Raw genomic sequence first — 57671 nt, forward strand, 5'->3', positions numbered from 1 at the left:
GGTTCCACGAGAGGGACTGGGAATTGTTTGTAGCTAAAAACAATCCGTATACATAATCAACATAGGCATTTGCCAGTAAGGGATCCTTAAATACTTCTTCATTAACACCTGTGAGATCTCTTTTTTCTTCGAGGAAGTCTTTTTTGCAGCCAGCAGCAAAAATCATTGAAGCCGCAACTGATATTATTAAAATTTTCTTTTTCATTTTTTGGGGTATTTTTTTACCGGTTGTTTTGATCACACAATTCGTTTTCGTTTATAACGTAAGGTTTACGCCAAAAGAATAAGTCCTCAATTCTGGATAGGTATCATAAGCTCCATCCGGCGCTTTGTAGGAATAAGGGTTGAACAAATATGCCGGGTTCAATACAGCAAAGTTGATCCTGGCCCCGGAAATCTTTAACCTGTCAATAATATTTTTGGATAATGAATAGCTCAGGGTCATGTTTCTCATCGCCATTCTGAAACTGCTTACTTTCCAAAAGTTTGAGGATGGAGATAAACTAATGTCAGACCAATATGGATTGGGATACTTGCCACCGGGATTTAGCACATCATCGTAAATATTGTTCCAAAATGCCGCTGCGTTATAATAATTTTTATCAATCTGAGGGTCCATCTGGTCACGGGACGTATTGTCAATTTCAGACCATCCACCAAAAGAACCGCCCACTACACAATCAAAGCTAAAATTCTTGTAACCCAATCTTAAAGAAATACCATATCCATAATGGTTATTATCTTTCTTCGAAAGCCTTACCTGATCATTCTCATTGATGATACCATCAGGTGCGGCGAAAGAGCCACCAGGCAGCAATGCACCGCGAACATCCCGGTAATACAACATCCCTGGTTTTAATTTTGAAGCGTCTGTTCCAAAAACGGAAGTAATGCCATTCTTTGAAACATATGCATCAATATCGGCCTGTGTCTTAAACATGCCTAAATAATCATAACCCCAATGTCCATTATCGGTAGACTGGTCTTGCTGGGCTTTCCATGGATAATATTTATCAGTTTCAGCAAAATTGCCCTGTATCATTTTATTATCATACCATGAAAACCGGGTATCTATGCCGTAAGTAAACTCTTTTCCGATTTTTCCGTTCCAGCCCAGACCAATTTCATAGCCGTAGAAATTCACGGTTCCCCAATTTTCAGACGCTACCGATCCACCTACCGTAATGGGTACGATCGCTGTTCTTTCCATCAGCATATCCGTTGCATGATTGTAAAAAACTTCAACCGTTGCCGATAATCTATTCTTTAAAAACTTGGCATCAATTCCAAGATTATTTTTCACTTCATTGCTCCAGGTAGCATTCCTGTTTGGCGAAGCTTCCATTTTCATACCGGTAGAAACATTGGAGTTTCCTCCAAACACCGCACCCTTATCAGCCTGGAAGGTATAGCGCTGTCGCCACAGCCAGGGTTTCAGATCGTCTTTGCCAAGCAAACCGATAGAATAACGGATCTTCAGAAAATTAACAGCCTTTACATTGCGGAAGAAATTTTCCCTGGAAATAATCCATCCAAAAGAACCGGAATAGAAATCGCCCCAATAATTTTCAGGTGCAAATTTTGTTGACGCATCGGTCCTGAAAAGAAACTCAGCAAGATATTTGTCGCTATAAGCATAATTCAGACGGCCAATATATCCCAGCGCCCCTGATTCAGCCGCCGTAGTCCTGCCATCCACCACACCAAAGGCACTTCCAAACTGTCCATTTGTTGATAAGCTTGGTGTTTCTTTCCAAACATCTTCCTGTTGTGAGGAGGCTTCTGCTTTTTCAACGGAAAACAATGCGGAGACGTTGTGAAGCCCAAAACTTTTTACATAACTCAACGTAAAGTTCATTTGCGTTGATTCATTATTGTTGTTTGAATAATAGAGACGGTCGCCGTTTTTAACTTTTTGCGGCGAGCCGGATAATACCGTTGCCCCTTCATCGTAGATGTGCTCATTATCGCCAGAGGCAGTTAATTTATACAGGTTGTAAACAGTTCCTACCTGTGAACCATTAGTAAAACCAAAACTTTTTGCATAGCTGGCTCTTGCCTTCAATCCCTTAATAAAGGGAGCTTCGTATTCTACATAAGCATTCATGTTAAAAAACCGGTCCTTGCTTTTTGCTTTATTGGCCAGCTTTTCAATTTCTTCAAAATGATAAGCGCTGACATTGTTATTTCTCCATCCGTTCAGCATTATTGGAAACCCGTCAACATACGCAGGTACGTTTCGTGGGCTTAACAGCAGATTGCGGTAATCATTCTCATCATTCTCCCCACCTATCTTATTGAAAGTTTTGATCCTTGTGCTATAGTTACCGGCCACTTGCAAACCAACTTTAAAACCATTTGCGATCTTAACATCAGAACCGCCGCGAAAAGTCCATTTTTCATAATCGAGGGTGGCTAAATTTCCATCCTGCGTATAATAGGACACCCCTGCAAAATAAGTGGCGCGGTCGCCGCCACCGCTGACATTAAGTGTATGACGGTTATTGGATGCCGTACTCCAGGCATCTTCAAGCCGGTTGTAATCTATAGTTTTATAATGTTCCAATTCATCCGGAGAAAATATATAATTCTTATCCGCCACTGTCTTGTTGGCTCCGTTTGCGCCATTCATTATATTGTAATACATGGCATATTCGTATGCATTCAGCACCTTTGAACGATAGGCCTCATCATTGATAGCATAAGAACCGCTGTAATTTATTTTCGGTTTACCTGATTTTCCTCTTTTGGTAGTAACCAACACTACACCATTTACAGCCCTTGAACCATATACAGCAGCGGATGCATCTTTCAATATTGAAATTGATTCCACTTCAGATGGATCAAGGCTATTGAAATAGGTGTTATCATTCCTGCCATCGGCGCCTACCTGAACAATACCGTCAATTACATATAACGGCTCAAGTGTTCCTCCATCTTTAGAAAGCGTCATGGGGTTTCTTATTGTCAGCGAAGCGGTGGAACCGGGACGGGTTGTTCCCCCGCTGACACCGAGCCCAAGAATACGTCCGGACAAAGCAGTTCCCAAATTACTTACCGGCAAATCTTCAATTTGCTTTGGATTAAAGGTTTCCACTGCGCCTGTAAGATGGACTTTCCGCTGAGAACCATATCCCACTACGACCACCTCATTCAGATCCGTATTGAGGTCCTGCAAGGTTATGTTTAAATTGCCACTACCGGCTTTTGTTTCATAAATCTGGTAACCAACATAGGTTACCGACAAAACGGATTCGGAAGACGGAGCTTTGATAACAAAATTCCCGTTTTCATCAGATACAGCTGACGCTTTACCATTCTTGACTTTTATAGTTGCCCCGGCAAGCGGCGTCTGATTTTTGCCATCAACAATTTTTCCTTTTATGGTGACATCCTGTGCCAGGAGATCAGCAGGGAAAAAAATGGCTGAGCTGATAAATAGTAGTACAAGCAGTCGTTTTATACTCATTTTTGTTAATTTTAAAAATTAAGTGTGAGTTCTTATTTCAATCGAAAATGGTTAGCTAGTTGGTTTCCTTTTCTCTCTCTTTGATCCTTTTTTGCCATTCAATCCCTTCCTTCTTCATATTGTAACCAGCCGCGGAAAGGTAATTGTTGATGCGGCCCTTATATTTTCCAAAGACACCGTGTTTTTTTTCTGATGAACCTTCATCCATAGCCAGCTCTCTTGCTTCTACCAGCCAGCCATACATTTTTTCTTTTTGTTCTGCCGTGAGATTGGGCAACATATCCTGGTAAGCCTTCCAGGTAATGGGTAATATTCGGTAAGTCATCCCGTCTTTTACTTTTTCAACCTGTTCTTCAGAAAGGTTGTTTTTAAGTTGAGCAATGAAAGCCGAATGAAGTTTAGCGAGTTTTTCCGATTTGTCCGCTTCCTGTTTTTTTATCAAGAGCTCTGCACTCTCTTTAGACGGTGTATTTTTTTTAATGACATCTATTGCGGTCTTATTGTTATCGTGGATAGCATTTAATTCCAGGTATTGATTAGCAACCAATGACAATACCTTGTCATACTTGCCAGAGTCCGTCAGTGATAACGTCTTCACAATTTTAGCCGCTCTTTCAGTCACTACTTTTTTATAAGCAGCCCGTTGATCATTGCTATTTTGTGCAACAACTGAAAATTGAAGGCAAGCAATCGCCAGTACAAACAGCATTGCTTTAATTGAAAATATCTTTTTATATAACTGAGAATTCGCCTGCTGAACAAAGCCGGGTACTATTGCAACTGAGCCAAACTGCAAGTTTTTATTGACGGGGTTACTACTGGCAAGCATAAACCTTTTCATCAAGTGCGTTTTTATCGTTAGATGCGATGAATGAATGTCAGGGGAAATTGATCATTCATCTGGTTAAAGGTACATGTGAGTATTACCGGTAACAATGTAAGGTTTCGCTATAAAGATGGAATATTTTACTATTTAATTTCGTGATTATTTCCGGGAACGATTGCGTGAGTTTGCCTATCAATTCCCAGCTTTCAAAGATAAAAAACCGTCTTTTAATCCGGAGTTGGAAGCCGTTAATGTAATATTTCCCTTTTTCCCGGTTGATTGAACGATGGCCGGCGCCATACCCTTCCATGCTTTTCTTTTGTTATTTTTTAGCGAAGTAGTATCAGCCATCCCCTGTTAAATAAATTTCTGACCTGGCTTGTGAAAAAACCGTCTGGCAAAAAAGAAGAACCACAGCGAATTCAACTATTTTCTTACGCATAAATTTTTTTAAGCGCAGGATTGTTTACCATATATGATGGACCGATGGTTTTATATATTTTTCATAAACGGCTCGCACTTGCTGCATTTGTTCAGTTGTTAAAGCTTTTTCCTGCAGCGCATGCAGGTTACTTAACACCTGTGCAGGTTTTGATGAACCAGGAATGATCGTACTTACTTCTTCGAATTGCAAAATCCATTTCAATGCGATAGCGGCAAGGTTGGTATTGGCGGGAAATATTTTCTTTAACTCCTCTACCGCTTCCAGCCCGGTGTTATAGTCAATACCCGAAAAAGTTTCACCCTTATCAAATGCTTCGCCCTGGCGATTGAAGTGCCGGTGATCACCCGTTTGAAATTCTGTTTGGGCGGTAAACTTGCCACTCAGCAATCCACTTGCCAACGGAACCCTCACAATGATGCCCACATTTTTCTTTTTTGCTTCCTGGAAAAATAATGCTGCCGGCCGCTGGCGAAACATATTAAAGATGATCTGTACAGTAGTGACATTGTCAAACTCAATTGCCTTGAGAGCTTCTTCAACCTTTTCTACGCTTACGCCGAGATGCTGAATTTTACCTTCCTTTTTCAACGTGTCAAACAGGTCAAATATCTCTGGGCGATAATATACCCGTGTTGGCGGACAGTGCAGTTGTATCAAATCGATTGTTTCTACCCGCAATCTTCGCAAACTATCTTCTACATATTTCCTTAAAATACCTGGCTGATAACCTTCGTTGATGTGGGGTTGTATCTGTCGGCCACATTTAGTCGCTATAAATATTTTTTCTTTTCTTGTCTTGAGAAACCTGCCAATTGCTTTTTCACTTTCACCATCGCTATATACATCTGCTGTGTCAATGAAATTGACGCCATTGTCAACTGCTATATGCAATATTTCATCTGCATTCTTACTATCGAACTCACTACCCCACTTACCGCCTACCTGCCAGGTGCCGAGGCTAATGGCAGAGACGGAAAAACCTGTTTTACCCAATGTTCTGTACTCCATATTTATTGATTTCAATTGTTGTAGGAAAAAATTATAGCTCCACCATCGCTTTTATCACTCCATTGGCCGGAACAAGCCAGCTTTCAAAATTGGCTTTTACTTCATCGAAATGCACCCGGTGGGTAATATAAGTGGCGGGGTCAACCCGTTTTTGTTTCATACAATTAAGTACATGGTCAAAATCATCTCTTGTTGCATTCCGGCTGCTCATCAGTGTGGCTTCCCGTTTGTGAAATTCCGGGTGGCTAAAACGGATCTCTTCTTTTTGCAAACCTACGAGCACATATCTTGCCCCATGGGCCATGTATTGAAATGCTGAATTGATCGCTTTTAAATTGCCCGTGGCATCGATCACTACCGTTGGCATATCATTACCCGTAATTCGTTGCAATTCCTTTAAGCTATCAGTTGCAAGCGGATTTATTGTATGCGCTACTTTTAGTTTTTCGTTACAAAAAGCAAGGCGTCTTTCATTTACATCCATAGCAATCACCTGTGCACCGGCTATTCTTGCAAACTCCATCACACCCAATCCAATAGGCCCTGCACCAATCACCAGCACAAATTCACCTGGCTTCACTGCTGCCCTGCGGATGCTATGTGCACCAATGGCCAACGGTTCTACCAATGCCAACTCATCAAAACTCAAATCATTTCCATCGATCAGATATGGAACCGGCACCGAAATATATTCGGCCATACCACCATCGATGTGCACACCAAAAACTTTCATGTTGACACAGCAGTTGGTCAACCCGTTACGGCAGGCAATGCATTCGCCACAATTGAAGTAAGGAATGAAGGTCACCCTGTCTCCCACCTTGTATTGGCTATTATTTTCTACCTCTGCAATCTCCGCGGCCAATTCATGCCCAAGGATACGGGGATATACAAAATAAGGTTGTGTTCCTTCGAATGCATGAAGGTCCGTGCCGCAAATACCAATCCTTTTTATCCGGAGAATGGCGTTTCCTTTTTTTAATACAGGCTTTTCATTTGAAATATATTGAAAAGAACCAGGCTGTTCACACACTAATACTTTCATGCTTTAGTTATAAACTGTAAAATTATATTTTCCTGAACCGATTTTTATAATAGATCTTCCATTTGTAAAGCTTGCATTGACCACCGGCTTTCCATCTTTCATTACTGAAGATGTCTTTTGCGCCGGAAGATACACAACGGCTGAAGTATTCGCAGGAATATCTATATCCAATTCAAACCTGCTTTCTTTTTTCTCCCAACTAACCTTTATCAATCCATAAGCCGAACGATAACTTGCCTGCGCATTCATGATATTCCCTACCGGCTCCGGTTTGATTACGATTTCTTTGTATGCCACCGAACCGGCCGACTGTTTTATGCCAACAAGCCCAGCATAAAACCACTCCATCAAATGCCCCAGCATAAAATGATTATTGGAAACTGATTCATAAGCCTGCCAGCTCTCCGTTAGCGCCGTGGCCCCATGTTTTAACTGGAAACCATACCCCGGCACATCATCGCGGCTGTTCATATCAAATATCAAATCACTACGACCTGCTTCTTCCAAAGCCCTTAACACATACCGATAACCAATATCTCCTGCTGTCAGCGCATCGTTGCGGCTGCGAATATCGTTTATTAATGCATTGATTACAGCCTGCTTGTTTTTTGGTTCCACCAGGTTCATATATAAAGCCATAGCATTGGCAGTTTGACTGGCCGAGTCATATTGCTTTTTTTGCTGATCAAAGAATTTTGTATTAAAAGAATGTTTTACCCTCGATGCGAGTTGCTGGTATATTTTGGCATCGGCTGGCTTATTCAGCAGTTTGGCCACACTGGTCATAATGGTGAGATCATAATAAAATGTGGCGGTGGCGGTGATACCCATTTTTGTCATCTGCGCAAACCCGGATTTATTGGGCCCTATATCAAACCAGTCGCCAAGGCCGTGCGACAGAATATTATCTTTTGTCTTACTCTTTAAATACATCAGATAGCTCTTCATCATCTCATAGGCTTCAGCCAGGGTTTGCTTGTCGCCATACCATTGATAATTATACCACGGCAAAATGATAGCGGCACTTCCCCATTCAGGTGATTCATCAAAAGGTGGCGTAAACTTCGTAAACTCTGGCGCTATCTCAGGTATTTTTCCATCAGGGTATTGTGCCTGCATCATATCCCTGATTACTTTTCTGCACACACCGGCAATATCATAGTTGTATTGAACTGAAGCACCCATCAAATGTGTTTGTTCCAGCCAGCCCAATTTTTCACGATGCGGGCAATCGGTAAACACACTCATCGTATTGCTTTTGATGGCCCAGTCGATCAGGATGTTTGTTTTGTTGAACAAGTCGTTGGAACAATTGAATGCACCCACTGTATTGGCTGCATTACGAATATGCAGACCTTCTATATTTTTTACAACCGGTAATGGTTTGGTAGTATCAGCCGAAATCAGCTGTACCTGCAGGTAGCGAAACCCATAATAACTAAATCGGGGGTGCCAATGCTCATCACTAACTCCTTTCAGTATATACGTATAGTAACTGGGAGAACCAGTCGCTTTCTGATTTGCTGTGCCATCCTTATTGATCAATTCTGCTGGGATAATCCTTATGGTATCGCCTTTATTTCCTTTAATGGTGATGGAGGGAATGCCAGAAAAGTTTTGCCCCAGGTCATAAGTCCAGGTATTGGCGGTTAGCTGAGTTTGCGTTACAGGAGTGAATCGCTGCATTATTTTCAGCGGTTCTGCCACGGGACCATCCAAGGTCGATGGTCCCGTGGTAATGACAACTTTCTTCCATTGGCCGTCATTAAAACCAGGTTTATTCCATCCATCCTGTTCCAGTGAAGCATCGTAATCTTCTCCGCCAAATATGCTTGAAAAAATAATGGGCGATGACGAAGCCTTCCAGTTTTCATCACTCACAATATCGCTACTGCTGCCGTCCGTGTATTCAATGATTGTGCGTATAATCATTTTGGGCAATCCATAGGCACCTGTCATTTTTCGATAGCGCTGGCCGGGTATATAATAAAATCCATTACCGAGCATAACACCAATCGCATTGTTCCCCTGTTGTATTTCGCCGGTTATATCAAAACTCACATACTGCGCATGCTTGGTATAGTTGGTCCAGCCCGGATCGAGAAAATGGTTGCCGATCTTCTTGCCGTTTATATACATTTCAAAATGTCCAAGGCCGCAAACAAATGCCGTGGCTGACTTTACTTTTTTATCAATTGAAAATTCCTTTCTAAATATGGGCAACACATTTCTTCTTGTACCCCATGCTTTCTTGCCGTTTCCATGTGCATGCGGAACGATAATGTCGGTGTCATTGATTTCCTCGCAAGCGATCCATTGGGCATTCTTCCAATCAGCCTTTTTAAGTAAACCCATTTGCCAGGTTGCCATATTGCTCCAGCCCGACACCTGTTTTTTATTGTCCCAAATCATTACTTTCCAGAAATATTTTTTTGCCGGCCGCAAAACTTTGCCTTTGTATTGAACCTGTATAGAACTACCGCTGGCTATTTTTTTTGAATCCCAGGCATTACCAATATTTTTCATCAATAGTAATGAATCATCGGCCACCAAAACCCGGTAAGCCGTTTGCAAAATATTCTGCTCATCTCTTTGCAATTCCCAACTCAAATGCGGCTTCAAATTATCAACACCGGAAGGATCTTTTCTGTATTCACAACGAAGATTGGCCACAGTGAGCTGTTGGGAAAATCCCTTCAACATAACCAACAATAATAATATAACACTGTAAAGCAATCGCTGCATGCTGTGTATTAAACTTTGTCGTTATTGTATATCTATGCCGGAGATAGCCAGCCCACCGGCCCTGTCTATTATCAATCTCACTGTATAGTTCCCTGCATTGATCATAGTCCCGGTATTGATAGTAAACTGGTTCCATTTACCAGGATTTGTAAAACTAAACTGAACTGATTCGTCCAGCATCATGGTGTTACCTGCTCCAATCAACTGTAACTTACCGGCAACCGGCGTTTTCAATCCATAAAAATATTTTAGTGTGATTGAATAAATATCGGCCACACCAGTTTGAATCGGCCATTCCACCAGCACCTGGTTGTTTGTTTTGACAATGGCACAGTCTCTTCCTGCAAATTGTTCTTTTTGAACACCGTCAGTCAACCTGACAACATTTGTCTTATACTGGGTCACAACCTTCAGATCATAAGCGGGCTGCATAGTAGTGACAGGCAATAGCATTACCAGTAAAGAATCAGCAATTTCAACTTTTGCATTTTTTGGAAATCTTTTCCGGAAAACGGTATAACGCTTCCCGGCATTTTCATCGGTAATGATTTGAGCCGATGTATTTTCAAAACCGATTGGCTTTAATTTTTCATTACCGGAAGCGATAAACACATCCGCATCCTGCTTGAGGGTAAATGAAATACTTTTTCTTAGTGAATGCGTATTAATCTGGAACCAATCTGCCCCGTAAAGATTGGATGGAAGTGAATTAAACTGTACGTCTGCATTGGCAAATGGCTTATCGCCTATATCCATCCAGCTTTGTAAACTGCAGCTACTACAAGATAAATTAGTAACCAGTGAAGAAGGTTGCGGAGCTTTGATTTCCCGATTGAGTGAAGCGATGGCAATAGCAGCAATCAGCGCCTGTCCAACTTTAACTTCGGGGAATGACACAATCATTTTGCCGCCCGTGATTTTTGCCTTTACAATTTTCTTTAGTGCATGGTTTGTTCCCACTTCGCTGCAGATGTCCAAATCATCTAAAACCGTTTTCCCGTTAATGGCCACATCAAAAATGCGCAGGCCTTTTGCCTTTGCACCACCTCCGATTCCCGACCATGGTTCTATAAAATAAAACTCGACCCGGTATTCGCCATCAGGAAGCGAAAATTCATACTTGAGTTTGTCGCGGCCATAACGAAATGCTTGAAACAGCTTCCAATCTTTTGATCCTTTGACAGGAGAAAATGTTCTGCGCTGGCTGGCAAACTCAGCGGGCATGCCGGGAAAATCTTTTGTCCATGATTCAGCAAAACCTTTGTCTGCACGCCAATGATTTCCATTCATGTCTTTATAATCCGGCCCACCACAGTTGATACGATAGATATAGTTATAACCTGCCTGTGGTTTTGTAAGCGGTTTTGATCCGATAAAAAGTCGATTAAAGTTGGGTGATTGCGGCAAATGGTTTAATACTATGATATCTTTTGCTACTTTTTTTCCATTGACATAACCAACCGCATATAACAGGTTATATTTTATCGCAACCTGGTCCCATTGAAAATGCGTGCCTCTTCCATTTCTTTTCCGTTTGCCTAACGACAAACTATCAATATCATTGAACAACTCCACTTCATCGCAGTTGGAATAAACATAAATACTGTCTTTGATCCCACCCTGCATCCAGCGATTGGACCAGGTGTGAGAAACAATATATACCATGGGCTCTTTTTCCTTCGATGCGTAATTGCCGCGATACATGTAAAAGGCGTCGGTCGGTTCTTCCCAGGGCGTCAATAAGCCTTTGTAATTAACAGGGCCAATCCTATCCAACTCCCGCAATCCTTCGCCACCTTGCACACGACCTGGATTATCATGGGAAGTGAGCAACCAGAAAAAATGACCTGCTATACTATCTTTTGCAGATTCTGCCAGCCGGATCTTCTGTTCCATCAATTGCGTCATCCGGTCCTCACTGTAAGTTCCGTTTTGTACAAACCCTCCTTCGCTGTGTAAATCAAGTGTTCGCCAGGCGCCATATTCCCCGACCAAAATTTGCTTCTTCAAATCATTTGCATAAGTTTTTGGATCGCCGCCGTAGGTACCCGTCCAGTTTTGCGGTACATCCCAATCAGTTCCGCTGCCACCATTGCAGGTAGTGACCAGTCGTTGTGATGAGGCAGTAGGATCGAGTGAACGGATCAGCTCTGTACACTCTTTGGCAAAATCTTCAGGCAGCTTACTCTCGTTCTGTAAGCCCCACAAAACAACTGCCGGATCATTTCTTCTTTCAATCACCCATTCTTTCAGCAGCTCCTTGAATTGTTTCCTGAATGCCGGTGAATCGTACCAGATATGAGCAGAAAGTTGGGTCCACCAAAGAATGCCCATTTGATTGCAGAGCTTTCCATACAATAAATTATGTGGCTGATGCCCGTCACGAAAAGCAATGAAACCAGCAGCCTGTAACCATTTCATCCTGGCTATCACCTGTTCATTGCTAAAAGCATGTGATTGCCCGAGTAAATGCTCATACTCCGCGACGCCATTAATAAAGACAGGCTTATCATTCAGGTAAAATTGATTGGTCGATGTTCGCCAGTTGATGGTGCGAAAGCCAAAATCTGTTTCCTGCTTATCAATAACGATATTGTTTTCTTTAATTACCGAAACAATTTTGTAGAGATATGGATCTTCAACGGACCAGCGATGAAACTGTGAAATTACAAGATGGGGATTTTGTGAAATGGTAATACTATCACCAGGTAAAAATTCTTTTCCTGAACTTGTTTCTGCGACTACTTTTCCATCCTTGCTAACAAGCTGGTGAATTAAACGAATATTTCTTTTTTTCGATGAGTAATTTTTAATGGTTGTATTGATGAACAGTGTTGCCTTGCCGCTATTGATTTCAGCCCATGCATGTACCCCAAAAGGCTCTATCTTCACATCATTGGTGACTATTAAATGTACAGGACGAAAAATTCCGAATGGTTGAGAACCTTCGGAAAATCCTCTCTCCGCACCACAGCCACCGCAAACCCACGGCAAGCCCTTGATGTCTGACGGATGATAGGCTCTTACTGCAACTTCGTTGTTGGAGCCATCAGTTTTAATTACATCGGTAACATCGATTGTAAATGTTGTTCGGCCACCTGCATGTTCACCGACTTTTCGATTGTTGAGATAAACGGTCGCATAAGAACCTACTCCTTCAAAAAATAAAAAGAAACGTTTACCGGCATTTTTTTGTGTAATAGAAAATGTTTTGCGATACCACGAATCACCATGACGGTTACCGTGCAGTAAACGCCTGTATCCATCATACTGATCCCAGTTATGCGGAATAGCTACTTTTTCCCAACTACCATCGATTAATGATTGATATGAATTGGCCGGAAGCAATTTGTCATCCGATGTAGCAATGCTGTACCAGTTGCTGTTTAATAAAATATCTTGTCTCTGCGCTGATAAGTTGAACCACAAAGACACAAAGGCACAAAACAGAAACCCCCTACCCCCTAAAGGAGATTTACCGGGCACAGCCCTACCTTTCTGACGGGTATCATTAAAGCGCAGAACTTCATTATTAATAAGGCGTAAAAACAATATCAGTTTTATTGCATAGCGAGGACTATGCTTTTGATGGTGCCGACATTTCACCGGGATGGGGAGGGGGCTGTTATAATTCTTTAAGTTCACCATCAAATTGATAACTGCCCCCCTTACTTGTTTTCATATTTATAATCTTCCCGTTATAACGCAACTGCAGTTCACTGCCGGCGATCGATTTTATCAGTAGCCTGGTTAATTTTCCATTGCTCCATTGCATATCCAGTACAAAGCCACCTCTTGCACAAAAGCCCTTTACTTCACCCCCTGGTAAAGCAGCTGGCAAAGCAGGCAGTAGGTCGATGAATGGGGTGTGGCTTTGTACTAATAGCTCACCAATACCGGCAGCGCCGCCAAAGTTGCCATCAATTTGAAATGGCGGATGCGCATCAAATAAATTAGGATAACTGCCTGCACCATTTTTAGCAGGACTCATGAGCATTTGAATCAAACGGAAAGCATGATCGCCGTCTTTGAAACGTGCCCAGCAATTTATTTTCCAACCAAGACTCCATCCCGTAGCGGCATCACCACGATACAACAAGGATTGCTGCGCCGCTTTCATCAGTTGTGGTGTTTCATCCCAGTTTATTTCATTACCAGGATGCATGGCCCATAAATGCGAGATATGGCGATGTTTGTTGGTAGTGTCATCAACGTCCTGCATCCATTCCTGCAATTGTCCATATTTTCCAATGTGATCCGGTGCGATCTGCTTTAGTTTTTCTTTCAATGTTTGTTGTAAAGCGATGTCCGTATTTAAAATTGCTGCCGCATCAATCACATTTTTAAACAACGCCCGGATGATCTGGTGATCCATTGCGGGACCAGCCACCAATCCGCCTTGTTCCGGTGAATTGGATGGAGTACTGATCAAATAACCGGTAGCCGGATCTTTTATCAAAAATGAATTGAAAAATAAAGCCGCTTCCTTCATGACAGGATAAGCCCTGCGTTGCAAAAAGTTTTTATCCCGGGTAAATAAATAATGCTCCCACAAATGCTGGCATAACCAGGCGCCTCCGGTGACCCATATACCGTGATTGGCTGCGTTGATGGGTGCAGTGCCCCGCCACAAATCAGTATTGTGATGCAATACCCAACCCGGCGCATTATAATGATCTTTGGCAGCTTGCTTTCCGGCAACGGCTAGTTCTTCTATCATTTTGAACAGCGGTTCGTGCAATGACGAAAGATTAAGCGGTTCTGCCGGCCAATAGTTCATTTCTGCGTTGATATTGGTGGTGTATTTACTTCCCCAGGGTGGTGTCAACAGATCATTCCAGATTCCCTGGAGATTCGCAGGCCTTGTTCCGGGACGGGACGAAGAGATCAATAAATACCTTCCATATTGCAAATACAGAGCAACGAAGGAAGGATCATTGGAAGAAGCAAATTTGGCAATGCGTTCATCGGTGGGTAAAGCGGCCCCCTCCAAACCTCCTCCGCCAGTCGGCGGAGAGGCTTGCGAAGACTCCGGCTGATTATTAAGGTTTATTGAAAATGTATTGAAATATTTTTGATATTCCTTTATGTGCGCAGCCTTGATTTGATAATAGTTTTTTGAAACAATACTTTTCAAGGCATTGATACAGGGAGAGGCGGGATTTGCTGAAATATCCCTGTAATTTTTATAATTCGTTCCCGCGGTTAAATACACCGTGGCTTCATCTGCATTATCGACTTTGATGTTATCTCCAATAATGCTAACAGTACCTTTCACTACTTTTACTTGTAAGTAACTCTCGCCCCGCAGCGAACCATTTCTTACTTTCACTGATAACGCAAGGGTGTTGCTATTAACTTTTCTAACAGTAAAGTTTTTATGTGGGCTTGTCAACGAAACTTCGAAGCTAACGCTGGATTTTTTTGATGCTGAAATATTGATGGCCATTAGCTGGTTGGGCTGGCTTATAAAATATTCCCGGTTGTATTGAATATTATTAATCTTATAAGAAGTAGTTGCTATGGCATTAGCCAGGTCCAATTCTCTTTTATAATCTGTCGCTGATGCAATATTTTTAAATTGCAGCAAAAGGTCCCCGAATGGCTGATAACTTGCCTGGTAAGCACCGGCAGCAGGTGGTTCATCATTTTGAATAAAATATTTCCATAATCCGTTCAATGAAACCGTGGACGCTTCATCCCCTTGAGGATATACACTTATATGACGCAGGGTATCTTTATAACCCATGATGCCTCCTTTATCAAAAAAGTTTAACACCTGCACGGCAATCACATTTTTGCCGGGATGTAAAACCGTATGAGGTATAATGTATTTTCTTGCTTTACTATTATCCTGTGATCCTACCAGTTTCCCATTAACATAGGTAAAGTCCTGGTCGCGGATGCGATTTAAATCCAGAACAATGTCTTTGCCGCTCCATAATGCTGGTAGCTCAAAGGTGGTTCGAAGCCAAATTGCGCCATCGAGTCCTTCAAACCCAATCGCCTCCCACCCATCGTATGAAGGAACCTTCATTGCACTCCACTTGCTGTCATCAAAGTTTTCAGCTGCGGGTTCTTTATACTGTAAAATCCTTTTTAGCCAAGCTTCTTTTTTCCCTGCATCACTTTTTAATCCCATAAATTCTTTTTCCGCTAAAGCTTCCGCTTCCTTTTGCTTACCGTCAAATAATAATTGGCGAATACTATCCAAATATTTGTAAGCACCGGGTCTGCTATATTGTCTTGGCCCTCCAGTCCACAAAGTTTCTTCGTTAAACTGGATCCTGTCCTTTTCAACTCCCCCAAAGATCATGGCGCCGATCCTTCCATTACCAACAGGTAAAGCTTCAGTCCATTTAACGGCAGGTTTCGTATACCACAGTTTTAAATCTTGAGCTAATGAGCCTTGTGCAAATAGTACAAGAACAAAGGGGAAAAAATATTTTAATTTTTGTGTCATCATCTTATTCAAATAACCAGTCAATTTCTTTTTTTATTCCATTTTCTGTTAAAGCCGCATCGTAGGGCTTTATTTCTGTATTGCCATCAACGAAACCCATAACAAGGCATACACCTTTTCCTAATTTCAACTCGTTTTTGCCGGCGTCAAACCTATAACTATGAATATTAACCGGCGGCATTCCTTTTATCACCAAAGCATTCGCAATTTTTACTTCCGCCTGCCCATAATCGTTGGCACTGGCATTGGTCTCCAGTTCCGGCGCTTTCAGAAAAACAGTGTCCTTTGAAAAAGCTGCCCGCTGTGGAGCGAAATATCCTACTAATACCTTCACGGGTTTTGTTGATGTAAACGAGACTGAAGTATTTTCTTTCAATTGTCTTTTTAATGAAAATTTTACTCCCCGCAGATTTTTCAACTCATCAGCAAAATATGCCACTGACAAGCTTGTGTCCGAAAATATCCTGGCACCGGTTTCAATAGCATAGGAAGCATCTGCCGAATCAATCCATTTAACATCAGCAATGTTAAACGGTTCTTTCTTTACAACAGCCTTAACCTTCAAATTTTTCAGGGAGTCAATTTTTCTTTTGAAAATAGCTACCTCCCCCTGGAAAACCGGTAACATTTCCTGCCAGTGTTTGAACGTGCCGTCCACGCCCCTCATGGGTATTTTTCGCTGTTGCGTTTGCATGCTATTGGCATACAGGTAACGGTTTTTTGTCAGGTCAACAAGCTCCTTGTAGTGATCGACACTTTGCTGCAGAACAGGCAGGGCTTTTTCCAGGTCGGCGACTGCGCCAGAATATTTGTACTTCAACACATCTAATGCTGCAGTAGCTTTATCAGCAAAATGATATGCCATCGCTTTATAACAATGCATATCATTTTTCAGCCGATCAAATTCATCTTTATTCCTCGTGATCTTTTTTTCTATTGCTCCTATTGCCGTAACCGCTTTATCACTTTGCTGCTTTACCTCATTGATGATTTGAACCGGTGTTTCGCCGATATGCTTTTGCTTTTTCCATTCTTTATCTGCATAGTCGATCAGCATCTCGCCTTCGGGGCTTTCGTCTTCATAGAGTAATGTAAATAAGCCGTAACGATAGGGATTGATCAATTGCGTCATCAGCATACCCAGTGTTAATGTTTGCCTGTTGCCATCGGTGATGCCAAACCGGCGCAACAATTTCGGCGCAATCTCACCCGACTCTTCATAGGCCATCAAAATTGTTTTACCATCATTAATACTGCAACCAAATTTGTCTGCCAATAACCGACTCCAATAATTGATCTCATCATTCCTGTTTCTTTTTGCCTTCCATGCATAACGGCTCCAGGCTTTGTACCAGATCCAATCTCTTTCAATTTGCAGCAGCCGTTTTCTCCGTCCGACCAGGTCATCCGGGCGGGCTTTTACACTATCAGCGGTGTAGGGCCAGTCCCAATAGGAAGCCTGCGGATATAAATGCAATCCATTTCCGCCCATTACTTCATGCATGCCAATAACAGATTGCTGGATAAAATCCGGGGAGCCATAGCGAAAAGGTTCGAGATTGGCGAGGATATGAACGTTCTCAATTTGTACACTGCCCAGTTTACTTAATGTTTGATGTAAGGCTGCCCACTGCCCGCGGGGACGTTGAGTGGTCAATGCCTCACCATTAAACTTCGCTTCAGTATATAAATTTTTATACAAAGGCAAAGCGGCTTTCATCACGGACGGTGCATCCGTATCATGCGCCCGTAAAACTATCGGCGGTTCTTCAGTTTCCCCCAACATTTTCAATCCATCTTTCACACCCGGGATAATGGTTTTGGTGAACCATTCGATATCGTCGTTACCTCCTCCCTCCATTGCCTCACCAAGACAAACCATTAAACCCACGTTCGGATATTTCTCTACAAATGCCGCAATCGACTTTCTCGTATAATCAGCAATTAAAGGCAGGATAGGTCTTTCCCGTTCCTGTGTTTTTATATTATGATGTTCGGCAAATGGCTTTGACACGATGATATTATAAAACATCTGTATCACCCAGATTCCTCTTTTATCCGCTTCCGAAGTAATAAAGCGGTACATTTCTTCATTCTTTTTAAAAGTAGCATCATCTACTTCCACTGCATACGGGTAATCTTTGAGTTTTACCAATGAAGCAAAAGGATGACCGTTCCAGAGGTACAATGAATTCATCCGATTGTCCAGCATAGAATCGAGTACCTGCAACCATAATTTTTTATTATAAAACCAGGGAAAAGTTGTTGGCGTATAAGGATATTCATAAACGTTCCGGCCTGGTAAATAAGTTGATTTTTGTAAGCCTATACATTGACCCCGCAACACCATTTCCGGCGCATCAGAAAATAAACCCTGCGGTAGCAGGTTTTTACTTTTGTTTAATTGCTCCGCAAAAGCAAGACAACCGTACAAGACACCTGATTCGTCAGCGCCGGTGATGCTATAAGCTTTATCGTGTTTGTCTAACGCAAATCCTTCTTTTTTTAGTTGACCATTGATAGTAATGGAAATAATATCCAGTGTCTTATTATTCTGTTTGGTAAAAATTGCTTCGTAGCCGTTTTTTTTCAGCACCGATGCTAACTTCTCTATTGCAAAAAGGATACGAGGTGAGTTTTTACCAGTATTATTTTTAATGATAATTTTCTTGGTAGCGAAGACTACATTCACCGTCAACAACAATACTATGGTCAGTTTTAAATTTCTCACGTTATTAACTAATTGGGGGTAATAAGACTCCGCCCTGCTCACTGCTGAGATAAGCGGCTTCTGTACAGGCCATGGTATAGATGCAGTCTTCCACGCTGTTATCAGGTCTCCCGATCGAACCTTCAGCTGCGAGCATCAATTGCGCCATACTGCCAATAAAGGCATGCGGGAACCAACTGCCTTCAATCTCCATTTTCTTCCATTGCGGATCTTCGCCGTCCTTTAAAAAAACATATTCAAAGCTATCTACCGCACCACGGGGATAATTGATCAGGGCGCCAAAATTTATCAAAACAGCTCCTTTACTTCCTTCGATTTTAATATAAGATTGCTGCCTGGACATACCATAATTATGGCAATGATTGGTGAGGATATTAGCCCTGATAAAATCCCCATAATCCATAATAATATTACTTCGAACAGAAGCCAGTTGCGGTGTGGATGGGTGCCGCGTTGTTTTGGCATATACCGATACAGGATTACCCAACAGATTTCTTATCAGATCTATATAGTGAATACTATGATATAATATTTCTACCCTCGAAGTCGCCACCAAAAACTCCCAAAGATGCCAGGGCGTATAAACATTGACGTTTATTTCAATGTCATTCAGTTCTCCCAGTTGGTTTTCGCTAATCAATTTCTTTGCTGCCAGGATATAAGGTGCATAGCGTAACTGAAAATTGATTGCAGCTAATTGCTTCTTCTCTCTCACCAGGTACAGTATTTGTTTTGCCTGTTCAAAATTCTCTCCCATCGGTTTTTGTAATAACACCACTGCGTTTGATGGTAGCTGCTTCAATATAGGAATCATTTGTGAACCCGGCACCGCCACATCAAATAAAGCATTGGAAGGAGCACCGGCAATCATCTCGTCAAGTCCTGGAAATACTTCCGGTATTGAAAACTTATTGGCTGTCGCTGTTGCCTTTGCCAGATCAATATCAAAAATACCCTGCACATTAAAGCCTGCAATCTGGTAGGCGGGTAAATGAGCTTCATTCACAATACCACCCGCACCAATGATATAGATCGGTCTTTTTTCAGATGGCATTTGAAGATTCATACAAGCAACAATTAAATAGGTTTATAGAATTAAGTATTTAGTTTGCAAACTCCAATAAAATACCGTTTTCAATTGATTTTCGTCCCGGCGGGACGAAATGTTAGTAATAAAAACATCCATGAACAGATAAGGGGCGGCATATACTATCGCATCCACCTTTATTAACATATCGCTCCAGCGGAGCTCAGAAACTCTTGCGCATTTATTTTACTGACATCTGGCTCCTTCGGAGCTATGATCGATTAAAATAACTCTTACTTCCTGCCTTGCCAACCGACTTCGACCTAAATATTTAGCCCTATAAGTTTATCATTTCTCTTCTCCCAGGTAATTTCCGTAAGTCAATAATAGGATAGCTACCAGTAAAACAAATAATGCAAGGAATAACCAGCGCATTGTTTCCGCACTGCATTGCTTCCATTCTTTCATCAGCAATCCCGCTACTGAGCTAAAAAGTACCAGCATGATCATGTGAATAGCCCAGCTGGTAAACTTATACGCACCCATTCTTACATGGCCCAATCCATAAAAGAAAAATTGACCATACCATAACAAACCCGTCAGCACAGAAAGAAAATAGTTAATAGAAAGACTATTGCTTCCCGCGGAACCATACTGGGCAAATGTTTTTTCTTTATTGTGCAAATACAAGCAGTATAAAATTGTAGAGACAAAAGCACCGGTATTGGAAAAAAGATAGATCACATTTCCCTGGAAATTACCCGCTCCATATTTAGCTGCCACATCGGCAATAGGTTGCCCCTGGTCCAAAGCGAACCCGTACATCGCAGATAAAATACCGGCCAATAAACAAAGAGGTAATCCTTTTGATAAGGAGAACCCGGATTTATTACCCTCGCCTGCTTCAATATCTTTTTCTTTATTTCTTCCGGCAACTCCACACAAGGCGATACCTATGGCCCCCATGATGACACCCATTACCAGGTATGCCGCTCCATTACTTTTCATCACCTCGCCGAGAGTGCCATGGGCAATTGGCGGTAATAAAGTGCCCAATACGCAGCTGATGCCTACGGCGATGGCGTATGTCAATGAAAATCCAACATAACGGATAGCAATTCCAAATGCAGTGCCTCCTATACCGTAAGCCATGCCGAATAAAAAAGATTTTTGCATAGCGCCAGTGGGAGCCTCTTCTAAAACCAATGCCAGTTGAGGAATGGTAAGACAAGCAACGATAACCGGCAAAACAAGCCAGCAAATAAATGCCTGGGCCATCCAGTAGGTTTGCCAACTCCACCCTTTCACAGCCTTTTGCGGGGTATAACAAAGTGAGGCGCTTGAGGCGCCGATTGCATGATACAATACGCCGTTAACTACTTCCATGCTTTTGTATTAGCTGAGCCCTAATTGGTAAAATTTATTTGCGTTATCAAATAGTATTTTGTTCTTCTCTTCTTCCTTCAATAATTCATCCAGGATAACTTTTGTCACCTGCCAGGTTTTTGTATAACTGTTTGCCAGCAACGATACCGGCCAATCACCGCCACAAAAACATCTTTCTATACCAAAATGCTGCAGTACAAAATCGACATAAGGTTTGATATCCTTTTTTGTTCTATTTGCAAATTGTCCTGATGCCGTACCCAGGCCCGAGATCTTTGCATATAAATTTTTATGCCGTGCAGCGACGCTCATTAACTCTCCCCATTTGCCAAACTTCTCTTTCGATGGTATCGGTGGCCAGTTGAGATGATCAAACACCATTCTTAATCCCGGAATTTTCTCCGCCAATTCAAGCACTGTTTCAATATGCGCTGGCAGAATTCCTACGATGTCGTAAGGGATATCATACCGGGCTAACAACTTCAGACTTTCCATCACCGGGGGCTGTAATAACCACCGGTCATCTTTTTCATCATGTACCTGGTGACGAATTCCCTTGCAGTATTTTTCTTTCAAATATCTTTCTTCAAGTAACCTTTGTGTCGCCATTGTATCAGTAAGCGGCAGCCAGCACACTACTCCTTTTATCCACTCCGTTTCATAAGCCGTCTGCAACATGAAATCAGTATCTTCTACATTACCGCTTGCCTGTACCAACACCCCGGCTGTAATTCCAGCTTGCTTTCTCTCCTCTTCTAACTCATCAATCGTCCATGTTCTGTTTAATATCGACCTATCTTCCTTCAACCATGGATAGTCAGCTTTATTTAAATTCCAAACGTGTACATGTGTGTCAATAATTTTCATGTTCCGGGGACGATCAACGTTTTACTTAAGGTTGCATTTCTTTTATCAATCCAAATTGCGCATCTACCTCTTCATTGTGTTCGCCCAACAGTGGTGCCCCTTTCTCACTCACCAAAAGCTTACCATCCACCCGGATTGGACATCTTGTTGTTTTCACTGATAGACCGTTACTGGTCTTCACGGTAACCTCTATATTCAACAGCTTATAACCCTCTTCTTTTACTAATTGATCATAATTTAAAACAGGCGCACACCACACATCTGCTTTTTCTAATACACTTAACCAATATGAAGCAACCTGGTTTGTCAAATGATCTGCCAATATTTTTTTAATATTATCCCGCTGATCAAACCAATCACTGCTATTGGTGAATTGTTTTAATGGTTCGCATTCCAGTAACAAACCCAATTTCACAATGTCCGTCATCGCCAACGCAATGTACTCATCTTTTGTTTTGTAAATACCATAGGGAGCCGCTACATAAGCATGCCCGCTATTGATAGCGCTGCGAATGGGTAACTGTCTTCCATCGTTATAATAACAGGTCAATACTTCAAACTGGAAATCGAGCACTGATTCAAACATATTCACCTGCACTAATGCTCCTTCACCACTGACAGTTCTTTTGTACAACAAAGCAAGAATACCCTGCGCTATATGGGTTCCCGCCAAAATATCAACGGCGGCAACACCCATTGGCGTTGGATTTTCATTACTGTTGTTACTTAACCAGGTCAATCCGGAGGAAGCCTGTAGTAATAAATCCTGTCCGGGCAGATGTTTCCATGGCCCCTCTGAACCATACCCATTTATTTCTGCATAAATGATGGAAGGATTAATCGCTTTCACTGTTTCATAGTCCAGGCCAAGTCTTTCCATCACGCCCGGTCTGAAATTATGCATCATTACATCAGCCCTTGCAAGCAACAATTTTATTTTTTCCAGGTCATCGGCATCTTTCAGATCAGCAACATAACTCTGCTTATTCCTGTTTATCGCATGAAAAATGGTTGACTCACCTTCTATCATTACATCCGAAACATATAGTTGCCGGCAAATATCACCTGTGCCCGGTTTTTCAATTTTGATCACCTGTGCGCCCATATCAGCTAATCGCAGAGCCGCGGATGGGCCTGATAAAAACTGGCTAAAATCAATTATCAATATATCTTCTAATAAATTCATTTTTATTTTTTTGATACCAGCTCTGGTATTTCATGGCATCTTCGTTGCGTCGCACACTTAATCGTTCTGTTCGCTACTCGGCCTCACCTCCCTTCCTCCTCTCCCAAATAGAGGAGGCGGTGCTGCATTGCAAATCCAAACTGCATATCTACCACATCGGCCCCATTCTCCTTCTCTTTCCCCCAAAGGGAAAGAGCGGTGCTGTATGACAAATCCAAACTTCAAAACTTCCAAATCAACATCGGTTCTCTACTCAACACTATCGGAAAGCCCTTTATGATTCAGCTTCTCCAAAAAGCAAGGGCTGTGTCCTGGTGGCCTCCTCTTTTGGAGGAGGTCGGGAGGAGGCCTTCTACTCGCCACTTTCGAATACTCCTAATCAAATGCGTAGATTTCGAAAAGCGAGCCTGCCCTGCTGGTTGACAGGGGCTGTGCGTTGAGAGAGGTTAGGTGAGGCCACCAACTTCTCTGATCACTTTTTCATTATGCTCACCAAGCAATGGAGCCGGTCTGTTACAATATAATCTTTCGCCATTGATCCTTATCGGGCAGCGGGTGGTCGTGATTTCTTTATCCTTCAAATTTATCCCTTGCTCCATTTGCAAAACTTTATAAGCATCCATCCCCATCATTTTTTCCCAATCTAATACTTCCATAGCCCAAAGACCTGAATCGTGCAACCGCTGTATCCAATATACTGATGATTGCTTTTCCAGGTGACCCGCCAATACTGCTTTGATCTTGTCTCTTTCGGCGAATACATCTTCTTTTGAAAAACTGTATAATGCATCACAACCGCTGGCCGCAGCGAGGTCATGAATGTCCATCATGGCTAAAGCAATATAACCGTCCGTTGTTTTATAAATGCCATAAGGAGCACTTAATAAGGGGTGCCCATTATTAATGCTACTTCTTTTCGGCTGTTGATTACTGGCGAAATACGTGGTAAAAAGTTCAAACTGGAAATCGAGCAAAGTCTCTATCAGGCTCACTTCAATCAATGCCCCTTTATTAGTTTTTTGCCGGCGGATCAGGGCGGCGAGTATGCCTTGCACCAGCTGAGCGCCGGCTAAAATATCACCTATTGCTATTCCAAATGGAACGGGACCGTTATCACCATTGCCGGTGGTGTAAGTCAACCCTGTAATTGATTGCAACAATAAATCCTGTCCGGGTTTATTTTTCCAGGGACCTTCTTTCCCGTAACCGGATATTTCTGCATAAATAAGGCGTGGGTTAACAGTCAGTGTGTTCGCATAGCTTAATCCAATTTTTTCCATTACACCGGGTCTGAAATTATGGATCAGCACATCTGATTTAGCCAACAGCTTTTTTATTATCCCGATGTCATGCGCATCCTTTAAGTCTGCTGCAAAACTTTCTTTATTGCGATTGATTGTATGAAATAACAAGGAACTATCATTGGCCCAAAGATTTTTTATTGCCAGTTTTCTGCCGGCATCGCCTCCGTTGGGTCTTTCTATTTTTATAACCCTGGCACCCAAATCAGCCAACCGTAATGCAGCAGACGGTCCCGATAAATATTGGCAAAGCTCCACTACAATTAATCCTTTCAGCGGCAACTCTATCATACTACGACTGTTGATTTTTTATAACTTAAACTGTCACGATAAACCTTATTCATCTCCTTTAGTGCCGTTTTTGGATGTTCGTCTCTCATCAAACATTTTTGCAAAGGATCTCCGGCAAAATCCTGGAAGTGCAGGTAACCATGATACCTGGGCCGGAGATAACCATTATCCATTACAGGCAGAATGTTAGTAAAGAAATCATTGGTGAGTTGATTGGCCGAAGCGTCAATCCATGCCAACCTGTGACCAGGCTGACCGCCATGCTGAACATAGAATGTTCGCTGTATATCGGCTGAGGTGACCCATTGTGCAAAATCTATAGCAATTTCTTTGTGCTTGCTAAAAGCAGAAACTGATAGCCCTGTGCCGCCAATGGTTGTCCTGATCTTATTTTTATTAAAAGAAATGGGTTCCGCATAATGCAACAGCTTTTTTGCATAACCCGGCCTTGAATAATTAGAATAGCAATAGGCAAACGGACAATACCAAAAATCATCTGTAGTACTCATCATTTCCGCTATGGCGATGGGATTGCATCCAAACATTCTCTTATCAATAGGAGAATATAATTCTTTCATTGTATTGATAGTCAATACGCCGGTTTCCTCGTCTATAACCTCGTAATCATTTTGAAAGGGTTCTTTACCATGAGCGATACAAAAGCTGTAAAAATTCATCAGCAGGTCTATCGGTATGGCCGGCATTGCTACCTTTCCTCTTTTCGCCAGGTTTATCACTTCTTCCCATGTTTGCGGAAGAGATATATTATTACGTTCGAGTAAATCTCTCCGATAACTGGCAGCAGGCGTGGCTGCGTCGATGGCTAAAGCCCATTGCGAATTCTTATAGTTATAGCTGACATGAGAGTCCCCTACAGAATTTTTCATTTGATCCTGTAAATATTCATCGGGCAGATATTTATCAAGCGGCAATACACACTTTGTAGCAGCCGCACATCCTACCCATGGATGATCAATGACCAGGAGGTCATACTCCGTCGTTAATTTTTCTATTGGAAAATCTGCAAACTCCTGTAGCGTTCTCTTCTTCCATTGGATTTGAACGCCGGGATTTAATTCCTCGTACCGCTGGGAAGCAGCCAGCAGAGGAGTAATCCCCCTGCTGTGCCCCCATGTTATACCTCTTAAAACTGCTGCCATTGTTGTTAATTGATCTTTTTGTTGACCAGTAAAAGATGTTCACAAACCATCACCAGCTCATTTCGCTGGTTAAAGCACTCGACCAATTCTGTTATCAAACCATGACCCGGCTTCTTGTGTTCCTTTTTATCGATGATCTTCACCTTTACATGTAAGGTGTCGCCGATAAAAACCGGTTTTATAAATCTCAATCTTTCATATCCATATGTCATCGATACTTCATTCACCAGGTCCGCAGTGAGCCCAATAGCAATAGTAAATATCAATGTGCCATGAGCTATTCTTTGTCCGAAAGGTTGGGTCTTGCACCATTCTTCGTCCATGTGATGCGGAAAAAAATCTCCCGACTGACCTGCATGTATGATAATATCCGCATCCGTAACAGTACGCCCCTTCGTGTTGCGGATGCTGTTCAATTCAAATTCCTCGAAATGCTTCTTTATAAACATGTCGGCTTAGGTATCTTTTGTACTTTTTTAATAACACCTGAAGATTGTTGCGGAAATGCAGAATAAAGAGATAAGTGCCCGCTGGATGTTTAAAGCATATGGCAACTGTCTTTTTTCTAACCGTTACAATCGTCAGTCCGCAGATTTTTGATCTTAAAAACTAACCTGCTAATCAGGATGTTAAGGTAGAACGGCGAAAGCCCTTGTTCAATGTCAGGTTTTACTGTAATGATGGAAGATTTTACTACCTGCCTTTTTGAGAAAAGTTAATTTATCAGGTGTAACAAGAGAACTATTAGCTCTCAAACCTGTTGATCTTACTATCTAACCGGTATATGCTTAAAGGAATCCGTCATAAACTAACAATTTTATTTCTTTGCAATCAGTTGTATTCTTGTGCTCCGATAATCACTGTTATGGAATTTGAAAGCTCAAAAAATTTGATAGAGAATCTGACGAATTTTCGTCTGAATATGAAACAATATATACAACGCAAGTTAAAGGAAGGCAATTTTGATGTCACCTTTGAAATGCTGCAGGTGCTTGGCCTGCTTTGGCGCAAGCAGGATCTCAACCAACAGGAAATAGCCAATGCCGTTCAAAAAAACAAGGCCAGCATAACTCCTATCATTGACAACCTAACGAGACGAAAATTAGTGGTGCGATCGGAAGATCCTTCTGACAAGCGCAGCCGGATTATTTCGCTTACCCCGGCGGGCCGGGAGTATAAAGAACAGTTCATGCCGGTGATTAATGAGTTTTATAAACTAATGGAAACCGGCCTTACGAATACCGAAATAGAACAAGCTGCGCGGGTGATTCAAAAAATGAACAGCAATCTTAATTCTTAAAGAAACGGAAGCTAAAATAAGTTTAGAATGTGCGAAAAATGAAGCAAACTAAACAAAGGCATTGTTTGTACTTTTCCCTTTGTTTTTTTACCCTTGGTGCATATTAAATTTTAATACATGAAATGGAATTTCGATACCAGTTATCCTTCTATTGATGACCTGCGGAAACGGGCACAACAAAAAATACCCGGGTTTGCTTTTGAATATTTAGACGGCGGCTGCAACGAGGATGTGAATCTTTATAAAAACACCGATGAGTTAAGAAAGATTGAGTTGGTGCCGCATTACCTCAAAACTCATACAGGTTCTGACCTGAAAACGGAATTGTTTGGTCATATCTATGATGCACCTTTTGGTATCGCTCCTGTAGGTCTGCAAGGGTTGATGTGGCCCAATGCCCCTGAGATACTTGCCAGCGCTGCCTTTCAGCACAATATTCCTTTCATACTAAGCACCGTTACCACGTCTTCTATTGAACGAATCAGTGAATTGACCCAGGGCAAGGCATGGTATCAATTATATCACCCTGCTGAAAATAGTTTGCGTGATGATATTATCAAAAGATTGCAGGCAGCAAAATATGATGTGCTGGTACTATTGTGCGATGTTCCTTCGTTTGGATTCCGGCCCCGTGATATTCGCAATGGACTGGCCATGCCACCCAAGATGACCCTGCGAAATATTTTGCAGATCATGGGTAAACCGCATTGGGCATTGCGAACTTTACTGCATGGCCAGCCAGAGTTTGCCACCATGAAACCCTATATGCCTCCCGGTATGAGCATGAAGCAGCTTGGTCTGTATATGAATAAAACTTTTTCGGGAAGGTTGGATAAAGAAAAGATCGCCCCGATCCGGGATATGTGGAAAGGAAAACTTGTTTTAAAAGGTGTAGCCAGCGAAGCGGATACAGAAATCGCCACGCAACTGGGCCTCGACGGAATTATTGTTTCCAATCATGGCGGCAGGCAGATTGATGCAGGGCAGTCGGCAGTGCGATCATTAGAAGCCATCGTAAAGAACTATAAAGGCAAAATCAAAATTATGATGGACAGCGGCGTTCGTTCGGGCCCTGATGTTGCAAGAGCCATGGCATCAGGAGCTGAATTCACCTTCATGGGCCGCAGTTTTATGTATGGCGTATCTGCATTGGGGAAAAAGGGAGGCGATCATACCATTGCTACATTAAAAACCCAATTGCAACAAGTAATGGAACAACTGTGTTGTGAAAAGACTGATCAATTTCCCCGCCATTTGGTTTCAATGGAACAGGAAAGTCGCTATACGGATGACATGGTTGATGAAATCACTCAGCATAACACCTGATTTCAAAAAGGGAGACAGGTATATCGGGAGATGATTGTTCAAATTCAATTTTCAATTCTTTTGTTGTAACAGCCTTATCTAACCGGATAGTATTCCGCGTTTGATAATTGTCTTTTTTCTCATGCAATACTGTTCCAGCCCCATCCATTATTTTATAGGTCCTCACACAAAACGGCATGACATTTTCAGGGTGCGACATCAATACCGATTCCATCGGGTGATCAAAATCCGTATCAAAACTTAGTTCAATGGTTGATATAGTTTGCACATTGTGCCAATTGATGGTAAGGGTTGGGTGTTTATCATTCCAATCGGCTACCCAGGCATTGGGTTGATTGGTTGGCCGGGCAAGGCCATTCTTTACATTGGAAGGTGAGAAACCTGCAACCGGAGTTTTAAATGTCATAGCGAAATTATGTCCCCGTGGCCTGCGCTGCGGTATCCAAAACTCAAAAGAATCCACGCCAATATCCTCTGTAGGCTCTTGCCTGCCAAAATTAGACACCGCTTTATTGACCATATTAAAAACAGATAATATACCGGTAACTCTTTTTGAGGTTATGGGGATGCTTACCAGCTCATTTTTTCTGAATACAATAAAGCCATAAGCTGCATGTGTCATTACATTGACAAAATGAAGCGGTATACAATTTTTTCCTTCGTTAAGTTGTATGCGCTTCGCTTCTATCAATGTATCCGGCGTATGATGATCGGGCTTGCTGCTGATACGTAACTCTATATCGAGGATAGTTTTTTCTTTAGCAAACGCATGAAGATTCAATTCAGTTATTTTACCCTTATTTAAAGGAATCATTTGTGCGCCGGAAAAACTTAATTGAAACAAACCGGCATCTTCCGGGAATGCCTGCAATTTCAGTTCGCTGGAAGCATGTATCGTTGCTTTTTGCACAAGATCGTTTTCATCTTTAAGAACTACTCCGGGTATGTGCTGGCCTGCCCTGATCAGCTGTTTCTGCAACACGCTAACCGGAACTGTCGGGCCGATTTGTTTTGGTAATACATTTTCACTGGTAGCTATTACGGCGGCCATACCCACTGCCTGTCCAACATAAGCGCTGGTCGCCATTACCCGTGTAGAACCAAACGCTACATGTGATGCACTGATGATACGGCCCGCAATAAACAGGTTATTGATATTGCGGCTATAGAGGCAACGATACGGAATTTGATAAATGCCTTTGGGATGCCATTGATTGCAACCGGGCTTTTCGCTGAATACTCCATCGGCGGGATGTAAGTCAATACTCCAACCTCCGAAAGCCACCGCATCAGGATGCTGACGCTGTTCCACAATATCTTTTTGCGACAACATATAATCACCTTCAAAACGACGGCTTTCCCTTTTGCCGGGTATATGACCCACCCATTCAAGCGTGAGGTTTTCAGCTTCAGGAAAACCGCCGGAATTTTTTATGTAATTCCACACGCCGTATATCACCTTCCAGAGTTCCCATTTTATTTTTTCCGTATCGTGTACGGTATCCAGCCGGCCCCCGTATTCAATCCACCATAGCCGGCAACCATGCTCCTGTGAGTTAAAACTTTTATACCGCGGTATCTTCGTAATATCGGTCAATGCAAACGACGGTGGAATAAATTTGACAGGCTGACCGGTATCCCTGGAATAGAAATACATGGAATGACCCAACAACTCTCCATACGATTTTGACGGGGCAAATTTTTCGTCGAATTCATCTTTTGATTCAGCACCCATTCTAAATGCAGCGCCTGATAAAAAACCAATGATTCCATCACCACTGGCATCGCAAAAAAGATTGGATTGAATAGAATATAGCGTACTGTTCTGGCTGCAAAAAGCGGTAACACCACTGATCGTGCCGGCATCTTTTTTCTCTACCTCAAACACAGCGGTATTCAACAGCAGTTGAATGTTTGGTTCTTCTGTTACTTTCTCCAATAATATCGTGTCAAATATCAGTGCATTGCCTTCAGGGTTGCGGTACATATTCTCAACCAAAAGTTCGTCAATAACACCACCTTCCCTGGCCCAGCGGTTGTTATTGCCCATGTGTGAAGTAGCGCCCAACACCCAAAGCCTTACTTCACTCGAGGAGTTTCCTCCAAGCACCGGTCTGTCCTGCACCAGGATAACTTTCAATCCCGACCTTGCTGCTGTAATGGCACAGCAAACTCCCGATAAGCCACCGCCTGCAATGACAAGCCCCGCTCTTAATTTTACAGTATGCAATGATCTTTGCGATATTCCTTCCTCTTTAATCATAATTTTTTGTTTCCTGGTAATCAATATCTCTTTTCAGAGAAACAGTTTCTGATACGGTAGTCTTCTCCGTGGAAATAGCCAACAATTGAAGCTTTATTTTTCGTGTCGCCCGTAAAGGAATAATGGCCGACAGCAAAATGACACCCGCAATACCCAACACCAGCATTTTACCTGAAGTGCTCACAAAGCTTATTCCTACCAGCAATAATGCTGTAAAGGCTAATGCAAATGCTATTACTCTTAATCCAAAAAGATTTTGTTTTAAAATAGCTCTCTTTTCATCGGCTGTTTCCTCCAAAATCCGGTTCATTTTCTTTTCCTGTTTAGATGAAATGTACCGGACATAATCGGCACTTTCTTTTTTCCTTACTAAAAGAAATTCGTTAACCATCAACAGCAATAGAGGTAAACCCGTTCCAAGCAGCATTTCCTGCGAACGATCCAATCTTATTTCCAGCAAATAAGGTGTTATGAATTTGAACACACAATTGATCAGCAGGCAAAGTGCTGAGATCACGAAAGCAGCTTTGCCACTCAACTTTTTTGAAAACAATGCCCATAAAGCGGGGAGCAATAAAGGTCCACCCGTAATAGCAGCAATCGTTAATACCACTTCGATCATACCTCCCGCAGCGGGCACCAGCAATGCTATTCCTATCATCCCTAAACCCAGCAACAGCGATGAAAGGCGTGCTACTATCATCAACGATTTGTCAGAAGCATGAGGCCTGAACATGCCCTTATAAATATCATTGGTGATAATAGCGGACGTGACATTAAGCGTAGTGTTTGCTGTAGCCGATGTAGAGAAATACATGCCCGTAAGCATAAGGCCCATCAGGCCGGGAGGCAGTACCAGTTTGCAAACCTGCAAATAAGCGTTTTCAGCATTGAGGCCCTGCAATGATGGATCGATGCTTTTGTACACCATGGGCGGCAGCATCCAGATAATGGGACAAACAATATACAGGCCTGCAAACAGCAGGGCTACTTTTTTTGATGCTTTTGGTGACTCTACACTCGTGTAACGTTGCACAAAAGTCCAGTTGCCTCCAATATAGGTGATGCTGTACAAGGCAAAGGCCAGTATAAAACCAATGGTATATTCTCCATTCAGCAGGTTGAAAAAATCATCGGGTACATTATTGGTAAAGGCAGTCCATCCGCCTGCGGAATTCAATGCTAAGGGCAATACCAGCAACACGCTGGCAGTTAGCACCACAAATTGCAGGATGTCCGTCACCATCACTGCCCATAACCCTCCCACTGCGGTATAGGCTATCATCATAACTCCTAAAACAATTGTACTTGGCACCAGAGGAAAGCCAAGTGAACTGCTAACCAGTAAGGCAACAGGATACAATACAGCACCCTTACTAAACAACGATACGAGTAAAAAAATGTACATGTAAAATTTCTGAACAGCAGCGCCCAACCGTTCTTTAATAAATTCTGCCGCGGTAAATGCACCGGTTTTTTTCCAACGCGGTGCTAATAATAATGCGGTTATAAGGCCACCCAAAGCCATCATCCATTGAATAGTGACCGACACCCAGCCATATTTGTAAGCAATAGAACCCCAGGCTACAAAAGTGCCTGCCGAAAAAAAACTCATAAACAGTGACAGGCCGCCAATAAACCACGGTACGGATTCGCCACCTGCAAAAAATGATTTCATGTTTCGTCCCGTACGGGCAAACAACATCCCTATTACAAGTACAAAAGCGCTGAAAATGAAAATGACGAGTGTATCAATTGTTTTATCCATGATTTTTTTCTGTCTGGTTAGTTGCCAATTATTTTGATAACACGCAGACCAAAAGCAGGCAATGCCACCTGCAGTTTACTTGTATCCGTTATGCTATTTATTTGCATTCCTTTTTCGTCCAGTATGCTTATATTTTTTACCTGAACTTTACTGCCAGGAAAAAAACTGCCTGTATTAAGTTCCACTTCAATACTCCTGTTTTCATCATCGTCATTCAATAACAGTAGGTAAATTTCTTTCCTGTTTTCTGTCCTTGCTGCGAAATAGTCAATATACGGATCATTAATACGAGCCATATCTTTATTCAATACGAGCCGGGCAGTATTACCAAAAACTTTACCAGTTGCAAAGCCATACGATTTATGTGGACCCACTTTGGGTGTAATAAATCCTTGCGGAAATGAAATAGCTCCTTTGGAACGCAACTCCATTTCGGCGAGCAAGTAATCCGTGATCCATCCTACCTGCCACCATGCATGGTGAGGATAAGGTCCGGCCCCTTTGTTCATCGCATCCCAGTAATAAGAAGCTACGCTGCTGGCACTATCGACAAACGCATCACGGCCCAGGGCCGCAGCACGTGCCATGTTTAAGAAAAGTGAATCTCTGGTTAGTCCAAACATGCGCACAAACAACCCCGCATGACTAGCCAGTAATATAGGCCCATGAATATTGGCTGATCCAAAACTACCACCATGCTCAAAACTTAAACCTGCCTGGCTTATTTCCCAGTCCTGCCGTTTTATACCATTCACTGTTTTTATTTCATGATTAGGAATCGGATGCGTATAAATGGATGTAGTATACAACCGGGCAATATCAATAGCTGACTGTTGATATTTTTTTATACCTGTAATTTCAAAAAGGTCGAGCATTGCCTGCGCACTTTGGCCGGTGGCAAAATCAGGTGCAAAGCGAAGATCACCGCAGACGCCCAGGAAAAAACCTTTATTAGCTGCTTCTTTGATAAACCAATCCGCTCCACGGACAGCAGCGTCGAGATATTTTTTGTCACCGAGAATACGGTATGCCACAAGCAAGCCATAAAAAGTAGGACGATAATCTTTCAGATCTTTAAATACAATTTTTTCGGAAGCACGATCATAACCTACTTCCCAGTGTCCATCGGGATATTGCCAGTTTAGTAACTGGTCAGCACCTAATCTTAATCTTTCTTTAAGTTCGCTATCCGCAGGATTGAAGAGTAAAATATTTCCGATATCGAGCAGTGTATAATAAGTAAGTCCCATCGGTTCAACATAAGTACCCCACTCTTCTGTAAATTTTTTGCTCTTGCTAAGATAGTATTGACCGATGGCAGCACCCTGGAAAAAGCCCTTGTCCGATTGCTGCTGTTCCAATTTAAAATTACGGGCATAAGGAAGACGATGTTGCAACAAAATGCTGTCGCCCGTTATATTTGCAAGCATCCACATGGCGCCATAGTCGGAGTTTTTCATGGCGTCACGATCACTGCCAACAACTCCACCGAGATAAGCCTGTGCACCAATTTTGCGATTATTGAATTCTTCTATCCGCCACATGGATATGCTATCGTTATGCAAATATTGTTGCATAGCCAATATGCGATCAGTCAGTGATTGACGGGTTTGTTTTAAACTGATAAAATCAGCAAAGCGATACACTTTATTTACCGCATGTTTATAAACTGTATACCAATTTGCGGGTTGCAACGTATAGCGGAATGAAAAACTAAATTTTTCTCCCTGCTCCAGGTAAGAGCCTTTTTCACCCAATACAGGGTGGTAAGCAGTTGGTGTTAACTGTGCTTTACGATTCATTAATGAAAGACCGAGTGTCCAACCATTGAGGGTGTTAACATTACTTTCCCACGGATCGCGGGCGGTGCCGGGTGCGGGTATCACAGCAAGCGATAATCCATTTTTGTTGGTTAGAATGGGCGACAACGTTGATGCTGTTCGTTCGCGTACTATTATTGGCTTATTCGGAATACCATGTCCATATCCATAACTCTCTACAAGATTTGCTTCAAGCCTGCTTCCCTGGAAAAGACCTGGTATAATACCCCACTTTAGTTCAGATTCCTGTACCATAGCCAGGGTTGGCGTAGCAATAGAAAAATAGCCTGGCTTAAGCGCAGTGATGCTTATTGTTACCAGTATATCATTTGGATTACTATTATCTAATTGCCAGGTCGAATTGATGATCGCTGTATTTGTTGATTTTGAAAATTCGATTGTATTGTTTCCTGTTCTATTTCCCTTATCCGGGAAAAAATGAAGAGCAGTTCCTGCGGTGTTCATGGGTACGGGCCTCAGATTATCCCGCCATGTTCTCACAATATATTTATAGGATGGACCAGGAAATGCCTGTACTTCTTTGCCTAACGAGTTAATCAATGAAGCAGTATCGGGTTTTTGTTCGCTATACAATAAAGTAAATTCTCCTGAGGGATGTTGAAGCGGTTGAAATTTTCCGTTGCTCCACGCGGCAACCTGCGAAAGCTGAAAGCCTTTTGCTGTTTGCTTCCATTTTAAAGAAATGTTTTTATTCTGAAGTTGTAAGGGTTGTTGCGCCGTTACGGATTGTACGCAAGGCAGCAATACGATACTGAACCATTTTATGAAATTGAATTGCATCTTTGTTATTCTCTTATTGTTTGTGAATAATCGGATTGCCCATTGTGGTTCAGTGTTGCCATCCTGAATTCATAACGGAGTTTGGGCATTAACCCGGTTAATTTAAAATGATTGATTTGTGCGGCGTTGATCAGTTGCGTTTTCCATTCACCGCCGTTGACACCTCTATACTCCAACTTATAGCCCGTCGCTTTTTTTACCGGCTCAAAGCAGATGAAGGCTTCTTTCCCCTGTCTTATCAATCCTGCCAGCATTGGACTTGAAGGCGCTAAGCCACCATCAGGAGTAACCGCTATTTCTTCACTCCAGGGTGTGATATAATTATTGTGCTTCCATCGGCGCATGCGGTAATAATACGTTTGCCCGTTTTTTAATCCCGGTACAAACAAAACACCTTTATTGGTGGTTTGCAGTGTTGCGGCGCCTGCATAATCACCCGGTTTTGTAGTGTATTGAACCTGGAACAAATAATCATCTTCTGTTGCGGGGGAACCTACATAAAAGCCATTGTTTGCCGGCTCCGTATATGCAATCAATGGTGCAGGATATTCTGTCTCAATTTTAACAGTGATCACATTTAAAGGTTCGCTCTCACCAAATGAATTGACGGCGATTACAGCGAGTTTATAATTATCCCCGTGGCTAAGCTTTGACACATCGAAATAGTTATTAAGGGTAAGTGGTGTTTCAGTATTTAATTCATTTTTACCATATTTCAATTTATAAGAGACGGCAGATGGATTTTTTTCAAAAACGACTCTCAGCCCTCCGCTGTTTTCCCTTAAATTATTCATCAGGGTACGTACGCCTGCAGCATATATAATTTTAGGAGCAATGGGTTTTTGTAAAAAAACAACCGTATCAATTACCGTATAATTTAACGGCGACAACAGTGCAACCTTTAATTTAAAAGCATTTCCGGGCATATCCCAACTAATGGGAAACTTCATTTCAGCATCACCCGGTTTTACAAAAGGCAACTCTTTAAATCCGCCCGTAAGAATCTTGTCTTCTACCGAAGAAATACTCCAAACCACGTTATATCCGCTTAACGGATAGGCCGGCAAATCCAGTGGCTGCCGTGGTTTGATAATAATGATAGCCGACGATTTTTTTTCGGTGACAACATTCTCCAATTTGAATTCACGAACAGGTGCATATTCTTTTTGAAAGGAATGCCATGCCTTCTTTTTTTGCCTGAACACATCCACAATTCCCCATGGCCTGTTTTCAGAATATTCTTTTGTACCATAAAAAGCACTCCGATAATCGTTAAATGTCCACAATGAAGCACCCATCAGGTAAGGTTTAAAGCGTATAGAATCCATCAAGCCTTTTGCATCAAGATCGCCATCTAAATTTTCAGTAAACTGGTTATAGCCATACTCTGTATAGAATAATAATTTTTCAGGATAAATGTTATGAATTTTATCCGCAAGCGAACCAATGGCCTTTCCATATTTATTGATCAATCCCATATCCGAAAATTGGAGGGGATCATTACCGGTATGATCGGCAGTATGGCTAACCATAACGGCCATCCGCATTGAATCTAACCCGTGTACATAATTGATTGCATTTTCTACATACTCATTAACACCGGGTACATGACCAATTTCATTACCAACACTCCACCCGATAATGCAAGGATGATTAAACTGGGTGCTTACTAATCTTGATAACCATTCTTTGGGAACAGGGCTACTTTTATCCACCAGTTGATCATACCCCCATAATGGAATTTCAGAAAAAACGAGAATGCCTTTTTCATCCAGGTAGTCGAGCATTTCCTGGTGCATGGGAAGATGACTAAGCCTGGCCATATTGGCTCCCATGCTTTTCATCAAATCAATATCTTCCTTTACACGCCAAAGCGGCAAAGTATTGCCCGTAGTACGGTCATCAGGAACAAGATTGAAACCCATTATCCGCATCGGCTGCCCATTGAGCTTAAAAGTATAGTTGATATTATCTACTTCTATCTTACGAAGTCCGAATGCTGTTTTGTTTTCATGTATTATCGTAGCTCCATTTATAAGGCTCACCTTGCTGTTGTATAAATAGGGATCATCGCAGTTCCACAAATGAAGTTGCTTTGCGTTGATCGTGGTACGAACAATTACTGAGTCTGTACTACCTGCTTCAACAATACGATCAAAAGGAATGGTTTTTTTAAAACCGCTTTCGTTTGATAATATAACTTCACCCCTTAAACCTGCTTGTTTGTTGTCGTCATTCCTCAATAATAATTTAATGGTTAGTTCCGCCGATTTTTTTGCAAGGTCGATTTGCGAAGAGATCATTTGTTGAACAATGCGTACCTGCCCGGTAGTTACCAGTTTTACCGGCCTGCGGATGCCACCCCAGTTCCAGATGGCTCCGCGTCGAAAAGTATTATCGGCACATACCACAAGGCTGTTAGGTTTATCGTAGTGCAACAACCTGGTTATTTCAAATTCAAATGGCAGGTATCCACTGTTATTAGTCCCCAGTAGTTTGCCATTTAGCCAAATCTTACTGTCATGATAAACCGCTTCGAATAATAATCTTACCAGCTTTTCTTTTGTAATACCTTGTATGGAAAAAGAAGTTCTATACCAGGCTTTACCTTTATAGTGACTATATTCATTTCGAAGGTCCCAGTTGCCTGGCACTGCCATGCTGTCCCAGGAACTAATATTTATTGTTTCTTTAAACCACTGTTGCCGCTCACCTGCGTCGTTTGGATCAATTTTAAATGTCCACAAACCATCGAGCCGCTGAATGCTTTCACCGGCGTTTTCCTGGGCAATAATTTTGCATGAAAAAGAAATCAGTAAAAGAAGAAATAGTATGATTCTCATTATTGGCGTTTAATTTTCCTTTCAATCTTCGTTATGTTTACGGCTGTTTTTTCACCTATATCATTCAAGCCCTGCTGGCTATAATGAATTTCATCTTTCATCCAACCCAGTTGTTCAAAGTCACCGGCCTTTTTATAAATCACGAAAGTAGCAGGTAGATCCTCAGCTACTTTTTCCTGCTTCTTTCTTACTATATCAAACCCCTCTCTTTCATGATTTTGATAAAACCCTGTTTGAATAATATAAAAAGGGATATCACTTCCAAAAGATTTCCGAAACCTGGTTATAAGATTTGTCAGTGATTTATAATACTCTTCCCCGGTGAGCTGCTTACTATTAATTGCGTTGGCATCACGTTCTCCCTGGCACCAGATAATTCCGCCCAGGCTAAAATGTGTGAGTGCAATAGCTTTTTTTGTTTTCTCTACTGCATCTTCAAACAATTTCATCCTCCCACTGTCTGACCATGTTCCCATGTTTCCTAATTCAGCTTTTTCATGGCAGCTGCTACCGCCCCGCGCAGCGGCTACTATCACTAATTTCTTTCGGGAATGTTTTGAATAGGTTGCAGCAAAAGAAGGTAAAAAACTTCCTGTTCTTGCACGTTCAAAATTCTTCCAGTTTTCTCCTGCAGGGTCATGCAATGTGTTAAGTTTATTTTCAATAACACGATATTCAAACGTATTTCCTGATGTATCAATAATGGAAGAATCCTGGTTCCCCTGCCCAACTGCATTGCTTTGCCCTGCCACTAAAAAAATAACCTGCGCTCCTGACTTATTCGGCTGGGTCATTAAAAAGATAATTAACAGTATAGTCAAATAATTTACTGCTGTCGCTTTGCACCTTCTTATATCTACTCCCAATATCATTATTTCCACGCCGGATTTTGAACGATTTTTGGATTGGCATTTATTTCATCCTGTGGTATAGGAAAATATCTATGCTTTAATTCAGGTTGACGAACAGGATAAATATCATTAACTGCCATTGGAATTACTGTCATGAATTTTCCCGTACGGGTAAGGTCATACCAACGGTCACCTTCAGCAAACAACTCCCAGTGACGTTCCTGTAAAACAGAATCAATAAATGCCTCCTGGCTGAGTCCGGCTGTTAGATCAGGCAGTCCTGCTCTTGTACGAACCTGGTTGATATATCCGTAAGCTTTTATGGTGGCACCTGTTTGTCTTGCTTCAGCTTCCGCAGCAATCAATAACACATCAGCATAACGAAGAATAGGAATATTGCTTCCCGTACCATTTGTGCTCACAGGGTCCTGGTATTTTTTTACCAGTACACCATACGGCGTAATGGGTGTTATATTTTTTTGAGGAACCACTGAACCATTTGAATGAACATAAGTGGTGTCCAATAAAGTCCTTCTTTTATCAATGGGATTGAATGATGCGAAGAAAGCAGGATAAGCAAAAGCAGAACCAAAAGAAGATTTCGAATACTCAGGGCCGGTACTGTTTGGCGGACCAAATAACGAAGTGATCTGCGACGTACGATTAGGAGCGGCGGTACCTTCGCTTTCGAAAGCAAATAAGTTTTCAAACCTTGCGGCGTCTTCCTGTGCAAATTCATATACTGTTTTCACGTTGGGCATCAAACCCACCTTACCGGAATTAATAACCTCTTCAGCTTTTGCCAAAGCAACGGACCAGTTTTCAGCGTATAATGCAGCCTTAGCTTGCAATGCCAGCGCAGCTTGTTTACTGGGGCGACCTTTTACCAATGTGCTGCTGTAGTCAGGAAGAAAAGGAACCGCTTTTTCCAGGTCTTCATTAATTTGTTTATATACATCTGCTACCGGACTTGTACCAAAAAATGCCTCCTCTTCCGTTCTGCTGGGTGCTGTTTTAATGATCACATCACCGAAATTCTTCGCCAGCATCCAGTGATATAATCCACGAAGAAAATAGGCTTCTCCCAGTATCTGGTCTTTACGTCCTGCGTCCATACTGGTACCGGGAACTTTATCAAGTACCCAGTTTACTTTTTCTATACCGGCATAACAACTGCGCCATATCTGCACAGGAGATTCAAATTCACGACTGAAACTTTTCTGTGAAGTGAAATTGGGATCGTAGTTAAACAACGTAAAAGTATTCCGTGCAACTACCGGCCGCGGATAAACCTGGTCTGCACTGTAATCGGCAATAAGGTTTGGAGCAGGGCCGTTATGCATATCCCCAAATGGACCATAGGCCGCAGTAATGGCAGCTTCCGCATCATTGGCCGACTTATAAAATTTCTCTGTATAAATCTGTGAATAAACATCTTCTTCCAAACTTTTTTTACAGCCTGTCATTGCAGGAATAATCAGCAGCATTGTTATATAAATAAGTGACTTATTTTTCATTTGTTTATTTTTTATTGTTTTTTAGCCAAATGGAATTCTCCATAAAAATTTTCATCGCGTTCGATAAATTGCTCGAAAATTTTTATGACTCATTTCATGACTAACTATTTATAGTAAAATTTGAATGAAATAAAATTTAAAAGCCGACTTGCAAACCTGCCATGATGGTTCTTGAATTGGGGTAAACAAGGTTGTCAATTCCGATCCGCTGGTTATCGTTACCATAGGTATTTACCTCCGGATCGTAACCGCTATAATCAGTGATGGTAAATAAGTTCATGGCGCTTACATACACCCTGATGTTTCTTATGTTTTTAAGGGAAGTGAAATTATATCCAAGGGTAATATTCTTACACCTGATAAACGAACCATCCTCGACAAAACGATCGGTAAGCGGTATACGCTGACCCTGGAAACCGCTCACGTATTCATTATTGGGATTAGTGGGTGACCAGCGATTAACCAGTGGCTGGAAAACATTGCGTTGACCAAGCGGGTTCTCGAAACTATAACGGCTCAGGTTGTAAATATCATTTCCCTGGACGCCTGTGAGGAATATTCCGAGATCAAATCCTTTGTATGATAAATTGGTAGTGAGGCCAAAAATATAATCTGCATTGGGATCGCCGACTATGATTTGATCACTACCGGTAATCTGACCATCTTTATTGAGATCTTTTACTTTTGTACCGCCGGTACGACTGCCTGATCCCGGCAGTACTGCTTCTCCGGCCTGGTAAATACCATCGAAAATGTAGGCTTTAAATAAACCTACGGGTGACCCTTCTTTCAATACGGCGACGGTGCTTCCATTGGCAAATTTTTCTTTGGTAAGTCCACCATCAATACTCAGGATTTTATTTCTATTTAAAGTAAGGTTACCGCCAATATTCCATTTAAAATCACCCTGCAATATTTTGGCATTCACGGCAAATTCCCATCCTTTATTCTCAATGCTGCCGAAGTTTTTAGTGATGGTACTATAACCGCTTGAAAATGGCAGAGCCTGGTCAAATAATAATTTATCCGTTTTCTTATTGTAATAATCAACAACGACTCCAACCTTGTTATTGAATAACTCGAGATCAACACCAATGTCGGCCTGCGTGGAGCTTTCCCAGCTAAGGTTGGGGTTAGAAATTCCAACCGGGCTGATACCAATGGTATACACATGATTGAAGGTGTAGTTACTACCCGGACCTGACAATGACAAGGATTTATAAGGAGAAATAGCGCCGGCATTTCCTGTTACACCATAACTCGCCCTAAGCTTAAGATCGTTGAACCATGTCACATTATCCATAAACTTTTCCTGTGTAATACGCCATGCCGCTGAAACAGCAGGGAAGACGCTATATTTATTGTTCTCGCCAAATACGCTTGCACCATCAGACCTTACCGTTAGTGTTAACAGGTATTTATCATCATAACCATAGTTAACCCTTCCCATAAAAGATTGCAATTTTTGCTTTTCACGGTAACTGTTAACGTTACGGTTTACTGCAAGATTTAATGCTTCATTTTTGGTATCATCATTCGGAAGACCGGTGGCCGAAATACTATTGGCATTATACTGGGAGCTCTGTGTTGCATAAACGCCGGTGAATTTTAAAGAATTCTTTTTACCGAATGTGGTGGTGTAGGTAAGAATGCTTTCGTGCAATAGCAAAGTATTATTGCCATTAGATTTTGATGCAGCTCCTGAATTCGCATTTAAATCACGTGCAGCGATAATATAGCGTGGAGAATAATAATCAGTGAGACTGCTTTGAAGGTCAGTGTTAAAAGATGCGCGGTAAACCAGGCCTTTTGTAATGTCTACTTCTCCATAAACATTTGCCAGCGTACGTTTAATAGCCGTTTGGTTCAGCACTTCCGTAAGTCCCAATGGATTTATTACTTCACGGTATCGGTTATTGAATTGTTCGCCAAAAGGCCAAATGGTTCCATCAGGCCGATAGGCCTCCAATGTTGGCGGCGCACCCAGCGCAGAACCCACAACGCTGGCAGTGGTTACAGCTGCATCAAGACTTTGGCTACCGGTAGGTATTCCCTTATTAATGGAATAACTGTTAAGAATGCTCGTACCTACTTTTACCCGTTTATTAATCTTATGATCAATGGTGGCACGTAAAGAATAGCGTTTGAAATTAGACTTGATAATGATCCCTTCCTGGTCAAAATAATTGCCTGAAAGAGAAAATTGTGTCTTATCAGAACCCCCGGAGATTGCAAGCTGGTGACTTTGGATAGGAGCTTTATGATAGAGAAGATCCTGCCAGTCGGTACCTTTACCTAATGAAGCCGGATCGGGATATACAACGGTGGGACTATAAATTTGGTTTTCAAGGCTCGCAAATTCTGATGCATTCATCACCTTCAGTTTCTTTGTTATTTTCTGCATCCCATAATATGTTTCGAAATTCACCTGGGTGGCACCATTACGTCCGCGTTTGGTAGTAATTAATATTACCCCATTCGCACCACGTGCACCATAAATAGCAGTAGCGGATGCATCTTTCAAGATATCGATCGACTCAATGTCATTGGGATTGATGGTAGATAATGGACTGATATCTGTAACGCCGCCGCTATTTGCAATCTGTACTCCATCTACAATATATAATGGCTCCGATGTTCCATTTAATGAATTGGTACCCCGCACACGAACACTTATATTACCTCCGGGTGCCGACGAGTTTTGGGTAACCTGTACACCCGCAACCCTTGCTTGTAAACCCTGCGCCAGGTTGCTTACAGCAGTCTGCTTCAGTTCATCACCTTTTATGGTAGCCACCGAGCCAGTTATAGTTGCCTTTCTCTGGGTACCATAACCAACCACCACTACATTGGCAAGTTCACTAGTAGCCAACTGCATGCTTACTTTCAAATTGGATTGGCCATTTAATGAAATCTCCACTGTTTGAAACCCTGTATGAGAAAATACAAGCGTAGATGTGGAAGACGATGCCTTAATTGAAAATTGCCCGTTGGCACTACTGACAACAGCATTATTGGATTGCTTGTCGGCAACGGTTACGCCTGATAATGGTTCATTGTTATTACCTGTCACGGTTCCTGTGACAGTTAACGTTTGTGCAACTGCATTAACACTAAAAGCAGTAAGAAGTATAAGTGTAAAGGTGAAGGAAAATAAACGAGGAATTTTTTTTAGCATGGCAGTCGTTTTTTGTTTGTAGCATAAAAATGAAGTAAAAAAATGAAACAAAAACTCTTTTTATGAATTATTATTTTTGGGAATGTTCCCATTTTTTTGGGAATGTTCCCAAAATGCCTACTTTTATATTTTACCATCAATTCTGAACAAACATTTCAATGAAGTCACATCAAATTTCAATTATAGACATTGCGAAGGAGTTGGGAATTTCAAAGTCAACCGTGTCGAGAGCTTTGTTGGGACATTCCAGTGTAAAAGAAAAAACAAGGATTGCTGTGCTTGAACTGGCTGCAAAGCTGGACTACCAACGCAACACATTAGCCTTAAGCCTGGCTAATAAAAAAACATTGTTGATAGGTATATTAGTTCCTGAAATAATGAGTTCATTTTTTCCCTCTATCATCAAAGGAGCGGAAGAAATTTTTGAAGCCGAAAAATATAAAAGTCTTATTTGCCATAGCAATGAAAATTATGAAAGGGAAGTAGAAAATGTAAAATTGTTGCTTTCCCAGCAGGTAGATGGCATCATTGCATCACATACAAAGGAAACGAGGAATTTTGATCACTTCAAACTGATACAAAGAAGGGGCATTCCTTTGGTCATGTTTAACCGTGTTACCGATTTGCTGGATACACCTAAAGTAGTGGTGGATGACTATGAAGCGGCGTTTACTGCCGTAGAACATCTTATTAAAAAAGGGCGAAAGAGAATAGCGCATCTTGCCGGGCCTGATTCACTGATCAACAGTAAGCTTCGTTTGCAAGGGTATCTTGACGCTTTGAAGAAACATAAAATCCCAATAGATAATAACCTGATTATTTCTTATGATCTCTCGCTGGAGAAAGTAAAAATTTATGTTCAGCACTTTTTAACGCTGTCGCCGCCGCCCGATGCGCTTTTTTGCATGAATGACCCTACCGCCATTGCAGCCATGAGAGTAATAAAACAAAATAAATTGCGAATTCCGCAGGATATAGCTGTTGTAGGTTTTAGTAATGACCTGTCTTCTGAATTAGTCGATCCTGCTCTTACTACTATGGCCCAACCTACATTTGACCTCGGAAGGGAAGCCGCCAGGCTGGTATTAAACGAAATCAACAATGAGGGAAATACCGATGGTGCAAAAACAAATCATAAGACGGTGGTATTAAAAACACAGCTTTTAATCAGGGAATCAACATGAATAAAAGTGATAACCGGTTGGCAAGTAGCTCTCTTTTGAAGCCCACTGCATTGTTTTTTGATGACTAAGTTTTATGACTGGATAAGATGTCAATCTGAAAGCGTGTAATAAAATAGGGGGTAATATTTTTGGGCAGCGATATCCGGAATTGGTTATTTCACCACAGCAGTAATACTTTTTTTATCTTATCATACTAAGAGAAACGTCAGTTTGTTGAAGTGCTTATCTATATTATGTTGCCAGTAAATAGAAAAGTAAACTTGGTTTAGATGAAAAAGGTAATCTACCTTCCATACAAAATTTACTGAAATATAATCCAGCATATCTTCATTGCTCACTTGCCTTGTTATCTCACCAGGATAATGCAAACAACGAGCGGATATCCAACTGCGACTCCCTACTTCCTTCAGTGGGTAATTATCGGGCATCCATGATGAGTCGATTATACGGATTTTTATCATTATATGAATTTATTGCAATAAAAACTCTACTATTCAGAATTTTATTCTAAATTACTTTATCTTTACAGAAAATAATTCTTTATGGCCATAGCGCTTGATGATGTTGACCTTCAGATACTGGACCTCATGCAGGCCAATGCCCGGATGTCGAATGTTGATCTGGCAAAAGAGTTGTCGATGGCGCCATCGGCGGTACTGGAAAGGGTAAAAAAGCTGGAGCAAAAGAAGGTGATCCTTCAATACAATACTGCTATTGACCCGAATACTATAAACAGGAAATTACTGGCATTCATTTTCATAAAAACATCAGGGATGGATTCTGATTCAAAAATCGCTGCATCCCTTGCCCGGGTACCCGAGGTGCAGGAAGTACATATTGTTGCAGGTGAAGATTGTTTCCTGGTTAAAGTACGTACGGAAGATTCTGCATCTCTTATGTCGCTTATGCGAAAAACGATCAAACGCATTCCCAATGTCCTGTCTACCCGTACTACTATCGTGCTTGAAACGGTAAAAGAACAACAGCAACTGGTCATTCCAAAAAAATAATCTTATGTCATTAATCAGAAAAGAAGCTTCTCCCTTAATGATCATCATCGCTTTTGGCATTGTATATATAGTATGGGGATCCACTTATTTCTTTATACAAAAAGCCATTGAGCATATTCCCCCGTTCCTGATGGGGGCCATACGTTTTGTTGTGGCCGGTATCCTGCTGATGATCTGGTGTGCGCTGAAAAAGGAAAAACTTTTCAACCCGGCACAAATAAAGCATGCTGCTATTACGGGGGTAATGCTGCTGTTTCTTGGCACTGGCGCTGTGATATGGGCAGAAAAAACACTCCCGAGTTCCCTGGTTGGTATGCTGATCGCTTCGGAAGCAATCTGGCTGGTGATGATTGATAAGTCCAACTGGAAAACCAATTTCAAAAGCGGGAATACCTTATTAGGTCTTCTTATTGGTTTTGCAGGCGTCATATTGCTCTTCAGCGAAAGCTCGGCCAAACTGGCATCGCAGGCAGGTGGATCGGAGGCTGTTGTTGGTTTTATCGTTCTGGTGATCGGTACTATTAGCTGGGCCGGTGGCTCCATATATTCTAAAAATAAATCCTTTGGTTCCTCCACTGTCAATTCGGCCTGGCAAATGCTAATGGCAGGACTGGTGTTTATTCCAGCCAGTTTATTAAATAACGAATGGACGGATTTTCAGTGGCAGGCAGTACCGACCGAGTCATGGCTTTCAGTATTATACCTGGTGGTAATGGGATCCCTTGCCGGCTATAGCGCTTATGTTTGGTTACTCTCCGTACGGCCCGTTACACAGGTAAGCACCCATGTTTATGTAAACCCGGTGGTGGCCGTTCTATTGGGTGTTTTCTTTGCAGGCGAAAAAATGAGCTGGATGCAGGTACTGGGATTGGGGGTTATTTTAATCAGCGTGTTGCTTATTAACCTGTCTAAATACAAGCAGTCGAAACCAGGTTCCGGAAAAGTCAACACATCAGCGACTAAGAGAGAACCCCTTATCGCCAAACCAAAGAAGACAATGGCGGCTTGTGATGATTAAGACAGTTACAGGCAATTGCTTCTGATTAAAAATCTTGACCCCTCGCATCAATAGCAGCCAAAAGAAAAACATGCAAATTATTCAACACAACCCGGATAAGCTCTTTCCTCCGTACCGGAACTACAGTCATGCAGTGGAGATCAAAGGCCATTCCAGCTTACTTATCATAAGCGGGTTAAATGGCTATATGCCAGATGGTCAAACCATGCCGGAAGCATTTGAAGAGCAGGGCGAAATCATCTGGCAACATATCGGAGCCATTCTGCAATCAGCCGGAATGGATTATAAGCATATTATTTCAATCCGAACTTATCTTGCCGATCCTGTTTACGATGAAGCCAATGTACAATTACGCATTAAATATATGGGAGACGTTCATCCTGCCTCTACAGTGGTTTGTTGCCAACTGCTTGACCCAAAATGGAAACTGGAAGTAGAAGCAATGGCTGCGAAATAAAACAAAAACAAAAAGAGAAGAGATTACTGGTTTAAATTGCTTTATCGATGGCTTACTTTATTTCCCGATACAGAAACTAACAGTCCTTGACTGGCGTGGATTTCAGCGAATCGGGCAACAAAATAGCAACATTTCAGTAGAAAAATAAGGAAAACAAGTGCAAAGAAAGGACAAATGCAGATGGGTTTATTTTCATCCTTAATAAGCCAAAGATAATTGTTTATTATATCAATCAAAGCTACCCATAACCGCTTTTTGTTTTGATAAACATATTCAAATATGATAGCTAAACCCTCGCCAAACGCATTTAAACGGTCCAAAAATCCGCTATTATAAAATGAAGTGGATTGCTTATCAAATTTCTGACTTTTAAAAATAGTAGCACAAGTGATGCCGGGGGGTTAGGAGGTTATCAATCTTGGCTGGGGTCATGTGTTAGAGTGAGGTTAATCTATCACACATACAAAAGATTTCTACATAAGTATGCCATAGGAGACCTCAATTTTAAGGTCATTTTTTGGGAATTATAGAATTAGGGGGCAAACTTAAATCCGTCTCATGGAAGCCAATACTATCAGGGGTTTCTGGCGGAGGGGTAAACTGAAAATTCGCTTAAAACTCGAATAAATGAGATTGATTTTAAAAAAAGCATGTTTTTTTCAGCCTTCCGGAAAAAGGGTCAAAAACCGGCCACTTTGACCACATCTGGATTCACGCACATACTTTGGTTTACTAAGGAAAATAATCAGGCATTACTCTCTTGAACAATGCTTCACGGAATTTCATGATAATCATCACAAAAAATTATTATAAATCGTCATAAAAATTTATGATAATCCTCCTGGTTACTCAAATCCCCAATAAGTTTTAACTTCAGTCTTTCATAAGATAAGGTTTAATGGTTAATGGTCTTTGATTAATAAAGCCTCTGGTAACCAGAGGTTTTTTGATCGCTCGACATTTAATTTCGCTATTTACTTATTGCAATAAATATAGAACTGAAATGAAAAAGATTTTAGATAAGATTTTTGACAAACTCATAGAATTTTCAATTGAAAATGTTACAACCGGATTTGTTATGGTAACCGGCATTTCACTTTTCTCAATTTTGAAATTTACAAAAGGAGTTCTTGGGCAAACAGTTGTTTTAACGGTAAGTCAAATCTTTGCCTTTGCTGTAGGGCTACTATTTCTAAGTCTTTTTGTGATTTATCTTCGTAAAAAATTAAAAACCAAACAGAAATTTAAAGAAGGCACAAGAATAATACTATCTACCCATACCTACCCGGTAATGAGTGCGGGGAAGTTTAATTTTCTAAATAATAAAGTTCATTGTTCCTGGACACACGAAAAGGAAATCAAACAAAAATGGGTAAACCAAAATCAATTAATTGAATATATTCCTCCAACTTACAACCCGCAGCCCAAGAGACGCAGTGATTATTGGGGTTAGCAATACTGGGAATTGACGTCTTCTCATTTTCTATCTTCAATCGCTACTCCGTGGGCCTTTAACAAGCTATCAAACGCTTTCGCTTCATGACCTATACAATCGAGGGTATGATGAGGATATTTTGAAGGAATGTCACCGACTTCTTGAATTCCCTCCCATTCTTCGAGATAATATCTACAATTGTAACAACAATCATCTGCACTGACTTTTCCATTAGGCTCTTTATAAATTGGACAATCATAAATATCATGGTTCTTTCCATAAACTTGATGATTCTTTGTATTACTCAATACAAAATCTTTTAAGGCTTGTCCTTTTTTGATAATACTTTGTTGGCGTAAGGTAATTTTAGAGTTATATAGCCAATTCATATCTTCAATACTTCCATGTAAAACCTCTATAAGTTTATCTTTTTGAATGGTACGGTCATATTTCGAAAGATTAATTTCAAGTAGCGGAAGTTTATTCTGTAAGATTCTATCCCTTTTAATGTCATCAACAAAATGTGTTACTGCAATCTCAATCAGCAATACTTTTTCTCCTATAAAGCATTTCACATCTGGCCTAAAAGTACCTTCGGATTTCTCAACCTCCACCTTATCAAAAATCAATGTCTTTCTGTCTGTTTTAGTATCGTAGGGGTTAATAACATCCGCTAAATATGCTTGTGCAAGATTAGAAAGAGAAAATGTTCTATCTGGCACAACCAGTGTTTTAGTTTCCAGTATAATTTGCTTGGCAAGATAGTGCAAGGCTGTTTCATAAGCGTTTGTACAGTCCACCTTACTTTTATGCTGAAAATGATTCGCCTTTTTATTCTTTGGATTGTTATACGCTACTAACGGTGTTTCACAATCAGGACAAATACATCCGCATGATAATCCATTTTCCACTTCATCAATATGCACAAGTTGGCCCTCTTTGAGACCATACTCAAATAACTCTCCATAGTTATGTTCACCATCAATTACCACATAAAGTTTGTTTGACTGTACCTTAAATATTATTTCGGTCAATACTCATCCGTATTGAGTATTAAACTTCCCGTTGTGCCACAATGTCCAGATTCACCAATATTAATGCTTATTATAAAATTCACATCTATTCAATTTTTGCTTTTCGGCTGTAACCATGCTTCTCGTAATCTTCAATCCAAATCAACTTCCTTTTAGTTAAATTATTGCCATGAGGCTGTAATCGGAAATGGCCATTGACAGAAAACCCGCCTGCACGAATGATTTTTGTAAACCAGTTACTATCAATAATCTCAATCTTTGGAACAGTTTCATTTACATATTTCTCATTATTAAGAGTTGTTCTTTTACTTGCATCATTCCCACCGCTTATAATTTTAATTTCAATTTCAGCAAAATGGTAAAAAGCTAAATATATAAGAGTAATCCATGACATTAATGTTCCTTCTGTATGAGACGAATTATTAAGTAGCTTCTTCCCATCTTCGCTAATACCGGGTTCGGGTATTCTTGTAACCTGAATTGCCCTCTTCCCTTCCAATTCCCCAAATTCTAATGTTGCCACTTCAACAATTTCCGTATTGCCAAAATGAACAGTCTGTAAAACTTTATTATGCCATTTGTAAAGAATTGAAGATGTGTCTGGAAATAAGAAAATTCCTTTGCTGTCAGGGATCTCTTGGTAAATATCAAACAACTTATACTTTATAAGATTAGCCTTATCTATGATGGTTTTGGCAAAATAACATATATGAGGCTGATTAGTGTCAAACTCTGTAAGCAATTCAAAAACTTCGTTATAGCATTTATCCCTCTTTCCATGTTTTTCGAGATACTCATTTATCTCATCAGTGAAAGCGGCATGTATATCCAGTTTTGAAAATAGTCTTTCCTCAACCGCTTCTAAAATTGGATATGTTCGTTTTGAAAATTTCATTTTGTATTGTTCGAAAATTCTATTTCTAATCTATTACTACTAAAAATTCCATTGCAAAAAAAAGTAAAATACTTTAGTAATACTCCACTTCGGACAAAACTACTCAGATTTTCACTTTCAGCAGGCTTAGGATATAAGGAGTCACTTTGTAAAGCAAATGTAATATCACCTTTTATGCCGTCTGAGTGCAGATAATCATATCAATATTCGTAATTACTCTCCTTTTTTACTATATTTTAGGTCTGATTTTATACTAAAAGTTTAAAGAAATCATCTTTTTTGATGAATCATTTCAACTCCATACGAGAATTACTCAGCACTCTTAGCAGAGGACACAAACTTTTGGCTGAGATGTTTGAAAAGCGGAAATCGCTTTCATATAAATATGAGTATGCACTTGAAGTAATGGAGGGGAACGAAGATGTGATTAAACTTTTACTTAGTAAGAACATTATCAGGCAAAGCGGAAATCTTCTTGAACTTGACGACCAGTTCCTAAAATTCTTTGAGGAAATTTTGGAAGTCAACGAGGAAATAAACACTTCTTACATCAATGAAAACCTAAGGCAGGTAAGGGGTGAATACATGCTTTACTATTTACAGGCGACAACCGACAGTGAAAGATTCAAGTATTTGAAAGCGGTGAAATCTGCTTTGCGGAAAATAGGAAGAATCACAATGAGAAACATTGTTGACTTAACTCGAAACATTGAAAACGCTTTTAAGACAGAACCGAATTACAAAATCAAACTTGCAAAACTTGAAAACCACAAACTGAAATTGGAAGCCATTCAGCAAATGATTGTGCAAACAGAGAAGCTGGTGAATGAAGATGAACTTACTTTTTTCAAAACTGCGACGGATGAAGAACTGAAATACATCAAGACAGAATTGATTTTGGACTTGACAGAATCCAGGCAGAACTTAATTGAGACGAGAAAGCAAATCATTGAATACATCAATCAAATAAAATATCAGAACAGGTTCATTGAGAAGTTGAGGCAGTTGAAATATTTGAGAGACCAATTTGAAATCAAACATAAAACAGACATCATTGAAGTTTTATCAAACACTCATTCACTTGCTTTTGAAGCAAAACCGGTTTACTCATTAAAACTTTCACTCGAGAATTTACAGCGGGATGATATTTACCAATTAATCAAAAAAGTCAGCGGCCAATACAAGTCGGGAATTAATCCGAAAAAACTCATTGCCGAAAATCTTTCAGCGGATGATTTAAAAGTTAAAACAGAAAAGGAAGTTCACATCAATTTGCATGAAGTGAAAAAGACCTTTGCGACAGCAGGCAAACACCTGTTTGACTACATTTATGAGTATGAGTTCCCAAGAGAGGTTTCGTTTGCCGAGAGAGTTACGATTTATTGTCAGATGATTTCAATATTTGAAGATGAGTTCGAGGTATCAGATAATTTCGAACGGCAAGACAAGATTGAATACGCATTAGTCTATCCGAAATAAACAGCAATATGAATGTTCCGAGACAAACAGGAGAAATATTTGAACTACTAAGCAAAGGACAATTCATTTGCTCAAACAGTTCTGACAGTCGCATTTCAAAACTCTGTGAAATTCTTGACGACCCCGAGAACTTTGAAACTCTTTTTGAGTATTTCTATTCAATCAATTTCATTCTTCAAAAGGGAGACGAGTATTATCACTTCTCACGAAAAGATGAATCAAAAGCGGACTTAGAAAGAAAGTTGGAAGCAGCTTGTAAATGGATTGACATCGTTGACTTCTTCAAAACCTTTGACAATGCTTTTGCTTCGGGCTACTCTTTTTCGCCTGCAAAAATTTCAGTCGAAATAAGTGTTCAGGCAGTATTGAAAAATAAAGCCGATGGACTAAAGGGCATTCTCAAAATAGAGGAGAAAACTCCTTACCATGAAGTAGTGAACAAAATCGTTGAATCTCTTTGCAAAGACGGTTTTGCAGAAATTGAAAATGAAATCTTGAAATCCTACAAAGTGCTTTCATCCTTCAAGTATCTTGAAGAGCTCATAAATAATATCAATATCCCCGAAGAAGTTCAGCATGAGATACCTGAATAAAATCATATTCATCAACAGCGCACGAATACGCTATGCCGAAATAAATCTTGACGGCAATGTGCATTTCATAGGCACACAAGGCGTAGGCAAAAGCACGTTGCTGAGAGCAATATTATTTTTCTACAATGCTGACACTTTTGGTTTAGGAATTCCAAAACAGAAGGCAACTTACACCGATTACTATTTCAAAGATTCAAACGCCTACATCATTTATGAAGTGGTTCGTGATGATGGAAAGTTTTGTGTGGTTTCCTACAAGTCGCAACACAAAGTTTGTTTTAGATTTTTTGACGGAGAATACAATAGGGAATTTTTCGTGAGTGATAGTGGAAATGTTCCTGAAAGTTGGGAAGGTATTGCAGAACAACTTGACCAGCACAAAGTATTCTACACCAAAAGAAAGATTGAGGAACACAAAGAGTATCGTGATATAGTTTATGGAAATCATGATGGTAAAAAGGGTGAACTAAAACGCTACTCCATTCTTGAAAGCAGGGATTACCATTACATCCCGAAAACAATTCAGAATGTATTCCTTAATTCAAAAATGGAAGCCGAGTTCATTAAGCAAACCATTATCATGTCTTTAGAAAATGATGTTCGGATTGACTTGAACCAATATGCTCATCACCTGAATGATTTTGAAACACAACTTTCTGACATCAGAAAATTCAAAACACCAAGTGCAACTGCACAAGGAGAATCAATTTCCAAACTACATATTGCAATTAAGAATTTGGAGAAGGAAAAAATCCAGATTACAAAACACTTGGCTTGGGCTGTAAATAAAAATCAGCAAGAAGAACCTGAATTTACTAAGAGATTAGGGAAGCAGAAAGACGGTGAAAGTGTTCTGCTTTCTAAGTTAAAAAAAATGGCAGATGCTTTTAAAACTAAAGAGGATAAAATCAAAGGTGATATTAGAGTTCAGGAAGAAAATCTAAAAACAGTTAGGCGACTGACGGAAGAATATCAGCAGAAGAATATTCACCAAATAATTTCAAGAGTTGAAAAGAAGGTTACCACTGAGAAAGAGCAAAAGAATTTGCTAAATGAAAAGGAATTGCTTTCAACACAATTCAAAGAGTTAGCACAAAAATTTCAGGCTTTACTTGACCAGTTGGAAAATCAACTAAAAGAATCTCTCAATGCGCAGGAGGCCACTAAGAATAAAATCAATTCTGATTTTCTCACATTCCAAACTGAAACGAGAAAAGATTTTGAAAAGCAGACATCTGATTTACGAACAGAGCATAAAAAGGAAATTGATATTGCAAGAGAAGATTGGGAACATAAAAAGCAGCTTACTAACAACCTAAAAATTTCAAGAGAAGGAATCAAACACAAAAACTTTTTTGCAGAGGAAATAAAGAAACTTGAAACTGAGATAAAATCGTATGCTGACGCAATTCAAAAACTAAATTCAGATAACGAAAACTCTGTAAGACAAATTGAAACATTTCAAAAGCATTGGGAACTTGAAGAAAAAGAATTGCAGAAAACTTTTGAAAGAGAAAAAGAAAAGTTAGATGAGCAAATCTCGGAATCAAACAGCAAGATTGCTGAGATTGAATCCTACATTGAAAACAGCAAGAATTCTTTGTATGGTTGGTTAACAGAGCAATACCCCGGTTGGGAAAAGACAATTGGAAAGGTAATTGACGAGAAAAATGTCTTGTTCAATACTTCTCTATCTCCGAAACTTTCAGGCAAATCAAAAGATTTTTATGGAGTGGAAATTGACTTGAATGAAATCAGTAAAACCGTTAAGACCGTTGCTGACTATGAAAAAGAAAAATTGGAACTGAAAGAGAAAGTTGAAGGCATTAAAAAATCTATTTCAGGACTGATAGAAAAATTAGAGAAGGATAAAGAAAACCTAAAAAAGAAAATATCAGCCGAAAATACGAGAGAAGAAAGGTTCAATTAAAGAGAACGAATATTCACTTGGGCAAAATCAAACGAAACAATCAGATGCAACTGTAAAGCGAAATGAACTTGTCGCAAAAGCTAAATCGGAAAGAGAACTTCAACTTGAAAAATCTGAATTGGCTATTGCGGAAGCGACAACAGCAGAATTAAAAGCAAGAGATGAAGTTTCAAGAGTTGAAGATGAATTGACGAAATTGATTAAGGGAAAGGAAACCGAAAGAGAGAAGAAAATTAAGTCCGAAGGAGAAAGAGTAAATCAACTTCTGATAAATGTTGAAGCAGAAATCAAAGTTGAACAGGAAGCTAATAAAAAACGAAAGGCAGAAATAAATTCTCAAAAAGAAAATGAATTTTTAAAGAAAGGTGCAGATACAAGTCGCTTGAATAAAATTGATTCCCGATTAAGCGAAATAAAAATTGAACTTGAATTCATTGAAACCAATAGAGGGTTGGTAGAAAGATACTATTACGACAAGGAACAGTATTTAGACCAAGCCGATAAGTTCAAACAAGAAAAGCAAAAGCATGAGAAGCATTTAGAGCAAGAGGAAAAGAAATATAATCAGCAAAGAGAAACAATTGCAAAGGAACTTGAAGTTGTTCAGGCAGTGATTAAATCTTTGGAAAAAGAATTGGGAGCAATTTCAGAAGACAATGAAGCATTCAGCAATTTTAACGAACTTGAATTCTTCAAAACGCTTAAGGAATATTTTTCCAATCCTAATGATGAGGATATAACTGACAAGCGAGTGAGAATTCTTGTTGACGAAATCAAAGAAATTCACTACGAAAAACTTCATAACAGGATTGAAGAATTAAGAAAGACCGCAACCGATTTCTTGGGCAAGTTTAGCGACGGCAACATTTTTAAATTCAAGAAGCAACTGACTGATGATAAATCATTCCTTCACTTTGCTCAGAACCTTACCGACTTTATTGAGGATAAAAGAATTGACAGGATAGAGAAAGAAGTCAATGAAAGATTCGCATTGATTGTTTCAACCATTGCGCAACAGACAAATAGTTTAGTTTCTAATTCGGGCGAGATTCAAAAAATAATAGCGAAAATCAATGATGATTTTGAAAAGAAAGATTTTGCTGGTGTAATCAAGAAAATTGAATTGAAGGTTGACGATAGCAAGAATGAAATTGTTCAGTTGCTCATCATGATTAAGAACTACAATGATGAGAATGCAATGGAGTTAGGGAAAGCAAATTTATTTTCGGGAGAAAATCAGGAAAAGAAAAACAAAGATGCTGTTGATTTACTGAAACAATTTGCAAAGAAAATTGGTGAGTTGAAACGAGATTTCATTTCGCTCTCTGATTCGTTTGAATTAAAATTCAGAATTATTGAGAATGATAATGATTCCGGTTGGGTTGAAAAACTTGCAAATGTTGGTTCAGACGGAACTGATGTTTTGGTAAAGGCAATGCTGAATATCATGTTGCTGAATGTTTTCAAAGAAGGAGCATCAAAGAAGTTTAAAGATTTTGAATTGCATTGTATGATGGATGAAATTGGTAAGCTGCACCCAAACAATGTGAGGGGTATTCTGCAATTTGCCAAAGACAGAAACATTCACCTAATAAGCGGTTCACCGATAGAAAACGATGCACTTGCTTTTGACCACATTTATAAGTTGAACAAAGACGAGAAAAGCATAACAAGAGTTAAACGAATCCTTACACAGTATTCAGAATGACATTACCTTTTTCAATAGCGGAAAAACTAATCGCAATGCTGAATGGAGAAAAGATTCCATTCAGCAAAGTGAAGCATTCTGTTATTGATTCAATGATTGACAACGGAATTTTAAAAAAACAAATTCAGGGAAGAAGCAAGGCACTTGTTTATCTCACTAACAGAAATGGGCTTTCTGCTTACTTGAAGAATCACTTTGGCATTGACAGTTTGGAAAATTATGTTGAAGCTTTACAGCGAGCAAATTTAAGTCGTGCCGATGCGATTGACATTGCATCCAACTCAAAGGTGAAATCAATAAGAACCTTCAAAGGTTTCTTAGTGAATTGCTTCAACCCAGTTGATTGTATCTTGAACAAGCGACAAATCACTATTGAACCACAAGAAGGAACTTTCACTTTCATTTACGACTATGAATACTTCTCCCCATCTGACAAAATCACAATAGTTGGAATTGAAAACCCTGAGAACTTCCGACACATCCAAAAACAGAAAAAATTATTTGAGAATATTCAGCCGCTATTTGTTTCAAGGTATCCTCAGAACAAAGATTTAGTCAGGTGGTTGCAGACAATTCCCAACAACTATTTACACTTTGGTGACTTTGACTTTTCAGGGCTGAATATTTATTTCAACGAGTATAAGAAGCACTTGAAAGAAAAAGCAAACTTCTTTTTGCCGTCAGAAATTGAGAAGTTGCTTTCTGCAAAAGGCAACCGAGACAATTACAGCAATCAAACAATCCAGTTTGATGAAGCGAAGGTTGATGAGTCAAGCATTTCAAGTCTATTAATGCTAATTAGAAAGTATAAAAAAGGACTTGAACAAGAAGTATTTAGTCGTCAAAAAAACATTTAAACTGTTCCGTTATATGCCAATAAAGGGTAATTCACAGTGGGGCAGATACACCCGCATGAAAGCCCATTTTTCACTTCTTCAACATGCCTACTCTTAAAATTTAATCACTAATTTTTGCTACAAAACATAACTAAAAATAATTGCAATTTTTATGGAACAAAAAAAACAGGAAAGCTTTGGAGCGTTTCAGGTCATGATTCTGGTTCTTTCTATATACGTTTTAGTTGCTTTACTCATTGATACATTTTTTAAGTTGCCTGCGGAAGTCTCAAAAGTACTGGGAACAGTTGACAATTTTATATGCGTATTCTTCCTAATTGATTTCTTTTATAGGCTTTATAAAGCAACAAACAAGTTGAAATTTTTGCGCTGGGGTTGGATTGAACTTTTGGCAAGCATACCTACATTAGATATAATGAGAGCCGGTCGGCTATTAAGAGTAATTCGCCTACTA

The 57671-nt window shown here is 40.5% G+C and carries 39 protein-coding genes (2 of these 39 cut by a window edge); 13 read left to right on the plus strand and 26 right to left on the minus strand.

Translation table 11 applies throughout. The features are described 5' to 3' along the window. The 17 genes from ACFEL9_RS20010 to ACFEL9_RS20090 all read right to left on the minus strand — a co-directional run. Window positions 1-205, minus strand: partial view of a RagB/SusD family nutrient uptake outer membrane protein gene (locus tag ACFEL9_RS20010; protein ID WP_385893931.1) — the 5' portion only. The gene continues 1799 nt to the left of window position 1, outside the view; the window shows 205 of its 2004 coding nt (coding positions 1-205); the start codon lies at window positions 203-205; its stop codon lies off the left edge, out of view. A 51-nt stretch (window positions 206-256) separates the two neighbouring features. Further along, window positions 257-3469 carry a SusC/RagA family TonB-linked outer membrane protein gene (locus ACFEL9_RS20015; RefSeq protein ID WP_385893933.1) on the minus strand — a complete coding sequence of 1071 codons (3213 nt, stop codon included), beginning with the start codon at window positions 3467-3469 and terminating at the stop codon, window positions 257-259. Between the two features lie 55 nt (window positions 3470-3524). Beyond that, entirely contained in the window at window positions 3525-4310 is a 786-nt protein-coding gene (locus ACFEL9_RS20020) for a DUF3826 domain-containing protein (protein WP_385893935.1), read from the minus strand. Window positions 4311-4487: 177 nt separating this feature from the next. Continuing rightward, window positions 4488-4646, minus strand: coding sequence for a hypothetical protein (locus tag ACFEL9_RS20025; RefSeq protein ID WP_385893936.1), 159 nt, complete (start codon window positions 4644-4646; stop codon window positions 4488-4490). A gap of 115 nt (window positions 4647-4761) precedes the next feature. Then, window positions 4762-5748: an aldo/keto reductase gene (locus ACFEL9_RS20030; RefSeq protein WP_385893938.1), complete on the minus strand. Its 987-nt coding sequence runs from the start codon at window positions 5746-5748 to the stop codon at window positions 4762-4764. A 31-nt stretch (window positions 5749-5779) separates the two neighbouring features. Beyond that, window positions 5780-6793 carry a zinc-binding alcohol dehydrogenase family protein gene (locus ACFEL9_RS20035; protein ID WP_385893940.1) on the minus strand — a complete coding sequence of 338 codons (1014 nt, stop codon included), beginning with the start codon at window positions 6791-6793 and terminating at the stop codon, window positions 5780-5782. 3 nt (window positions 6794-6796) lie between these two features. Then, window positions 6797-9538, minus strand: coding sequence for a family 78 glycoside hydrolase catalytic domain (locus ACFEL9_RS20040; protein ID WP_385893942.1), 2742 nt, complete (start codon window positions 9536-9538; stop codon window positions 6797-6799). Between the two features lie 21 nt (window positions 9539-9559). Beyond that, window positions 9560-13090 carry a malectin domain-containing carbohydrate-binding protein gene (locus ACFEL9_RS20045; RefSeq protein ID WP_385893944.1) on the minus strand — a complete coding sequence of 1177 codons (3531 nt, stop codon included), beginning with the start codon at window positions 13088-13090 and terminating at the stop codon, window positions 9560-9562. 73 nt (window positions 13091-13163) lie between these two features. Then, window positions 13164-16004 carry a glycoside hydrolase family 95 protein gene (locus tag ACFEL9_RS20050; protein ID WP_385893946.1) on the minus strand — a complete coding sequence of 947 codons (2841 nt, stop codon included), beginning with the start codon at window positions 16002-16004 and terminating at the stop codon, window positions 13164-13166. 1 nt (window position 16005) lies between these two features. Beyond that, window positions 16006-18732 carry an alpha-d-galacturonidase gene (locus ACFEL9_RS20055; RefSeq protein WP_385893948.1) on the minus strand — a complete coding sequence of 909 codons (2727 nt, stop codon included), beginning with the start codon at window positions 18730-18732 and terminating at the stop codon, window positions 16006-16008. Window positions 18733-18736: 4 nt separating this feature from the next. Next, window positions 18737-19798, minus strand: coding sequence for a Gfo/Idh/MocA family protein (locus ACFEL9_RS20060; protein ID WP_385893949.1), 1062 nt, complete (start codon window positions 19796-19798; stop codon window positions 18737-18739). A 309-nt stretch (window positions 19799-20107) separates the two neighbouring features. Further along, window positions 20108-21145 carry an L-rhamnose/proton symporter RhaT gene (locus ACFEL9_RS20065; RefSeq protein ID WP_385893951.1) on the minus strand — a complete coding sequence of 346 codons (1038 nt, stop codon included), beginning with the start codon at window positions 21143-21145 and terminating at the stop codon, window positions 20108-20110. A gap of 9 nt (window positions 21146-21154) precedes the next feature. Beyond that, entirely contained in the window at window positions 21155-22012 is an 858-nt protein-coding gene (locus ACFEL9_RS20070; RefSeq protein ID WP_385893953.1) for an amidohydrolase family protein, read from the minus strand. 25 nt (window positions 22013-22037) lie between these two features. Beyond that, window positions 22038-23198, minus strand: a complete 1161-nt coding sequence (locus tag ACFEL9_RS20075) for a CaiB/BaiF CoA transferase family protein (protein ID WP_385893955.1) — start codon at window positions 23196-23198, stop codon at window positions 22038-22040. A 446-nt stretch (window positions 23199-23644) separates the two neighbouring features. Beyond that, window positions 23645-24790 carry a CaiB/BaiF CoA transferase family protein gene (locus ACFEL9_RS20080; RefSeq protein WP_385893957.1) on the minus strand — a complete coding sequence of 382 codons (1146 nt, stop codon included), beginning with the start codon at window positions 24788-24790 and terminating at the stop codon, window positions 23645-23647. Further along, window positions 24787-25950: an ABC transporter substrate-binding protein gene (locus ACFEL9_RS20085; protein WP_385893959.1), complete on the minus strand. Its 1164-nt coding sequence runs from the start codon at window positions 25948-25950 to the stop codon at window positions 24787-24789. The genes ACFEL9_RS20080 and ACFEL9_RS20085 overlap by 4 nt, the downstream gene beginning before the upstream one ends. A gap of 5 nt (window positions 25951-25955) precedes the next feature. Beyond that, a complete protein-coding gene (locus tag ACFEL9_RS20090) occupies window positions 25956-26399 on the minus strand; it encodes a MaoC family dehydratase (protein WP_385893960.1) in 444 nt (147 codons plus the stop codon). Between the two features lie 473 nt (window positions 26400-26872). Here ACFEL9_RS20090 and ACFEL9_RS20095 point away from each other — a divergent pair, with 473 nt between their 5' ends. Then, a complete protein-coding gene (locus ACFEL9_RS20095) occupies window positions 26873-27250 on the plus strand; it encodes a MarR family winged helix-turn-helix transcriptional regulator (RefSeq protein ID WP_385893962.1) in 378 nt (125 codons plus the stop codon). 117 nt (window positions 27251-27367) lie between these two features. Next, window positions 27368-28576 carry an alpha-hydroxy acid oxidase gene (locus ACFEL9_RS20100; RefSeq protein ID WP_385893964.1) on the plus strand — a complete coding sequence of 403 codons (1209 nt, stop codon included), beginning with the start codon at window positions 27368-27370 and terminating at the stop codon, window positions 28574-28576. Here ACFEL9_RS20100 and ACFEL9_RS20105 read toward each other — a convergent pair. From ACFEL9_RS20105 to ACFEL9_RS20135, 7 genes are all read right to left on the minus strand, one after another. Further along, on the minus strand, window positions 28557-30839 hold the full coding sequence (locus ACFEL9_RS20105) for an FAD-dependent oxidoreductase (RefSeq protein WP_385893966.1): 2283 nt from the start codon (window positions 30837-30839) through the stop codon (window positions 28557-28559). The two genes, ACFEL9_RS20100 and ACFEL9_RS20105, sit on opposite strands and share 20 nt — an antisense overlap. Beyond that, window positions 30832-32607: a sodium:solute symporter family protein gene (locus ACFEL9_RS20110; RefSeq protein ID WP_385893968.1), complete on the minus strand. Its 1776-nt coding sequence runs from the start codon at window positions 32605-32607 to the stop codon at window positions 30832-30834. The genes ACFEL9_RS20105 and ACFEL9_RS20110 overlap by 8 nt, the downstream gene beginning before the upstream one ends. Window positions 32608-32624: 17 nt before the next feature. Continuing rightward, the gene (locus ACFEL9_RS20115; protein WP_385893970.1) at window positions 32625-35228 is read right to left on the minus strand and encodes a YyaL domain-containing protein; all 2604 of its coding nucleotides are present in this window, start codon (window positions 35226-35228) and stop codon (window positions 32625-32627) included. A gap of 5 nt (window positions 35229-35233) precedes the next feature. Then, window positions 35234-38071 carry a glycoside hydrolase family 2 TIM barrel-domain containing protein gene (locus ACFEL9_RS20120; RefSeq protein ID WP_385893973.1) on the minus strand — a complete coding sequence of 946 codons (2838 nt, stop codon included), beginning with the start codon at window positions 38069-38071 and terminating at the stop codon, window positions 35234-35236. Beyond that, complete coding sequence (locus ACFEL9_RS20125; protein WP_385893975.1) at window positions 38071-38865, minus strand: sialate O-acetylesterase; 795 nt, start codon at window positions 38863-38865, stop codon at window positions 38071-38073. The genes ACFEL9_RS20120 and ACFEL9_RS20125 overlap by 1 nt, the downstream gene beginning before the upstream one ends. 77 nt (window positions 38866-38942) lie before the next feature. Beyond that, window positions 38943-40439: a RagB/SusD family nutrient uptake outer membrane protein gene (locus tag ACFEL9_RS20130; protein ID WP_385893977.1), complete on the minus strand. Its 1497-nt coding sequence runs from the start codon at window positions 40437-40439 to the stop codon at window positions 38943-38945. 136 nt (window positions 40440-40575) lie between these two features. Continuing rightward, the gene (locus ACFEL9_RS20135) at window positions 40576-43617 is read right to left on the minus strand and encodes a SusC/RagA family TonB-linked outer membrane protein (protein WP_385893979.1); all 3042 of its coding nucleotides are present in this window, start codon (window positions 43615-43617) and stop codon (window positions 40576-40578) included. Window positions 43618-43775: 158 nt separating this feature from the next. Here ACFEL9_RS20135 and ACFEL9_RS20140 point away from each other — a divergent pair, with 158 nt between their 5' ends. The 5 genes from ACFEL9_RS20140 to ACFEL9_RS20160 all read left to right on the plus strand — a co-directional run bounded on the left by ACFEL9_RS20140 (window position 43776) and on the right by ACFEL9_RS20160 (window position 48739). Further along, window positions 43776-44801: a LacI family DNA-binding transcriptional regulator gene (locus tag ACFEL9_RS20140; RefSeq protein WP_385893981.1), complete on the plus strand. Its 1026-nt coding sequence runs from the start codon at window positions 43776-43778 to the stop codon at window positions 44799-44801. A gap of 542 nt (window positions 44802-45343) precedes the next feature. Beyond that, window positions 45344-45811: an Lrp/AsnC family transcriptional regulator gene (locus ACFEL9_RS20145; RefSeq protein WP_385893983.1), complete on the plus strand. Its 468-nt coding sequence runs from the start codon at window positions 45344-45346 to the stop codon at window positions 45809-45811. Window positions 45812-45815: 4 nt separating this feature from the next. Beyond that, on the plus strand, window positions 45816-46829 hold the full coding sequence (locus tag ACFEL9_RS20150) for an EamA family transporter (protein ID WP_385893985.1): 1014 nt from the start codon (window positions 45816-45818) through the stop codon (window positions 46827-46829). A 70-nt stretch (window positions 46830-46899) separates the two neighbouring features. Then, window positions 46900-47286, plus strand: coding sequence for a RidA family protein (locus ACFEL9_RS20155; protein WP_385893987.1), 387 nt, complete (start codon window positions 46900-46902; stop codon window positions 47284-47286). Window positions 47287-48289: 1003 nt separating this feature from the next. Beyond that, window positions 48290-48739 carry a hypothetical protein gene (locus ACFEL9_RS20160; protein ID WP_385893989.1) on the plus strand — a complete coding sequence of 150 codons (450 nt, stop codon included), beginning with the start codon at window positions 48290-48292 and terminating at the stop codon, window positions 48737-48739. A gap of 23 nt (window positions 48740-48762) precedes the next feature. Here ACFEL9_RS20160 and ACFEL9_RS20165 read toward each other — a convergent pair whose 3' ends face one another. Together ACFEL9_RS20165 and ACFEL9_RS20170 are read right to left on the minus strand one after the other, a co-directional pair. Next, window positions 48763-49713, minus strand: a complete 951-nt coding sequence (locus ACFEL9_RS20165) for a competence protein CoiA family protein (RefSeq protein WP_385893991.1) — start codon at window positions 49711-49713, stop codon at window positions 48763-48765. Between the two features lie 127 nt (window positions 49714-49840). Then, a complete protein-coding gene (locus ACFEL9_RS20170) occupies window positions 49841-50650 on the minus strand; it encodes a hypothetical protein (protein WP_385893993.1) in 810 nt (269 codons plus the stop codon). 279 nt (window positions 50651-50929) lie between these two features. On the opposite strand from ACFEL9_RS20170, the gene ACFEL9_RS20175 reads away from it, so the two are divergent. From ACFEL9_RS20175 to ACFEL9_RS20200, 6 genes are all read left to right on the plus strand, one after another. Further along, complete coding sequence (locus tag ACFEL9_RS20175; RefSeq protein WP_385893995.1) at window positions 50930-52129, plus strand: hypothetical protein; 1200 nt, start codon at window positions 50930-50932, stop codon at window positions 52127-52129. An 8-nt stretch (window positions 52130-52137) separates the two neighbouring features. Then, window positions 52138-52722, plus strand: coding sequence for a condensin complex protein MksE (locus ACFEL9_RS20180; RefSeq protein ID WP_385893997.1), 585 nt, complete (start codon window positions 52138-52140; stop codon window positions 52720-52722). Beyond that, a complete protein-coding gene (locus ACFEL9_RS20185) occupies window positions 52706-54652 on the plus strand; it encodes an ATP-binding protein (protein ID WP_385893998.1) in 1947 nt (648 codons plus the stop codon). The genes ACFEL9_RS20180 and ACFEL9_RS20185 overlap by 17 nt, the downstream gene beginning before the upstream one ends. Next, window positions 54648-56360, plus strand: coding sequence for an ATP-binding protein (locus ACFEL9_RS20190; protein ID WP_385894328.1), 1713 nt, complete (start codon window positions 54648-54650; stop codon window positions 56358-56360). Before ACFEL9_RS20185 ends, ACFEL9_RS20190 begins: the two co-directional genes overlap by 5 nt. Then, on the plus strand, window positions 56357-57217 hold the full coding sequence (locus ACFEL9_RS20195; protein WP_385894000.1) for a DUF7281 domain-containing protein: 861 nt from the start codon (window positions 56357-56359) through the stop codon (window positions 57215-57217). The genes ACFEL9_RS20190 and ACFEL9_RS20195 overlap by 4 nt, the downstream gene beginning before the upstream one ends. 151 nt (window positions 57218-57368) lie before the next feature. Further along, on the plus strand, window positions 57369-57671 hold the 5' portion of the coding sequence (locus ACFEL9_RS20200) for a potassium channel family protein (protein WP_385894001.1). 396 nt of this gene lie beyond the right edge of the window; the window shows 303 of its 699 coding nt (coding positions 1-303); its start codon is at window positions 57369-57371; its stop codon lies beyond the right edge, outside the window.

The organism is Terrimonas alba, from assembly GCF_042434975.1.
Taxonomy (GTDB): Bacteria; Bacteroidota; Bacteroidia; order Chitinophagales; family Chitinophagaceae; genus Terrimonas_B; species Terrimonas_B alba.

Coding starts and splice junctions, on each gene's coding strand:
- ACFEL9_RS20015 (WP_385893933.1), bottom strand. CDS start 3,469: ATGAGTATAAAACGACTGCTTGTACTACTATTTATCAGCTCAGCCATT.
- ACFEL9_RS20020 (WP_385893935.1), bottom strand. CDS start 4,310: ATGAAAAGGTTTATGCTTGCCAGTAGTAACCCCGTCAATAAAAACTTG.
- ACFEL9_RS20025 (WP_385893936.1), bottom strand. CDS start 4,646: ATGGCTGATACTACTTCGCTAAAAAATAACAAAAGAAAAGCATGGAAG.
- ACFEL9_RS20030 (WP_385893938.1), bottom strand. CDS start 5,748: ATGGAGTACAGAACATTGGGTAAAACAGGTTTTTCCGTCTCTGCCATT.
- ACFEL9_RS20035 (WP_385893940.1), bottom strand. CDS start 6,793: ATGAAAGTATTAGTGTGTGAACAGCCTGGTTCTTTTCAATATATTTCA.
- ACFEL9_RS20040 (WP_385893942.1), bottom strand. CDS start 9,538: ATGCAGCGATTGCTTTACAGTGTTATATTATTATTGTTGGTTATGTTG.
- ACFEL9_RS20050 (WP_385893946.1), bottom strand. CDS start 16,004: ATGATGACACAAAAATTAAAATATTTTTTCCCCTTTGTTCTTGTACTA.
- ACFEL9_RS20060 (WP_385893949.1), bottom strand. CDS start 19,798: ATGAATCTTCAAATGCCATCTGAAAAAAGACCGATCTATATCATTGGT.
- ACFEL9_RS20065 (WP_385893951.1), bottom strand. CDS start 21,145: ATGGAAGTAGTTAACGGCGTATTGTATCATGCAATCGGCGCCTCAAGC.
- ACFEL9_RS20070 (WP_385893953.1), bottom strand. CDS start 22,012: ATGAAAATTATTGACACACATGTACACGTTTGGAATTTAAATAAAGCT.
- ACFEL9_RS20075 (WP_385893955.1), bottom strand. CDS start 23,198: ATGAATTTATTAGAAGATATATTGATAATTGATTTTAGCCAGTTTTTA.
- ACFEL9_RS20080 (WP_385893957.1), bottom strand. CDS start 24,790: ATGATAGAGTTGCCGCTGAAAGGATTAATTGTAGTGGAGCTTTGCCAA.
- ACFEL9_RS20085 (WP_385893959.1), bottom strand. CDS start 25,950: ATGGCAGCAGTTTTAAGAGGTATAACATGGGGGCACAGCAGGGGGATT.
- ACFEL9_RS20090 (WP_385893960.1), bottom strand. CDS start 26,399: ATGTTTATAAAGAAGCATTTCGAGGAATTTGAATTGAACAGCATCCGC.
- ACFEL9_RS20095 (WP_385893962.1), top strand. CDS start 26,873: ATGAAACAATATATACAACGCAAGTTAAAGGAAGGCAATTTTGATGTC.
- ACFEL9_RS20100 (WP_385893964.1), top strand. CDS start 27,368: ATGAAATGGAATTTCGATACCAGTTATCCTTCTATTGATGACCTGCGG.
- ACFEL9_RS20105 (WP_385893966.1), bottom strand. CDS start 30,839: ATGATTAAAGAGGAAGGAATATCGCAAAGATCATTGCATACTGTAAAA.
- ACFEL9_RS20110 (WP_385893968.1), bottom strand. CDS start 32,607: ATGGATAAAACAATTGATACACTCGTCATTTTCATTTTCAGCGCTTTT.
- ACFEL9_RS20115 (WP_385893970.1), bottom strand. CDS start 35,228: ATGCAATTCAATTTCATAAAATGGTTCAGTATCGTATTGCTGCCTTGC.
- ACFEL9_RS20120 (WP_385893973.1), bottom strand. CDS start 38,071: ATGAGAATCATACTATTTCTTCTTTTACTGATTTCTTTTTCATGCAAA.
- ACFEL9_RS20125 (WP_385893975.1), bottom strand. CDS start 38,865: ATGACCCAGCCGAATAAGTCAGGAGCGCAGGTTATTTTTTTAGTGGCA.
- ACFEL9_RS20130 (WP_385893977.1), bottom strand. CDS start 40,439: ATGAAAAATAAGTCACTTATTTATATAACAATGCTGCTGATTATTCCT.
- ACFEL9_RS20135 (WP_385893979.1), bottom strand. CDS start 43,617: ATGCTAAAAAAAATTCCTCGTTTATTTTCCTTCACCTTTACACTTATA.
- ACFEL9_RS20140 (WP_385893981.1), top strand. CDS start 43,776: ATGAAGTCACATCAAATTTCAATTATAGACATTGCGAAGGAGTTGGGA.
- ACFEL9_RS20145 (WP_385893983.1), top strand. CDS start 45,344: ATGGCCATAGCGCTTGATGATGTTGACCTTCAGATACTGGACCTCATG.
- ACFEL9_RS20150 (WP_385893985.1), top strand. CDS start 45,816: ATGTCATTAATCAGAAAAGAAGCTTCTCCCTTAATGATCATCATCGCT.
- ACFEL9_RS20155 (WP_385893987.1), top strand. CDS start 46,900: ATGCAAATTATTCAACACAACCCGGATAAGCTCTTTCCTCCGTACCGG.
- ACFEL9_RS20160 (WP_385893989.1), top strand. CDS start 48,290: ATGAAAAAGATTTTAGATAAGATTTTTGACAAACTCATAGAATTTTCA.
- ACFEL9_RS20170 (WP_385893993.1), bottom strand. CDS start 50,650: ATGAAATTTTCAAAACGAACATATCCAATTTTAGAAGCGGTTGAGGAA.
- ACFEL9_RS20180 (WP_385893997.1), top strand. CDS start 52,138: ATGAATGTTCCGAGACAAACAGGAGAAATATTTGAACTACTAAGCAAA.
- ACFEL9_RS20185 (WP_385893998.1), top strand. CDS start 52,706: ATGAGATACCTGAATAAAATCATATTCATCAACAGCGCACGAATACGC.
- ACFEL9_RS20195 (WP_385894000.1), top strand. CDS start 56,357: ATGACATTACCTTTTTCAATAGCGGAAAAACTAATCGCAATGCTGAAT.